The organism is Cellvibrio sp. OA-2007 (assembly GCF_000953825.1).
Classification (GTDB): domain Bacteria; phylum Pseudomonadota; class Gammaproteobacteria; order Pseudomonadales; family Cellvibrionaceae; genus Cellvibrio.
Window position 1 is genome coordinate 1 of sequence record NZ_BBUL01000091.1, and the last position, 57,671, is coordinate 57,671.

Below are 57,671 nucleotides of genomic sequence, written 5' to 3' on the forward strand. Positions count from 1 at the left end.
ATTCTATATCTATGGATCCCCGCAAGCGGGGATGACGACACCCTTCTATTTAGCCTTGTACACAACTGCGCGTTTAAACTCTGGCCGCCAACCGCTGGAAATTACTACTCCAAATAACACTAACAACATACCTAATAGCTGAATGATATTGGGCAGGGTGCCCAGTGCGAGGCTTACCAAAAGCGTAGAAACGGGAACTAGATTAAACGCAATTGCAGATTTGTCTGGCCCCAGAAAATGCACGCCGCGCAACCAAAAAATATATGCCAATACAGTTCCGCAGATCGACATATAAAATAAAATTCCATGGGTTGTTAAGGATAAATTCGGAATGGTCGCAAAAGGTTGTTCAATGACACTGGCGCTAATCATTAATGCAATTGCACCTATGCTGACCGTCCAGCGCGCCAGTTGTAATGATGGAATGTGGCCAGCAAATTTTTTTGTGCCCACACTATAAAGGCTCCAAACAATACAGGCGCCCAGCATCCACGCATCGCCAAGGGCGATATGTAATAAAGCAAAATTCCCGCCGGTAATCACCAAACTGACGCCCATAAAAGCCAACACAATACCTATGTATTGATAAGTTTGTATGCGGGTTTTGAGTAGCCAGACAGAAAACACCAGTGACAACATGGGCGATAGCGCCATAATTAACGCTGCATTTAATGCCGATGTAGTGTGCAGTGCAGTAAAAAAAGCGTAGTTAAATCCGAACACACCAATAATGCCAAGCGGAATCAGTACGCGCGCATCTTTCCATTGCAACCGGGATTCGGCTTTACCCTGCACAAGGCGCAATAATAAAAACAGTATGAGTGCTATACCAAAGCGTTCAGCGGCTGCGGTAAGCGGTGCTACATCATCTGCGATTGCATGGCCTGCATTAAAATTACTGCCCCAAAAGAAGGTGCTTGCAATCACCATCAACCATACCATCAACTGCGGATTCATCATTAAACTCTCAACTCATCTAGCGGATGCCAAGAATAGAGATTTCGTTTATGGTATGTAAGTTATTTTTTGTTTAAATCTTAGCGGGAGTAGCGAATGCTCCCAACCTGCCTAGGGTAAAAATCAACCAACGTGCGGATCACGAATAAATCTAACGGTCAACCGCCCAGCTTGCGCATGAGCGGTTTTTATGAAGTTCACTAAAAGTTTAGAAATTTAATTTCACATTGATTTTTGCACTGCGCCCTGCCGCTGGGAAACCTATATCGGTGTAGTAGTCTTCATCGGCAAGATTTTCCAAACTCAGGCCCAATTGAAGTTGAGCATTGAGTGTCCAGTGTGCGCTCGCATCAAAACGGTTGTAGGCGTTGAGTGTTTGTTCTACATCAGTGCCAGTGTAGCGGCTGACGGCAAAGCGTTCATCTACCCGCATATATTGTGCGTTAAAGCTCCACGCATCGTTTAACGCGTAATTAATAGATGTGCCATAGGTAACTTGTGGACGGCCGAGTAAATGATTGTCGGACGATATCATGTCGATATCGGTATAGGTTGCATGCGCCCGTAAGCTGAGATTTTCTTGTACTTGCCAATTAAATTCAGATTCAACTCCGCTGGTTTCTACCCGTGACCGGTTAACATTTTTGAATGTTGCGGAATCAAAATCGATCAGGTTGCGATAGTGATGGTCAAAATAGCTGACCCGTGCATTGAATGTGTTTTGATTAAATTCAAAACCGGCATCGCGGGTGGTGACTGTTTCGGGTTGCAAATCGGCGTTGCCCACTAGTGGATGGCCCAGCGCAAAAAAGCTCGGAAGTTTAAATCCTTCGCCCCAATTGGCGAACAGTGTCCAATTGTCATTGACGGTAAACTTAGTGCCGATTTGGCCGCTGTCATTCGCATCAAAACCTTCTGCATCATCGCGGCGAATGCTGGCTTGCACTAACCACGCCTCAGTGGCATAGGTATTCAAATTGATAAAGGCGCTGTCAATTTGGCGATCCAGTGCAAAATTAATCGGGTATACATCCGGTGAATATAAATAGCCTGCGCTGGCTCCATCTTCTTTTTTAGTCTCTACACCAATATTCGCCCAGAATTTTTGCTGATCGCCGAGGGTGTTGATCCAACTAAATTGGGTGCGATTAAAGTCAACTACCGAACCATTGGGTGGAACTGCATCGAAAGGAATAATGCCGGGTGATGTCAGATCTTCGTCGCGTTCATACCAGCTTGCACTTACTTTGCTTTTCCAAATGTGATTAACCTGCGACACCCAACTCATTGCGGCGCTTTGGTCTTTATAATCGCTCATGTCCAAGTCCCGACCAACAGAAAATTCCGGCCCGCCACTTTGCTCGGGGAAACTGGTGCGTTCACCATCAAAATAACGATAACTAAAATTCACGGCGTGTGCATCGTGTTGCCAATTCAAGCGACTGGTGAATTCAGTATTTTTTGCAGTGCTACCAACAACGGGTTCGCCAGCATCTTTACCTTGCAAACTAAATGCATAACTGAGCTTGTTGATGCTGCCGCTGGTAGATACACCAACGCTGCTGTAATCATCGCTGCCCAAGCTTGCATTTAAGGTAGTGGATTTTTTTCCCGGTGTTTGGGTGATGATGTGAATCACACCAGCGAGTGCATCTGAACCATAGACTGCTGATTGTGCGCCGCGAATTATTTCAATGCGCTCGATGGATTCGATGTTGATGCCATTTAAATCAAACCCGCCGCCGCGAGTGTTGGTGGGGTCGTTAAGTTGTACACCATCGAGCAGGACAAGCGTGTGGTTTGCTTCAGCGCCGCGCAAAGCTATTGAGGTAATCCCGCCTGGGCCACCTTGTTCTTCTACCCAGAGGCTGGGCACTTGGCGCAAGGCATCAATCAAACTGTGATTGCTGAGTTGCAACAATTGTTCTTTGTTGATTATCGAAACAGAAGACGATAATTGTTCATTAGTGACTGGGCTATAGCTTCCGGTAACAATAAGTTCTTCGGTAGAGGCCAGTGTGGGTAGTGTAATTACTGCAAGAAATAATGGGGAGAGGCGGAAAGTTTTCATTTAAAGCCTTAGTTTATCTGTATGGTAATTTGGTTTTTAACTGGGGGATAAATGGACTCCGTCACTCACTCTGAGACACGCCGTGAATACATCCATGTAGGCTCGGGCACAGCATCCTTGCTGCGCACGGTCTCAGAGCAAATGCCGGAATCCATTTTTATCGCACTTGGGTAATTTATCTGCTTAATTTTTAACTGCGGGAAACTTATACAGCGTGTAATAAGCATCCATTTTTTCTGGGGCGTTTTTGCTAAACAATGATTGAGTTTTTAACTGTGCGTGATAAACCCGCGCAGTTTGTTGCGGGTGAATTTTTGCTTGCTCCAGCGATGCCACATCAATCCGAATAGATTTACGGTCATCACTCAGTGAAATCGATTTGATTGCTTCTTGTTGTAAACCCAGTTCATCCGAGCCGTAATCCGGCGCATCGCGGTACACCCAAGACTCCAAGGTTAACAGCGATTTTAATTCGTCTGCCGTTATTTTATTGTCAATTGCTTGCGTTAATTCCAGGCTAAAACCGGTTGTGGTAGCGAGCATTTCTTTAATTGCTGGTGCAATGGTTTTTCCGTCCCACACAATACGCTGTAAGCTCGCAATATGGCCACCTTTTGCTTGCCAGCCGCGACCCGTTTGACCGAGTAATAAACTGCCATCTTTCAAAAAGAGTGGGCGCATTACGCCAGATTCGAGGCCATCAATAAACGGCATCACACTGCCTTGCTCAACACCATCAACCGTTTGAAACGCGATGCGCAATAAATTCGATTGGGTTTGATCGCCCATTAACATTTGACCTGCAAATGCACCGAATTTTCCTTTGGTGGTATCCCATGCCGGATTGCCGGGCGAATTGGCAACACGATTGTGTGGCAACAAAACAATTGCGTTAGTGCGTTTGTTTTGTACTTTGTCCCACGCAATTTCTGGCGAGTCGGGTGTCATGCCGGGCAAATCCACAAGGCCTGATGGATGACCGTAAAATTTATCTTTTTCGATGATAAAAATTTTCGAGGTGCCCATAAATTCACCCTGATTATCGGAATACCACAGGCGACCATCTGGCGCCGTTCCTAAACCGGCAGGGCTGCGCAAACCATTTGCCCAGAGCGAAAATTTTCCGTTGGGTTCAATGCGAATATTCCAGCCCGATAATCCACCTTGTGAGCCCATGTATTTACCATTGGCTTTGTAAGTGGAGCCATCGCCGCCGTCGGCTAGATTGATGCTGATGTAGTAAGCCCCATCTTTGCCGCGTACCGGGCCGTGCATGTAGGAGTGATAGTTGCCGTGATAGGAGTGGGCATCAAATAAAGTTTCATAACTGTCGGCGATGCCGTCGCCGTTGGTATCGCTAATACGCGTGAGTTCGGCTTTTTGCCCGGCGATTACGCTGAGTCCTTTTTTGTCTTCAACTAATACACCAAGGCTGTCAAAAGTGCCTTCAGCAAACAAATGCCATTGGCCTTTTACCATACGCCAGATTCCCGCAGTGCGCGTTGCAACTACTGTAGTGTTGTCTTGGGTTAAAGCTAAGCCAAGCGCTTCAAACAATTGCTCGCGGCCAAAATTATCTTTGGGTGGATAATAACTTTCGATGCTGTAACCCGCCGGCAGATCAGCTTTCGCTTGGGTAATTCTGATCGGTTGTTTGCGATAATCGAAGTCTGATTTTCTTGCATGCCAGACATTATTGGCAACTTGCATTTTTGCGGTGAGCGTGGCGCTTTTACTGTCTGCAGGCACGGTCCATTGGCCGTTGCTAATTTTACCTTTGTTCACTGCTGCGTTTTGCAGTAGTTGTGTATTGAGCGAGAATTGTTGTGCAGTTTTTAGTTCGCCGTTTACGGTGATATTCACATCGCCGTTTGCGGCAATCGAAGTTTGGACTTTTATCGTGTTGTTGCCAACGCGATAATTAAAGGTTGGCAATTCACTTTTTTGTTTTGAATTGCGCGTGTAACCTAAAAATTGTGCATTCATTGCCGCGACGCGGGGCAGGTGATCTTCTTTGCTGTTGAGTGATGCCTTAATCGTTTCCACATCGCCAAATTTTGCCTCTTTAAAGGAGAAGTCGATTATCTTGCCCTGCGCATTGAGTGGGACAAATAAAAATTCCTGATTGCCAAAATTAATTTCGCGGCTCTCAAAGCCCATTTTTAAACCCTTGCCACCGCGATTAGTAAACTCGCCAGTCATATCCAAAAATCCGCCTTGCCAAATCTTGGTAATCGCCAGCAAGCGTGGATCAAATGAATAGTTAACACCCCAAGGCGAGCCTACGTGAATTGCCCGGCCGGACGCACCAGTCATAGGCCCGCGCTGAATGCGCACTTCATCGTCAACTAATAATTGCAAACGGTCGGCGATGGGGTCGTATTCTTCGGCGCCGGTTTGCGCGAGCAATTTAATGGTTGGGCCTTGGTCGTGCACATCGTTTAGTGTTGCGAGATAATCGCCAATTGCGTTGATCTGTAAGTCGCTTAATACCTGCGGAGAAAATGCCGGCATGATGGGCAGAAAGGCTTCACCTTTTTTAGCGCCGCTTTCAGCAACGGCTAATTGATCGGTGGCGGCGCGAATGCTGCGGTGTAAATATTGGCGATCTGCCTTTATGGTGAAGCGATGGCCTTCACCACCTTCTACGATTTCGCGGTCACGCGGCTCGCGTTTAAATAAGCCAAATAAATTCGGACCAGAGCTAACGCCGGAATCATTCTTAATTACCGAGTGGCAAGCATTACAGCCAACCGATTCAAAGGTTTCTTTGCCGAGTGCAACAAAATCCACCAACTCTTTTTGATTGGTGGCTTCGCCGGATTTTTTTGGCATGGTGATTAATGAAAAATCTGCAGGCGCGATGGTGAAATTGCGCAGTGCCAGTTGGCCTTTTTTAACCAAAAAGCTGGTGTTGCCCGCCGGATTTTCCCAGCCGACATTGGCATTTTCGCTCATGCCGGTGCGGATATCATTTATCGATACAGTCTCACCATTGATACGCACTTCCACAATTAATGCCGGGTCTACTTTTGCACTGGCTTCGTTATAGCGCGGCGCACGGAAGGTGACGTATAACTTTTGCCATTCGTTGTTAACATTGTTGAGGTCTATTGCATAACGACCTTGCACATAGAGTTTTGCATCGCTGCCTTCTGGAGCTAAAAATTCTGTTTCGAGTACAGAGTCACCGAGGTATGCAGTTGTGTTCAGGTGTTCAGCGCTGCCGTTAGTGGTGAGTAGGAGAATCTCGCCATCGCTGGCGATAGTCGCTTGTAATTTGTTGCCGACTGCACTTACTTTGCTGGCGTTAACCCAAGCGTTGTTCGCTTTAAAAAAATCAGCTGGGTTTTGTGCGTAGAGCGGCATAGCACTGGCGATGAGCGAACCCAGTAGCGCGACTTTTGAAAATAATCCAAGGTTATTCAGGAGAGACATAATCTTTACCTATGTCATTGCACTAAAAAAGCGCCGCAGTGAATAACTGCGGCGCAAACAATCGACAGTGTGAGCAATAAGCAACTGTCAGCGGAAAGAACAGGAAATTAAAGTTTGCGCACCCAAATGTTGCGGAAGTTCATTGCATTGCCGTGATCCTGCAAGCGAATCGGCGCGCAGCCGTGGGCTTTGTAGACGGGTTTGCCAATCCATTCGGTGGCGCCCTGAATTTCGAAATGGTTTTGTACTAAAACGCCGTTGTGCAACACGGTCACGTAACCGGGTGATGTCAGTTTTTGCGCGGCATCAAATTTTGGCGCGGTGAAAATAATATCGTAAGTTTGCCATTCGCCCGGTGCGCGCGATGCATTTACCAGCGGGATAGATTGTTTGTAAATCGATCCCGCTTGGCCATTGGGATAGGTTTTATTGTTGTAGGAATCCAATACCTGCACTTCGTAGCGCTCCTGCAAAAAAACACCACTGTTGTTGCGCCCTTGGCCTTCCAGTAATTTGCCGTTTTCATCGGTAATTAAGGTGGGGGTTTTCCATTCAACATGCAGTTGCACATCGCAAAAAGCTTCTTTTGTTTTGATGTCGCCGGTTTTGGGAACTACCACCAGTGCGCCATCGACAACTTTCCATTTCGCTTCGCCGCCTTCGGCGCCTTGCCATTGGTTTAAATTTTTCCCATCAAATAGTTGCATTGCATCTGAAGGTATGCCGCTTGCTGGAACACTGATAATAGCGGGAACTGGTTCCCATACTTCGGTTTCTTCGGCGAGTTGCCAGGGTTCTTTTTTTTCAGCCGCTACGCAGGTTGCCGAATAGATAAATGCAGTGCTGAGCAGGCCGATGGCGGGCAGTAAGCCGCGTGTTAACAAACGATTATTCATGGAGTTTGACCCTGAGCTTTTGTAGTGGAATTTTTGTCTTGATTGTTATGGTTGTATTTTTTTGATTGTGCTTTTGAGTGTAGTTATAGCGGGTAAAGTGAAGTGCGGCGACTGCTTTTACATAGCTTGATAAAATTATCAGATAAATCAAAAGATTGTTAACATAGCTTTACAGAGTCTGTTCGACGCATGGGGGCGCTCAGGAGGCCGGGAGGGTCGTATGGGGAGAGGAGAATTACTTTTGCGCCAAGTGACCATTGTCCGGGCAGTTTAAAAATTGTGAATTGGCAAGCCATTGCCGGTCGGGATAATAAGAAAATAAAAATTGTTCGCCCTTGATGGTGTCAATCACTTTGCGCGCTATACCTCTGCGTACCGCAGGGCAGCCATGGCTGCGGCCAAGATGGCCGAGTTTTTTGGCGAGCTTTAAATCCACATAATCGGCACCATGAAACACAATTGCGCGCTCCATGGCTTTGTCGTTGAAGCCGTCCTCCAAGCCTTCCATTCGCAGTGAATAGCCATTGGCGCCCATATAGGTTTCTTTGGTGAGGAACAGGCCAAGACTGGTTTGATGACTGCCAGTAGTATTGGAAAAATTGCGGGCAAAATTTTTGCCGGTTTTCATGCCGTGGGCGACCAGCTCTTGAAACAGGAGTTTGCCGGTGACCAGATCAAACACCCACAGGCGCGGTTTGGTCGAGACTAGCGAGTAATCGATTACCGTCAGGTTGCGTGCAGGCGACATGCCTTGTGTGAGCGCACAGTTCAAGGCGGATAGTGCCAGTCCAATCACTTTGGGGTTAGCAGCAGGCGCTGCGCGGCTAAGTTTGTTAAGCAGGTCAGCGGAGGTTTGGTCTTTGCTAAAAGGAGTGTAATTAAACGGATTCGTTGGGCGATCTTGTGCTATTGCCGTATTTAGCGTGAATAGAAGGCTGCAACAGGCCAAAAAAAAGCGGCCCTTAAGGGTTTTGTACAACATGGATAGCCCCGAATGCGCTGGGTAATTAAAGTTGTAGCAGCCTTGCTATGAAAATTTATGCGTAGTCAGTTAATTCAATAGTGTTGAAATGCTAGCATCCATATGGGAATGCGGCAAATAACAAAAGTTCAAAAAATAATCGCCATATTGTATTTGGGGTCGCTTTTTAGGGAATAAATTCACGTTGTTTTAAGCGCGCAGGAGCGCTCGTTTATGTTGTTATCGCGTTTAATGGGATCTGTTAGGTGTTCTCGTCTTGCCTTGGCGAAAGGATTGTTACTGGTGTTACTCGGCGTTGGTACTACCTTTGCCGTGGCCGAAGGGGGCAATCCGTCCGCTGCCAGTATGGGGCAGGCGCTTAGTGCCGCAAGCTTGATTGCCCGCGAAATTGAAGTGCAAATGGTTGCTTTACAGCTGGATGTGCTGGAGGGGCGCCGTACACCTGCCTCCTATAATTTGACTCAAGCGTTGGTCGATTTTTACGAGCAGCGCCAGTATCGCCCAATATGGGATCAGGCCGGTCGCCTGGAACAGTTGATTGGCGCACTGCAAGAGCTGGAGGCCGATGGGCTTACACCGGCGGATTATCAGTTCCAGCAATTGCGCCACGCCCTGCCGCTGCTGGGCGATGATTCCCCGGAAGCCGTTCCTATGCGGGTTGCCGATGAATTGCGTGCAACCAATGCCTATCTGCGGGCGCTCTACCATTTGTATCACGGCAAGGTAGATTCCGCCGGCCTTGCGCCGCAGTGGGATTTTGAACTGCAGGATATGGCACCTATTGCGGATGTTACGCGGTTGATTGAGAGCGTAGAGGCTGGCCAAATTGCCCGCTTATTTGAACAAACCCGGCCGCAGCACCCTACCTATCGCAGCTTTAAAGCGGGTTTACAGCAGTATCGTCAATTGGCTGAACAGGGTGGCTGGCCGTCGCTGCCGGTGGGGGAGACGCTCAAGCCCTGCATGGTGGATCCATCGGTCGCTATCCTGCGCCAGCGCTTGCGCGTCACCGGTGAGTATGTCGATCCGGGCTTACCGGTTGATGACACTGAGCCAACGCCTGCGGAAAAGTGTTTGATCGCGAATGCCGAGGCCAAGGCAAAAGCCCAAGCGGCGTTGTTAGTTGCATCCAGCTCCAGTGCGGCTGCCAGCGCAATAGGTGATGAGTCATCACTGGCGGCGGCTAGCGAATCCAGTTCGATCGCTGCAAGCCTTGAGCCTACTGCGTTTGCTGCGGTGTCATCCGCGCAATCTTCCAGCAAGGCACCGGTTAATCCCGATGAGGTTTTCGATGAATACTTAGTGGAAGCGGTTAAGAAGTTTCAAGCTGAACAATATCTGGAGGTGGATGGCGCAATCGGCCCGGCGACCCGCGCCGCGTTAAATATCTCGGTGCAAGCGCGAATCGATCAGATCCGCGTCAACCTTGACCGCGCGCGCTGGCTGTTGCACAGCATCCCGCCAGAGATGTTATTGGTCGATGTGGCCGGGTTTAAAGTCACTTATTTTAAAGCGAGCCAGCCCATTTGGCGCTCGCGGGTGCAGGTGGGCATGGCTTATCGCACTACGCCGATTTTTAAATCGGAGGTCAATTACATCACCCTCAACCCCACCTGGACTGTGCCGCCCACCATACTGCGCAAGGATGTATTGCCCAAGGTGCGACAAAACCTGAATTACTTGCGCGAGCGCAATATCCGCGTACTGGATAGCAGTGGCAAAGAAGTAGATCCGGCGACTGTCGATTGGCAGAGACCCGGCAATATCACCTTGCGGCAGGACGCGGGTGACGACGCGGCGCTGGGTAAGGTGGTGATTCGCTTCCCCAATAGTCATTCTGTTTACCTACACGATACACCGCACCAAAAATTATTTAATAAGAGCCAGCGGGCGTTTAGCTCTGGTTGCATCCGGGTGGAGCGCGTATTGGAATTGGTTGACCTGCTGTTAGCCGAAACGCCTGCATGGGATTCTGCGGCGATCAATAAAGCGCTGGCGACAGGCAAAACCCGTAACGTCACGCTGGCCAAGCGTGTGCCCATATTGCTCGCCTACTGGACAGTGGATGCTTTGGATGAAACTCGCATTGCATTCAAACCGGATATTTATGCCCGGGATGCCAAGGTGCTAGCCGCCTTAAATGAGCGGCGCTAAACCAGCAAAGGGGTAAAAGAGTAGATTTTGGCGACTTATTGTGTGATTGCGGCATGCAAATTTGTATTTATGCCAAGTCGCGGCTAGCGTTAATAGGAATTTAGACCATAAGCCAAATTGTTTTTTAGGTTTGGTTTGCAGGAATTGGTTTAAAAAACGCCCAGCGCAGCTCACCAAGGATCTACACCCATGGCCACCAGAAAAACCACTCGCACCACAGAGCCCACAGACCAAGATGACCTAATCACTCTGGATTCGCCGCCGGATGAGCAAGTCATTAATTTGCTCACACCAGTGCCGAGCAATGGTTATATGTATTTCACCGAGCGCGATCTCAATAAAATCTTGCATAACTTGGACACGCTGCGCACCAGCGTTTATCCACACACCGCCAATCAGCAGGATTCCGAGAGTTACAAGCAGCCGCAGTTTCCATCGGTCTGTCTGATCGGTCTGGGGCGCTGCGGTTCCAATATCGCATTGGATGTGGCCTCGCTGGTGTATAACGCGCGCAATTTTTATCTCCACGAATTCAATAGTGAAGAAAAAGAAGTGCGTGAGCAGGACAAGCCCATGCGCTGGATTAAACGCAGCCTGCACTTAAAGGGTAGTCATCAAGTTAAACCGGTATTTTTGATTGAGCCGCTGGTGATGTTGGGCGATTTGGATAAAGACATCGAGGGGCGTATTCGTTTCTCTCACAAAGGTGAGCGCTCGGGTTTTCTTAAAGATTACACCAAAATGAAAATCATGGACTTGTCAGAAGTCCATGCCGGTGGTTCGGGTAATGCACCGATTCTCGGCCAATATCTGGCTAAAATCATTTTAAACAAAGATACTCAGCGGTTTTCCAACCCCGATTGGAAATTCGTGCACTCTTATCTAATTGATTCCTGTGGCATTAAAGCCAATCAGTCGCGGTTGTATTTTTATATTTTCAGCGCAGGGGGCGGCACCGGTTCGGGCATGGCGAGCGAGTTTGGTCTTGCGCAGCAATATGCCTATATGAGCAAAACCTTTGATTCCCGCGCACAACCTGAAAGCGCAGAAAATCACGGCCACTCTTTTGTGTTTGAACCGATCTTCACTAGCGGTATTTGTATTCTGCCGAATATTTCTGACCACGGTGTAGAAATGTCGGAAGCTCTGCATATCAACGCCGGGCGTTTACTGTGTAAATACTTGTCAGAGGAGTGGGATTTCTCGTACAACTTCGACAATGAAGACAGCAGTGAAGCCAGTGTGATGCATCGTATTCGCCCCTGGAATGCGATGATGCTGATCTCCAACGACATCATGCGTTACGCCGAAGAAACCGACGAAGGTGCAATTCAGCATATCGATGTTAACGCCATGGAGAAGTACGCCAACCAGTATATCTCCCAGCAGATTTTTAATATTCTCACCGCACAAGCGGTTACCACTGACTACGACGAAAATTATTTCCGTCGCGCCGGTATCGATATAGGCGAAACTATTCGCCTCGATGCCAACGACTTGTTTATGAGCCTCGCAGGCCCTGTGGCCGTTGCCTATGCCGAATCGGTTATTCCCAGCAGTTTGCCGCAAGGGGTGGATAAGCTGCGCGGGATAGACACCAAAAAAATTGGTGAGCTGAACATTGATGATTTGTTTTATCGCTCGATAGATTTGCCACACTTTAATAAAATAACCCAGGCGATTGAAGGTATTAGTTTGCTGCCAATTGAGTCGGCGCGCTACCGCGAATCGCTGGCAAACTATTTGCAAAAAGGCTACGACGCCAATGAATTAAAAGATCTGCATTTCTTTAAGAATTGTTCATCGGTTGTGTCGATTATTTCGCTGCCAAAAGATTACAAACTAAGCTACATGGACTTGAATAAACTCAAGTCTCATTTGAATGCATTGTTCCCCAATACTACGCTGAAGCGCTACGCTCTGGTGATCGGCGCCTCGGCTAATATCTCGCTGACCACGCTGATTGTAAAAAGCCCCTGTTTGAGCGATGACTTTCTTACCTTGATTGTCGCCTTTATCAAGCGCTGTTTTGCCAAAGACCCCTACCGCTTTGATGAGCAGTTAGATGCTGCTATGTTGGATTTTATTCGCGCTGAAGAGTTCGACGAAAAGCTAGTAGATAAAATGCTCAACGAGTATGAGAACCCGGCAAAAATTCTCGATACTAACTGGTATGCGATTAAACCCATGTACGAGAAAAAGTACCGCGAGTTAATCAATGATGCCGACAAGTTTTGCTCGATCAACGATATTCGCCTGTCGCGCGACAGCGTGAAAAAAGCGATCAAATACCTGCGTGAAATTTATCGCCATAAAATTAGTAAAACACGTATCGTGTCTCTTAATTCAAGCCCGGAAACTGACAAGTCTAAAACCCGGTTGCAATAATGCGGTTAGCTTGGTAGTGAAAACGGAGAGTTTAGGCTCTCCGTTTTTTTAATTAAATTAGTCGATTAGGAATAACGGGTAGCCATATTTCAATATCTCCCTCGCCAGTGATTGGGTCAAATTGTTCGCCATAGCGCTCAAAAAAATGCAGCGCATTTTCTCTCGGTGCCTGATGTAGATAAGCTGATCGTGGCAGCCACTGGTCAAAAATAGCCTCAACAGTCTTGCAAATAAACTGTACCGAACCTACATGGTTAAACACCGCGTAGGTTTGCGAGGGAATAATAAATGGACTGAATTTATCTGGTAGCCCAGTGAAATCCCACACGGAGCAGCCGGCCATATAATAGTACTCATGATCGTTAAGCCGAATGCACAAACCATAATCGGCAGCGCCAACACGCTGTGGAATGTCATCCCAACAGGCGATTAGTTCCTGCCAAAGTTGCGGGATTTTTTGCGCGGCATTTGCATCGAGTGGCTCGCGTAAACCGGCAATCAATAATGGGCCTGCTGTTACAAAACGCGGTGACAAAATGGCGCTGGCATCGGGTTCAAGCAAAGTGCTGTTGGAATCGTTCATCTTTTTCAGGGTCCAATTCGCGGATGGGTCGAATCTCAATTGTGCCAAAACGCGCGGGTGGAATTTTACTCGCGAGTTGAATGGCTTCATTTAAATCCCGTGCGTCCAACATGTAGTAACCGGCCAATTGCTCTTTGGTTTCGGCAAACGGGCCATCGGTAATCAGCGGCTTGCCCTCGCGAATACGTAAGCTGGTCGCGGTTGCTGAAGGGTGCAGCGCATTGCCGCCAATCATTTTTCCGCTCGCACGCAATCCTTCACCGCAGGCCACACACTCATGATTCAGCGCTTGCCATTCGCTGGAAGTCATACTGTTAATAATGTTTTCATCGTAAAAAACCAAACAGAGATATTTCATAAAAATTCCTGTGCAAATTATTATTTAAGGCGGATGTCAAATATCCCCCTTAAAAATTGTAGCTTGTGACGGCGATTAACTATTCGTAGCGCACAAGTTCTTTAAAACCGCCATAGGCCATGCGTTTGAAATCGAATGGTGGATTGTCTTTGTTGCACATATCGGCCAAGCGCGGGTCAGCCATCACCAGAGCATTAATGCGGTCGCGCTCTTCTCTCGAAGGGTAAACAATCCAAGCGAGCACCACGGTTTCATTGTCTTTACAGTCTGCCATAGTGCGAAAAGAGGTCATATCCTGAATGTCCAAATCATCGCCCACGCATTCCCAATAGGCGATAGCACCGTGTTCTTTCCAAACTGAACCGGATAAATCAGCCATTTTCTGATATTCCGGCAATTTTTCTGGAGTGATAGGTAATAAAAAACCATCGATGTAATGAGTCATAACAGTCTCCTTATTTACGAGGATAGATTTTAACGGGCAAGTTGTTTTCACAATCTAGTCGAACGGGGAGAGGGGAAATCGACATGCCGATAAAATTATACTTTCATTTTCTTGGGTGCTCGCTAAAACTACTTTATAGTCAGTCACTTAGTTGCTATAGCGCCAAATAGTTGTAACCGGATAAAAGGTCGAACCATGGAACATCACGAAACACTGCTGCACGCGATTTATTATTTACTGGCGGCTACCATCGCCGTGCCGCTGTTTCGGCGCTTGGGGTTGGGGGCGATTTTGGGGTATCTGGTGGCGGGGGCAATTATTGGGCCCTACGAGCTGGGGCTGATTTATCAACCGGAAGCGGCATTTCAATTTTCTGAATTGGGTGTGGTGTTATTGCTGTTTGTAATTGGTTTGGAATTAAACCCGCAGCAATTGTGGAAAATGCGTTTTGATGTGGGGCTGCTCGGCGGCGCCCAAATGTTATTAACCGCCGCGATGATTAGCGGGCTGCTCGCGTTATTGGTCGAATTAACCTGGCAGCAGGGTTTTATGATTGGCCTTGCGCTTGCACTTTCATCTACTGCGTTTGCAGTGCCATTAATGGAAGAGCACAAGGTGATGGGCTCGCGTATTGGGCGCAAAGGTTTTTCAATTCTTTTACTGCAAGATCTTGCGGTCATTCCTATTTTATTACTGTTGGCCACTTGGTCGCCCTCGGCGAATGCTGCGCACCCGGTGCCTTGGTGGGTGGGGCTGTGCACTGTGGCATTTTTGTTGTTAGCTGGTGCGCGAATTTTTAATCCGCTTTTACAAATTGTGGCCAAATATGGCAGCCGTGAAATTCTTACTGCAGCCGGTTTATTAATTGTGTTGAGTGTTGCCTACTTAATGCAAATGGTGGGTTACTCCATGAGTATGGGTGCATTTTTAGCCGGCATGCTGTTGGCGCAATCCAGCTTTCGCCATCAGTTGGCGGCGGATATTGAACCCTTCAAAGGCTTGTTGCTCGGTCTATTTTTTATCGCCGTGGGCATGTCATTAAATTTACGTTTATTGTTTGCCGAGCCGCTGTTAATTGTCGCGCTGGCATTGGTATTAATGTTGATAAAAATAGCCGTAATTGCGTTGATATTGCGCTTGCGCCAGCATCCGATAAAAGACGGTATGTTAGTGGGAATTATGTTGGCGCAGGGTGGTGAATTTGCGTTTGTGGTGATGGCGACTGCCGGGCAATCGCACTTTATTCCCGATGATATTGCCAGTTATGTGGTGTTGGTGGTGGGTATTTCTATGGCGCTGACCAGCCCATTGGTGATGTTGCATGAGCAGATTACCCATAAGCGCTCGCTCAAGAAAAAAGCGCGCGCAGAAGCAACCCAAATCGCCAATGCACTCAAGGAGCTGGAGCAGCCAGAAGCTCAAAAGGCGGAAGTAATCATTGCGGGTTTCGGGCGCTTTGGCCAAATTATTGGCCGTATTCTTACCGCTGGTGATATCCCCTTTAACGCCTTGGATAAAAATCCTGATCATATCGAATTTCTAAAAAATTACGGCGTACAAAGTTATTACGGCGATGCGACTCGCCTTGAATTATTAGAGGCAGCGGGCATTCGCGATGCCAAAGTGTTGGTGATTGCCTTGATTAATATAGAAGCCTCACTCGCCATTACCAAGTTAGTTAAAATGCACTTTCCGCACATTACCCTGATTGTGCGTGCCCGCGACCGCGCCCACGCCTATCAATTGGCCGAGTTAGGAGTAGAGAATCCGATTCGCGAGATTTACGAATCCAGTCTTAGTGCTGCTGCGCGGGCGCTCATCGAAGTGGGTTATACCGAGGGGCAATCCCAGCATGCTATTGATATATTCCGCGAACACGATATGGGTTTGCTGCACGCCGCGATTGCGATGAGTAAAAATCCGGAAGAGTTAGCAGTTATGGTGAAACAAAGCCGTAAAGAATTACAGGATCTGTTCAGTAAGGATGTGCAGTTGTAATTTCAGATTGTATTTATCGGCATGGATTAGCGGGCATTTAAGGGAGAGCTAAGTTTTCTATTTTAAGATCATCGCTTTCATTATTGATGATCTCTTCTATGCCACTCTTTCGCAACAAACTGCTAGTCACGCATCTTCTTTATCCCTTGGCGGCATTGGCGATCGCCTCGATTATCATTGTTGTGGGGGATGTGGATCGTCGCTTGGCAGATTTTTTTTACTCTATTCAGGGCAATAGCTGGGCGATAAAAAATGCTTGGCTGGCTGAAACTTTTTTTCATAAGGGTGGTCGCGCGCTCTCACTATTGCTTGCTTTAATCTTGTTGTCTCTCGTTATCGCCTCGCACTTCAATCGTTTTTTGCGCCCCCATCAAAAACCCTTGCTCTATTTATTGTTGGCGGCTGCGGGCGGAAGTTTGTTAATCAGTGCTTTGAAGTCGCTACTTGCAGTGTCATGCCCTTGGGAATTTTCGCGCTATGGTGGCGATCTTCTTTATAGCAATGTGATCGATCAGTTGTTGTTGCGCAATGGTGAGGGCTGTTTTCCCGCCGGGCATGCGAGTGCGGGATACGCCTGGATTGCCGCTTATTTTTTTGGTTTACATTATCAATCGCCTTTACGCCGCTTTGGCTTGATCCTGCCATTGTTGGTGGGTTTTATCTTTGGTCTGGCGCAACAATTGCGCGGCGCACATTTTCTCTCACACGATCTCTGGGCGCTGGCAATCTGTTGGTTCTACTCACTCTTGCTCTATCTTATTTTTTTCAAGGCATCCGCGAAAACTAAAATTGAGGAGGCCTTGATATGTCTATAACTGCTTCTGCCGCTGCTCGTGTTGAACACAATGAAGTAGAGTTTAGTGCAAACACCATTGCGCTCTTGTCGGCACTCTTGTTTGTTGTGTTTTATAACGTAACATTTTTTGAAGCAATCTTCGGTTTGGTGAGTGTCGCCAGCTTGAAAGGTATTCTGTTTGTCGCCAATGTGAGTTTGGTGCTCTGGCTGTTTACCTCGTTGGTGCTGTCATTTATTGCACTGCCCTATGTTTTTAAGCCGGTGTTGTCGCTGTTGTTTTTTGTTGCCGCCAGTGTTGCCTATTTTATGGATGCCTATGGCGTAGTGATCCATCGCATGATGATTCAGAATGTGATGGAAACCGATATGGCTGAATCCATGGCGCTATTGAGCGGCAGGCTCTTGCTCTATTGGTTTGCTTTGGGAGTGTTGCCATCGTTATTGCTGTTAAAAGTAAAGGTGAAGTTTGGCAGTGTGAAGTTGGAACTTTGGCGTAAGGTTAAATTTATTCTGCTCACTTTTATCGGTTGCTTGGCATTGATCATGAGTATGTCGATGGACTATGCCTCGTTTTTTCGCAACCATAAAAATATCCGCCAAATGGCCAATCCGCTCAATGTTATTTATGCGGGTTTATCTTACGCAACCACTAGCAATCATCCCATCGTGGTGAAACCGATTGGACAGGACGCAGCGCTGAGCCCTTTTGGAAAAGCACAAGCAAAACCTACATTATTTATTTTAGTGGTGGGCGAAACGGCGCGTGCCGATCATTTTGCTATCAATGGTTATAACCGCGATACCACACCGCTGATTGCGCAGCAGGATATTATTAATTTCAAACGAGTTGGCTCTTGCGGCACAGAGACTGCTGTATCCGTTCCCTGTATGTTCTCCGCGCTTGAACGCAGCAACTATTCCGATGCAAAGGCCAAGGCACAAGAAGGGCTGTTAGATGTGCTAAAACATGCGGGGCTGTGGGTATTGTGGCGGGATAATAATTCCAGCTGTAAAGGAGCGTGCGATCGTGTTGCCTATGAAGACATGCAACACTTGCAAGTGCCGGATTTGTGCAACGAACGTGAATGTTTTGATGAGATTTTATTGCAGCAATTGAGTGAAAAAATTGCTACTACTAACGGCAGTAAAGTCATTGTGCTGCATCAAAAGGGCAGTCATGGGCCGGACTACTATAACCGCTATCCGCAAGACAAAACCTATTTCACGCCTGTGTGTAAAACGAATCAGTTGCAGCACTGTAGTCAAGCAGAAGTGGTGAATGCGTTTGATAATACGATTCGTTATACCGATTATTTTCTCAATCAAACTATTGAGTGGTTAAAACGCAACAGTGAAGACTACAACACGGCGTTGATTTATCTATCGGATCACGGGGAGTCGCTGGGGGAAAATCATTTGTATCTGCATGGTATGCCCTATTCAATCGCACCAAAAGAACAAAAACAGGTTCCTTTTTTTATGTGGTTATCCGCGGGTTATAAAACGGCCAATCATATCGACCAGCAGTGTTTGGCCAATCTCACCAGCAAGGACTACTCCCATGACAATTTATTTCATACTGTGCTGGGCATGTTGAATGTGCAAACCCAGGTATACGCTGCGGATTTGGATATAGTGCGCAGCTGTAAAAAAGCCTTGTAACCTTGGCGGGTTATTAAGGCTTTAACACCTGCGCGGGAAAGGTGACTTGCACACACAGGCCGGTTTGTTCTGCGGCATCATTGTTGTACAGACTTACCTTTAAATTTAAGCGATTGGCAATGGTGCGCACAATAGAAAGGCCAAGACCTGAGCCGGGTTGGTCATTGCCTAACACACGATAAAAAGGATCAAACACCCGTATTTGCTCGGCAATTGCAATACCTGGCCCTGAGTCGCGCACCAGTACTTCGGCGCAATGATTGTTCTCGCTTAATACAATTTCGATGTTCCCCTGTGGTGGCGTGTAGTGAATGGCATTTTCAATTAAATTTTTAAGCAGGATTTGTAAATCAATCGTTTGGCTATATACCTGAACATCATTGCCAATCACCGCGACATCAATTTTTTTCACCGCGGCCAAGGGCAATAAATCTTCCAGCAGCTCGCGCAATAAAGCTTTTACCGATAGCTGACTGTAGACGCTGATGTGTTTATCTTGCGCACGCGCCATAGTTAAGAGTTGTTCGATCAGAATGCGGGTGCGCTCGGTGGCGCGGTGCAAATTAATTAAGCGGTGGTGAATATTCTCTTGCCCTGAGCTGAGCTCAACCAAGCGCTCGGCTTGCAGCGAAATAGCGGTGAGTGGCGAGCGGAGTTCGTGGGCTGCATCGCGAACAAATTGTCGCTGCTGGGCGATGGAATCGCGCACGCGTGTTAATAGATGATTAATCGCGCCGACAAAGGGTGAAATTTCTGCTGCGAGATCGGTTTCGGGCAGTGAGGTTAAATTGTTGTCTGTGCTCTGATCGAGTTGCAGTGCCATTTTTTTTAAGGGTGCAAATACTTGGCGAATAAGATAACCAACCCAGAGCAATAAGAGTGGGATCAATATAATCAGCGGGATCAGCGTGTTGAGCGCACTATTGCGTGCGAGCTCATCGCGCACTTCCGTTTGCTGCCCCACCACAATACGCGCACCATTTGGAAATGTTTTTACCAGCAAGCGCCAGCTGGTATTTTCTACTAATCGTGTTTGTAATCCCTCGGGTAAGTCTGCCGGAAGATCAGTTAATTCAACGGTGCCTTGTTCTAGTGTGCTGTCTAACCACTGCACCACAAAATGAGATTCAGGGTCAGCGCTTGAAACTTCAATGGTCGTATTCGCCGCTGGCTGCACAATACGCTGATGATTAACTAATGCCGACAGCCGAATCAGTTGCTCGTCTTGCAGTTCAATCGCCTCTTCAAATGCCCACCAGTAGGAAAATAATCCCGCCACTAACGCCATGGCTAATATGGCGCTGGTCATGCCGATCGATAAGCGAAATTGCAGCGAATCACTCAGTTTGCTTTTGCGACCATCCACCCTAACCCCCGCACATTTTTTATGATGTCACTGCCAAATTTTTTGCGTAATGAATGAATAAAAAATTCGATTGCATTACTTTCTACTTCATCGCCCCAAGCATATATTTTTTCTTCCAGCTCGGCGCGCGATAAAATCGCACCGGGGCGCACCAGCAGTGCTTGCAGCAGAGCAAATTCTCGGGCAGATAAACGCAGCGGTGTTGCATCGGTGAGGCATGCTTCGCGTGTAACCGGGTCTAATGAAATGATGCCATTGCCCAATAATGGATTGGCGTTGTTGGCTTGGCGACGCAAAACGGCGCGCATACGTGCATTTAATTCGCCAAGGGCAAAGGGTTTCACCAGATAGTCATCGGCGCCTGCATCCAATCCGGCAATGCGATCTTCCAGCGCATCGCGCGCGGTTAATACTATGACCGGCAGGGAATATTGTTGCTGGCGGATACTGCGCAATACGCTAATGCCATCTTTGCGCGGCAGCCCCAAGTCCAATAACAAAAGATCGTATTGTTGGCTGGCAATTGCATGTAATCCGGCATCGCCATCTTTTACCCAGTCAACCGCGTAACCTGAATCTTTCAGGCTTTCAGCAACGGATTCGCCAATCATTTGATCATCTTCGATCAATAACACCCGCATGAAGTAACTCCGAGATAAACCACTGGTTTGCTGTGCCAGGCAATTGTTCTAGCTTAACGAGAGCAGGTGGCAGATACCACGCATATCGATAATGGCGATAACAAAAAATACAATAAATAATTGGCTCCAGCGAATATAGCGCCGGCACAGCGCAATAAAAACCGGATCATGGGTTTGCTCAAAGGCATTGGACATGATGAAGTGGTAGAGCGCTAGGCTGGTGGTGTCGTCTTGACGCTCTTCGCGGAGCTTAAATTGCTGAAAACTGTGCGGTAGATTTTTTTCGCTATAGCGAAGAATTGCACTGCGTAAATAAACCGTAGCCACAATGATGAGCAATAAAATCCCGCAGCTTGCGTAGGGGGCTATGTCAAGCAGTAGCGTAGAGGCGTTATACACAAGCGATTACCCATAGCAATAAGGTGCGATGTCTGTAACAGGCATTGCTCTGGATGATATCGACCAATACTTAGTTGAAGCTTAAAAAATATTGGTTAGGTTTGTTTTTTTAAAATAGTGTAAGCGCACTAGTGGCGCAAGCGAGTGATTTGTTTCTGCAAAAACCGACGCTCTGGTTCCTGTTCGGTTAACTCCAGCGCCATAGTGTAGGCAGCGGTTGCGCACTCAAGTTCCCCTAACTGGGCAAACAAATCCGCGCGCGCGGCATGGAGTAGGTAATAATCGGTCAGTTGTTGCTGTGTAATCAGTTGCTCGAGCAGGGTTAAACCGGCTGCTGGGCCATCGCGCATAGCGATGGCCACTGCGCGGTTGAGTTGAATAATAGGTGAGGGGGTGCGCAACAATAATAACTCGTAAAAACCGCAAATTTCCGCCCAATCGGTTTCGGCAAAGCTGGGCGCAGTGGCGTGCAGTGCAGCAATTGCCGCTTGCAAGCAGTAAATATCTACTTGCCCAGCGCTCAGTGCACGGTGAATTAATGCGCTGCCTTCCGCAATTTGTGCGTGATCCCATTGGCGCCGGTCTTGATCTTCCAGGCGAATTAAATCGCCGTTGTTATCACTGCGTGCATGGCGCCGTGAATCTTGAATTAACATTAAGGCAAGCAGGCCAAGCACTTCCGGCTCGGGCAATAAATCGGCCAGCAGACGCCCCAAACGAATTGCCTCTTGCGTTAATTCCTGGCGGATCAATACCGCGCCGGATGATGCGGAATAGCCCTCGTTGAAGACCAAATAAATTACGTGTAAGACAGCGTCTAATCGCTCCGGCAATTCATTGCGTGCGGGAATTTCGTAGGGGATGCTTGCAGTGCGAATTTTATTTTTGGCGCGCACTATGCGCTGCGCAAGTGTGCTGGGTGAGGTTAAAAAGGCGCGCGCAATTGCTTCGGTTGTTAGCCCGCAAATTTCGCGCAGGGTGAGTGCCATTTGCGCTTCCGGTGCAAGGCTCGGGTGGCAGCAGGTAAAGATAAGGCGCAACTGGTCATCTTCAAGATGGCTTGTGGCATCCTCCTCCTGTTCCTGAATTTCTTCTTCCAATTGCTCTGCCACATCTTCCAGCGAGACATGAAATTTGGCGCGGCGCCGAATCTGATCGATCGCTTTAAAGCGGCCAGTAGAGACTAACCATGCACGCGGATTATGCGGCACCCCCTCTTGCGGCCACTGCTGTAATGCGGCGGCAAAGGCATCGTGCATGGCTTCTTCAGCGAGATCAAAATCTTTTAACAGACGAATTAATGTCGCCAGTACACGGCGCGATTCGCTGCGGTAAATTCCATTGATTAAGGCTTCGATACTGGCTGGCATAGGTTTTCTTATCGGGAAAATAGACGCAACTAGAATAACCAGCCAGAGTGATCCTGTTAAGGCTTAAGGTGTAAGGATTTGCTGGAGGTGGAAATAGATCGAGGTTGAGCTGAATTGTCAGGAGCATTTAATAATGTCCACTCTTTTACACGCGGATGAAAAAACCCGCATTCTTCATAGGCGCGCTGGATAGTATTTTGTTGTTCCAGTAGCGCTATGCCTTTTTTCAATGCGGTAAATATTTCCTGCCCGCGCGGATGTTTTTTACTAACTGGCCAGTGGCGGCTACCTGGCAGGGTAACTTTCACTCCGGGAATTGGAATTAACTCCAGGTTTTCGACCTGCACTTTCATTTCAGGATTACTTTGAAACGGCGCTAGCGTTATATCGGCTCGGCCAGCCACTACCATGCGCACTATCTGCACCCAATAAGTTGCATAATAAATTTTTTTAATTCCCAGCGATTTAAGCGTAGCAATATCTGCTTGCCAGTGGTCATTAGATGCGGCGCTCAATTGGCGAATTTGTTCAAGTGTTGTAGCAGCAAGCGCGCGAGTATTGCTTGCGCGAGTATAAAGTCCGGCAATAAATTCACCTTCATGCACTAGCGCTTGGGTTTTAAATAAGGCTTTGGCATAGGGTTTTATATCATTGCGCCACATCAGTGCGCCGGAGATGGGCACTTGGCCGTCTTGTATTAATTTTAAAACCCGCAAATAACTATTTTCCGGGCGCAGCACCACTTTCCCTTCAAATCCACCCAGGTGTAACGCTTGTTGCAGCAGCACAATTTCAATCACATCGCGGCGCGCACCCGGACCGCCATAATAATTAATGGATAGTGGGTCGCGCTCGCCGACAAATAATTGGTAGTCCGCAATAATGTCCTCGTCCACTGCGGCGGTAATGGTATTACCGGTATGGCTAAGGAGCGTTATTAGTAAACCACCAATAACGCAACATAAGTGTGCAAAAAGTTTCAACCAGCTCTCCTTTGTGGAAAAGTCTCTAGCTCCTTGCAAATAACATCCAATGGGTGCAGCTATAGTGGGTGGTTATATTAAATTTTGTTTTTAATGGCATTTATGCCAGCAACTCTCTTAAGGAGTATTACGTATTAGTGTGACACGACACCTCAAGGGCATCAAATTTATCTATGACGGGGTAGGATTGGCGGGGCTTAAACATAAAGTGCAAGCGAGGTTTCTTCTGTTACACAAACTTGTCTTACCGATTTTCGCGTGGCCATGTCGCGTAAAAATCGCTCTAAATTTGGGAATGATAGCGGTGGCCGATTCAAGCCGCTGCCCCAATGCAACAACATAAACAGTACAAAATCGCAGGCGCTAATGTTGTCGCCCAACAAATATTTTTTATTTTCCAGCTCGTTATCGAGCAGCGAAAGCATCTCTTCAATGCGCTGTTGCTGCGCTTGTTTTATCGCTGCTTTACCAGATTCATCGCAGGTATGTTTTTGCGGATAAAAATAAACCATCAGTTCCGGTTGCAATGATGCGTTCAAATAAAATAACCACTGGTAAAATTTTGCCCGCGCAATTGTACCTTGCGCGGGCATCATGTTTTTTTCAGGGTGCTGTTCACATAAAAATAAACAAATAGCCGCACTTTCATAAATCGCTTCACCCTCAAAAACCAAGGTGGGAATTCTGCCGGTGGGATTTAATTTTAAATACTCAGGATTCTTTTGCGCTTCAGTTTTCCTATCAACCAGAACTAACTCATAATCCAATTGCATTTCAGCTAGCAGCATATGCGGTGCGAAACTGGCGTTGCGGGGGTAGTAGAATAGTTGGTACATAAACGCTCCATTTTATGAATCGCTAATTTAAGAGGTAACTTGTCTGGATATTATTTAATAATCCTAACATTTTTGCCAAACAAAAAAGCCCAAGGCTCTCACCTTGGGCTTTCGTTTTTCTAGGATAAGTTTACATCTATCTCGGCTTACCCCTTACCAACAACTGCTGCAATGCAATAAAACAAAAGAGTAATAATCCAATCACAATTTTTGTCCACCAGCTGCTTAGCGTTCCGTCAAATGAAATATAGGTTTGTACTACACCCATAATCAGCACTCCCATGAGGGTGCCGAACATATAGCCGTAGCCGCCGGTTAATAGTGTGCCGCCTATAACAACTGCGGCGATTGCATCCAGTTCTACGCCGACGGCGGCGAGGGAATAGCCGGAGAAGGTGTAGAAAGAGTAGACGATGCCTGCAAGCGTGGCGAGGAAGGCGCTGATAGCGTAGATGCGAATGGTGGTTTGTGCGAGTGGGATGCCCATGAGTGCAGCGGAATTTGCATCGCCACCCACGGCGTAAACGCGGCCGCCGAAGCGGGTGTAGTGAGCGACGATAATGGCGGCGACTAATACCAACAAACAAATGATCGTTGATGTGCCGACCCAGGCATCGCCGGGGAGCATAAAACCAAATGCGGCGACTTGATTGTAAAACTCGTGTTCGATGGGAATCGACTCTTCGCTGATCACACTCGCCAAACCGCGCGCAAAAAACATTCCTGCTAGCGTCACAATAAACGGTTGCATTTTGTAGTAGTGAATAATCGCGCCCATGATTGCGCCAAACGCTGTGCCGCCAATTAATACCACGGGAAACACCACCAGCGGATGCCATTGGTATTGGCTGATTAATACGCTGCACACTACGCCAGTTAAGGCGATCACCGCACCGACTGATAAATCGATACCGCCCGATAAAATCACAAAAGTCATGCCGACGGCGGCAATAATTAAAAAGGCATTATCGCTGAGTAAATTAAACAATACACGCGAGCTACCGAAGCCTTCAAATTGTACGGCGCCAATACCGAACAATAAAAAGAATAAACAGCAGGTGACGGCGAGTGGAATAAATTTTGGATTCAATTTAAGCATGGTTGGCCTCCTTCTTCTTCCAAATATTCAGCTGGCTTAATTGCTTTTGGAATAGTGGAGATTGCATTAACAATACGATAATAATCGCGCTGGCTTTAATCAGTAAATTAAATTTCGGTGGAATGCCACTGAGGATGATGGTGACGCTGAGCGTTTGAATAATCAATGCACCGATCACCGCGAGGAAAATAGAAAAGCGTCCGCCCATGAGCGATGCACCACCAATGACTACCGCGAGAATCGCATCCAGCTCTAACCACAAGCCTGCATTGTTTGCATCGGAACCTTTAATATCAGCTGCGGCAATCATACCGGCGAGTGCCGCACATAAACCCGCAACACAATACACACTCATTTTAATCGCTTTGGCGTTCAAGCCCATGTAATGACTCGCGGATGGATTGGCTCCCACTGCTTCAATATATAAACCCAGTGCGGTTTTGCGCGTTAATAACTGCACAATAACAAACGTGATGATCACCAGCACGACAGGGAAGGGCAGGCCGAGAAAATCGCCGGTACCTAAAAATGCAAAGCCCGCGTGATCAAAGGTGACTATCTGTCCTTCATTCATTAACTGCGCAATGCCGCGCCCGGCAACCATTAAAATTAACGTGGCAACAATGGGTTGAATACTCATATAACCGACGAGAAAACCATTGATCGCACCGGCAATTAATCCGGCCAGTAAACCTGCGCCAATGATGATTGCGAGATTATCTACACCCTTGGTGATGTAGTAAGCGCTGGCTGCACCGGCAATGGCCATAATTGAGCCGACTGATAAATCTACTCCGCCCGTTGCAATCACTAGCGCCATGCCGATGGCGAGTAGCGCTACTGGTGCCGCGCGATTTAATACATCAATGACACTGCCGTAAAAACGACCGTCTTTAAATTCAATATGAAAAAATTCCGGCGCGATGATGGCGTTGATTAACAATAACAACAACAAACCGGCGCAGGGCCACAAATAGCGGCGCAGGTTTGGATTTTTGCTTAGGTTCATAAACTTCTCTTTGTTTTTATGGATCCCCACTGCGCGAGGATGACGATTCCCATTTGACTATTGCTTAGCTCGCTGCAATCGCCTGCATAATGCGTTGCGGGTTAATATCGCTGCCATCCAGCTCAGCAACCTTGTTGCGGTCGCGCAGCACAATCACCTTGCTGCTAAATGCTACCAATTCTTCCAGCTCCGATGATGCAACTATCAGTGCTAGACCCTGATCGCACAGTTTGCGGATCAAACGAATAATTTCGGCGTGAGCACCAATATCGATACCGCGAGTCGGTTCATCGAGAATTAACAGCGACGGATTAGCGGCGAGCCAGCGGGCGAGAATCACCTTCTGTTGATTGCCGCCACTCAATTGTTCGATGGGCTTTTCAATATCGGAAGTCGCAATACTCAATTCTTTTACGTATTGATTAGCGATAGCTTCCTGCTCTTTGCGCGAAATAAATTTCCACCAGCCCTGTTTGATTTGGCGGGCGAGAATCATATTTTCGCGAATGGAAAGTTGGCCGAGAATGCCATCGTGTTTGCGGTCTTCCGGGCACAGCCCTATGCCTGCATCAATTGCGTCGCGCGGGGATGAAAAGTTGACGGCTTTGCCATTAAATATCACTGTGCCGCCGAGTTTTTTATCTACACCAAAAATCAAACGGCACAATTCAGTGCGTCCAGAACCGAGTAAACCGGCAAGGCCAACGACTTCACCTTTACCTACTTTAATATCGATAGGCGACAAGGTAGCAGTGCGGGTAATTCCGCTCACATCCAGCAGTGCGTCTGCGTTTTCAGTTTTGACCTGCGGTTTGTGCTCGCCCAGCTCTGCCAACTCTTTACCGAGCATGTGGCCAATCAATTCGCTGCGCGACAAGGTGGCGGCTTCAAATTCACCGACTAATTGCGCGCTGCGCAATACGGTAATGCGATCGCACACAGCGTAGACTTGATCGAGAAAGTGCGTCACAAAGGCGATGCCGATGCCGCGCGCTTTTAATTCGCGCATAATGCGAAACAGCGATTGCACCTCATCGGCGTCGAGGCTGGCAGTGGGTTCATCGAGAATCAACACTTTTGCAGACATATCCACGCCGCGTGCGATGGCGATTAATTGCTGCACCGCAATCGAGTAACCTGAGAGAGGCAGTGTGACGTCTATATCCAGATCGTAACCTGTTAATAATTCCTGCGCGTCGCGATTAACTTTATTCCAGTTGATTAAACCGAGTCGGCGCGGCTCGCGACCGAGATAAATATTCTGTGCAACGGTAAGATTGGGCAATAAATTCACTTCCTGATACACAGTGCTGATACCCAAATCTTGCGCATCGCCAGTGTTGTTAGGAAAGATCGGTTTGCCTTCTAATAAAATCTCACCGCCATCGCGCTGGTAAACACCAGTCATCACTTTGATCAGTGTGGATTTTCCCGCGCCATTTTCACCAAGTAATGCGTGAATTTCTCCCGCGTATAAATTGAAATCAACACCCTTTAAGGCGTGGACGCTGGGAAATATTTTGTGGATTCCCTTGAGTTGTAAAACGGGTTGTGCAGATTGGTTTTGCATAGCGATATTCTCATTAAATCTATAAGTCGTCATTCCCGCTTGCGGGAATCCAGTTTTTATCTGTTAATGATTAATGGATCCCCGCTACGCGAGGATGACGACTCCCTACTAAATTACTTAGCCTCACGCTTCGCCAATTCTTCTGCAGCATTTTCTTGCGTAAAAACAGCTCCGCCCATCTTGATCCATTTATCAAAATCTTTTTTGCCACCGCGGAATTCATTGATCACATCAAACGCAGGGCCACCCAGATGCGGGCTTAATTCCACCGAGACATTAATATCGCCTGCGACAATCGCTTTCAGCGCATCGTCAACTGCATCAACCGATACAATTAAAATATCTTTACCCGGCTGCAAACCCGCTTCGCGCACAGCTTGAATTGCACCCAGCGCCATTTCATCGTTATGCGCCCAAACTGCGCAAATATCTTTGCCGCCACCAGCCGCCTTAAGCATGGTTTCCATCACCTCTTTACCTTTAGAACGGGTAAATTCAGCGGTTTGGCTGCGCACAATTTTGGTTTCCGGAAACTTTGCGATGGTCTCGTTAAAACCCTTCATGCGGCCGATGGCAGCACTTGATCCAACAGTGCCTTGCAGTTCCAGAATCGAGCATTTGCCTTCGGTTTTTTCGGTAAGCCAATTTGCTGCGCGTTGACCCTCCAATTCAAAATCCGGGGCGATACGGGTGAGGTAGAGGGATTGATCGGTAACGGATACGTTGCGATCCAGAATCACTACTGGAATGCGTGCGCGTTTAGCCTCCATCAACACTGGCTGCCAACCGGTCTCAACGACTGGTGCAATTAAAATGGCATCCACACGCTGCGCGATAAAACTGCGCACTGCTTTAATCTGATTTTCCTGTTTTTGTTGGGCATCGGAAAATTTCAAGGTGATGCTGCGTTTTTCCGCTTCTGCTTTTACCGATTCGGAAAAGCTGGTGCGCCAGCCGGACTCGGAACCCACTTGGGCAAAACCGACAGTGAGAGCATTGGCGGTGGCGGTGATTCCGATTGCGGCGGCGAGCGTGAGAGTTTTAAACAGGGTTCTCATGAGGTGTCCTCGTGTTATTGGTATAAGGTGAATCATACCTGCTGATTATTATTAAAGTCATACAATATAAAGAGTGTCGTTAGGCCGAAGCAATGCAAATTACGCAGGTTTACCGATAAAACCGTCACGCTGGCGCTTGCTGACAAAACTTTTCGCGTCGAAGACTTGATTTAATTGTAATATAATATCAATATAAATCAACCCCAGCGCATATGCTGGTTGATGAGAATAAGAGAGGTGTAGATGCGAAGCTTAATCAAACCCCTAGTCCTGACTTTAGCTGCTGTTGCGGGTGCTGCGCAGGCCGCAAATCCGATTTTTACCGATGTGTTCACCGCTGACCCAGCGGCCATGGTGCATAACGGCAAGGTCTACCTCTATGCAGGGCATGACGAAGCGAAAGACAACACTAAATTTTTTGAGATGCACGATTGGTTGGTCTACTCCTCAGATGACATGGTCAATTGGGAATCCCATGGCCCGCGTCTGCGGGTAAAAGATTTCAAATGGGCTAAAGGCGATGCCTGGGCGAGCCAGATTATTGAGCGCGACGGCAAGTTCTATTGGTATATCACTGCGCGTCACAATGACACCAAACCCGGTTTTGCAATTGGTGTTGCGGTGGGTGATAGCCCGCTTGGGCCGTTTAAAGATGCACTGGGCAAGGCCTTGATTACCAACGATATGACTACCGATACCCCCAACGATTGGGACGATATAGATCCTTCCGTTTTTATCGACACTGACGGCCAAGCTTATCTGTTCTGGGGTAATAGCAAGGCCTATTACGCCAAGCTCAAGAAAAATATGATCGAGCTAGACGGCCCGATTATGGAAATTAAAGGTTTGCCCGACTTCACTGAAGCTATCTGGATCCATAAGCATAAAGACAACTTCTACCTGTCTTATGCCATGGGTTTCCCCGAAAAAATCGGTTACGCCATGAGTAAGAACATCAATGGGCCCTGGCAGTACAAGGGCATTTTGAATGAAGTGGCGGGCAATACGCCGACCAATCATCAGGCGATTATCGAATTCAACAACAAACACTACTTCATTTATCACACCGGAGCCGGGCGTCCGGATGGCGGGCAATATCGCCGTTCGGTGAGTATTGATGAGTTGTTCTACAACCCCGATGGCACCATCAAACGCATCATCATGACCAGCGAAGGTGTGACGGCCAACAAGGCTGTAAAACCCGCTAAGAAATAGACGTTCAGGCGCTCTTTAACCCCGTGAAAGCAATTGACATGGGGTTCTCTAATCTGAATAATATTGTCATACAATATTAACATCCTCTAATGAGGCAATAGTATAAAAATGGGTAATCATATGACCTCTTATGCCTTGGGGCTGGATTATGGTTCTGACTCGGTCAGAGCCCTGTTGGTAGATGCCCTGACTGGTCAGGAAGTGGCAAGTAATGTGGTTCATTACCCGCGTTGGAAAAAAGGGCTGTTCTGCGTTCCCGCAAAAGACCAATTTCGTCAGCACCCGCTCGACTATCTGGAAAGTCTTGAACAAGTGGTTCAAGGTCTGTGGAAGCTGGCTCCTGCGGGCGCTGCCGACAAAGTAGTCGGTATCAGTTTTGATACCACTGGCTCAACCCCGGTTGCGGTAGACAGCGAAGGTGTTGCGCTCTCGCTGAAACCTGAATTCGCCGAAAACCCCAATGCAATGTTTGTCTTGTGGAAAGACCACACAGCCATCAAAGAAGCACAAGAAATTACTGCGGCTGCTAACAAATCAGCAACGAACTATTTGAAATACGAGGGTGGAATTTATTCGTCCGAGTGGTTCTGGGCAAAAACCCTGCACGTATTGCGTGAAGATGCTGCCGTTGCTAAAGCTGCCTACCTCTGGGTTGAGCATTGCGATTGGATGTCAGCCGTTTTGACTGACACCACCCACCCGAGCCAATTGCGCATGGGGCGCTGCGCTACCGGCCACAAATTAATGTGGCATGAAAGCTGGGGTGGTTATCCGCCCAATGATTTCTTCGTGGGCATTGACCCTCTATTAAATGGTTTGCGCGATCGTCTACCGGCTGAGACCTTTACCTCAGATCAAGTGTGTGGCGGCCTCACTGCCAAATGGGCCGACAAACTTGGTCTGCCAATCAATACTCCAGTCGGTTTTTCTGCGTTTGATTGCCATATGGGCGCTGTTGCAGCAAAAGTAAAACCGGGTGTGCTCACCAAAATTATGGGTACTTCCACGTGCGATATTACCGTCGCCACTTACGCGGATATTGGCGATAAATGCATCGCGGGAATTTGCGGCCAGGTTGATGGTTCAGTAACACCGGGCTTGGTTGGTTTGGAGGCAGGGCAATCCGCATTTGGCGATTTGTATGCCTGGTTCCGCAATCTGGTGAACTGGCCGGTTGCCAATATTTTGCAAAACTCTTCACTGCTTGATGAAGAAACCAAACAAAAACTCACGCAAGAAATTGAAGATCAAACGCTGGTTGCATTGAGTAATGCGGCAAGCAAATTGGCGATTGGTGAGACGGGTATTACCGCGCTGGATTGGGTTAATGGCCGCCGCACTCCTGATGCCGATCAATCCGTTGCCATGGCGATTACCGGTTTGAAAATGGGCAGCGATGCACCGCATATTTTCCGCGCGTTGGTTGAAGCAACTGCCTATGGCGCGCGCGCAATTATCGAACGCTTTAAGCAGGAAGGTGTGGCAATTAATTCGGTAGTTGCGATTGGTGGCATCTCAAAAAAATCTGATTTTGTTATGCAAACCTGTGCCGATGTGTGGAACTGCCCCATCGAAGTTTTAGAGAGCGAACAAAGTTGTGCACTGGGCGCGGCAATTTTTGCTGCGGTTGCCGGTGGCGTTTATCCCACAGTGGAAGCTGCACAAAAAGTCATGGCTTCCAGCGTCTGCAAAACCTACACGCCTGACGCCAGTGCTGCTGCCATCTATGACGGCTTGTATCAACAGTATTTAACCTTGGCATCATTCGAAGACCAGCGTGCAGGAGGTAAGGCTTAATGAGCTACACCGAATTAAAACGCGAAGTCTTCGAAGCCAATATGGAACTAAACCGCCGCAATTTGGTGGTGTATACCTGGGGCAATGTATCGCAAATTGATCGCACAAAAGGCGTGATCGCAATCAAGCCGAGCGGCGTTGCTTATGAAGTGATGACGCCGGACGATATTGTGATCGTAGATTTGGAAAACCAAATTGTAGAAGGGAAGATGCGCCCTTCCTCCGACACCAAAACCCATACGCATTTGTATCGTCATTTTGAAAGCATCGGTGGCGTGACTCACACTCATTCGACTTATGCGACTGCTTGGGCGCAAACCCAACAGGCAATTCCGTGCTATGGCACCACTCATGCAGATTACGCCTATGGCGAAATTCCCTGCACAGCAGTGATGACCGACGAACAAATCGAGCGCGATTATGAAGAAGAAACCGGTGTGCAGATTACCGATTGTTTTAAAACGCGCAGCCCGAAAGAAGTACCCATGGTAATTGTTGCCGGTCACGCGCCTTTTACCTGGGGTAAAAACGCTGCGGATGCGGTTTATCACGCGGTAATTTTGGAAGAGATCGCACGCATGGCGTACTTAACCAAAACCTTACAGCAACAAACCGCGCCGTTAAAACAGGGCATTGTAGATAAACATTATTTGCGCAAGCACGGAAAAAATGCCTATTACGGGCAAAAGTGAAATTTTAATTAAGTAGGTAATCGTCATCCTCGCGTAGCGGGGATCCATGGGGGTAAATCAAAAGCTGGATCCCCGCTGCGCGAGGATGACGACGGATATACACAGATAATTTTGTAGGTTGGGTGGAGCGCAGCGATACCCGACACAAAAATTGAAAAATTATTTCCTGAGGAAAACAAAATGAAAATCTACGGCGATAAAGAAGTCTGGTTGGTCACCGGCTCACAAGATTTGTATGGTCCAGGCGTATTGAAACAAGTCGCCGAAAACAGCCAAAAAATTGCAGCGGGTTTAACTGAATCTGCCAACATTTCTATCAAGATTGTTGCGCAACCTACCGTTAAATCACCCAAAGAAATTTTGGCGGTCTGCCAAGCGGCTAACAGCAACCCCAACTGTGTGGGTTTGATTCTGTGGATGCATACTTTCTCTCCAGCAAAAATGTGGATTGCCGGGTTAAGCGCACTGAGCAAGCCTTATATGCATTTGCACACCCAGTTCAATGCAGAGCTGCCGTTTGCAGAAATTAACATGCACTTTATGAACCTCAACCAGTCTGCCCACGGCGACCGCGAATTCGGCCACGTGAGCACGCGTTTACGTCAAGAGCGCAAAGTGGTTGTGGGTCACTGGGCAACTGAATCGGTACAAAAACAAATCGACAGCTGGTGCCGTGTTGCTATGGGTTGGTATGCAAGCCAAAACCTGAAAGTGGCGCGCTTTGGCGACAACATGCGTCAAGTGGCGGTGACTGATGGCGATAAAGTAGCGGCGCAAATTAAATTTGGCTACGAAGTTCACGCTTACGGTTTGGGCGATCTGCAAAAAGTGGTTGATGCAGTCACCGACGAGCAAGTTGCGGCGCAAATCGAAATTTACAAAAAAGAATACGATGTAAACCCGGGTATTTTTGATGATGAGCATCAATACCAAATGCTGAAAAACGAAGCCCGTTTGGAATTGGGTATGCTGAAGTTTTTGACCGACGGCGAGTTTGGTGCATTCACCAACTGCTTTGAAAACCTGACCGGTTTGACCAACTTGCCAGGCCTTGCAACCCAGCGTTTGATGGCAGCTGGTTTTGGTTACGGTGGTGAAGGCGATTGGAAAACCGCTGCCATGGTACACATCTGTAAAGTCATGTCCAAAGGTCGCCAGGGTGGTTCATCCTTTATGGAAGACTACACCTATCACTTTGGTGGCGTTAATGTGGGTGGAGTGGACCAAGTATTGGGCGCGCACATGCTGGAAGTTTGTCCTTCTATTGCTGCTGCAAAACCAAAATTGGAAGTGCACCTGCACACCATCGGTTGCCGCAATGACATCGCGCGTTTGATTTTCACCGGCAAAGCGGGCCCTGCGCTGTGTATTTCTTTGATCGATATAGGCACCCGTTTCCGTGTGATTATCAATGAAGTTGACACAGTAAATCCTCCGCAAGAATTGCCGAAGTTGCCAGTAGCTAAAGCCCTGTGGGAGCCGCGCCCTAATCTGGAAATTTCTGCTGCTGCCTGGATTCAAGCCGGTGGTGCACACCACAGTGCTTACACTCAAGGTGTAACTGCAGATGAAATTGTTGACTACGCTGAAATGGCCGGTATTGAAGCGGTTGTAATCGGTGAAGACACCACTGTGCGTGCATTCAAAACCGAACTGCGCCACAACGCGGCTTACTATCATTTGAAAGATGGCGTTTGACTTAAATCTGTTTGCATCTGTAATGAATCAGGGCGCAATAAATTGCGCCCCTACGGTTGCGCGGTTTGTAGGGGCGTGATTTATCACGCCCATAATCAGGGTGTGGTTTAACGGAATCTGTGCTCTAATTTCTGCCTTAAATGGCAAACAAGAGAGCAAACGATGTACGACCACTATGAAGCACTGATATTTGATATGGACGGCACGCTGGTAGATAGCGGCCAATTACATGAGTTTGCATGGAGCACCATGTTGAATAAATACGGTATCCCCATTGATCGCCCTTTAATGCGTTCACTGGCGGGTGTACCCACTAAAGGCACTATTGAAATACTGCTGCAAAAATTCAACCTCAAGGTCGATGCCAGCCTTGATGAAATGAATGATTTTAAAGAGCAGGTTGTGCACGACAATATGCACAAGTATGTAAAACCAACTGCACTGCTTGAAGTTGCGCAGAAATACCACGGCATAAAACCTATGGCGGTTGGTACCGGCGCTTACACGCAGGAAGCAGAAACTATTTTGAAACTTTGCGGTTTGGATAAATACGTCAGCGCTGTGGTTGGTGCAGATCAAGTAGAAAATCCAAAACCCGCGCCGGACACATTTTTACGCTGTGCAGAATTGTTGGGCGTTGATCCAAAACAATGTGTGGTATTTGAAGATTCAAAACTGGGTTTGCAGGCTGCGGCAAGCGCAGGCATGGCGGGAATTGATGTGCTATTAGTCCACGCAGTAGAAAACGATTATTTTTTATAAGCTCTATTAATCGCAGTTAGCAAAAACAACAAACAGAATCAGCAAGATAGAACAGTTAGAAAGACCAGTTAGAAACAACAAACCGAAAACGGTGAGAGATAAAGGAAGCGGCATTTACTCATAGCGTAATGCCGCTTTTTTTAACTATGCGTTTTAACCAGAATTTATGAGGTAAGAATAATAATGCAAACACAAAAATTATCGGTTATGGAGAAGGTGGGATTTGGCGCGGGTGATATGGCGCTCAATGTGGTTATCTCCTCCATGATGTTAATCATCACTTTTTATTACACGGATATTTTTGGTTTGTCACCCATGGATATGGGCGTACTCTTTTTCACGGTTAAAGTCATTGGTGCGGTTTCCGATTTGGTCATGGGGCAGTTAACAGATCGCTTTACTTTTTTACAGGGTCGCTATCGCCCCTGGTTGTTGTGGCTGGCTATCCCCTATGCGGTAAGCGTGTTTTTTGTATTTACTACCCCTAACTGGGATTACGATGCCAAATTAATTTGGGCTTACTCCACTTACATCATGATGACGCTGATTACCTCCGGTGTTGGCATTCCCTATATCTCTTTGCCTAGCGCTTTAACCAGCGACCCTAAAGAAAAATTATCGGCTAATGGCTACCGCTTGTTTCTCGCCAAAATCGGCGCCTTTATGGTGGCGATTGTAGTGCCTGTGGTTGCCGGTATGTGGGAAGACAAATCTGTCGGCTATCAAGTTGCAATGGCAATTATGTCAGCAGTAGGTGCCGTGATGTTTTTGTTCTGTTATTTCAAAACCACCGAGCGAGTGACTCACGTGGTTGAACATCAGCCATTGTGGACGCAATTTTTGCAGCTGCTAAAAAATGACCAGTGGTTAATTCTTGTCGCCGTGTGTGTAACAGGAACCATCGGTTATGTAATTCGCGGCTCTGTGGCTATCTATTACGCCAAATATTATTTGGGGGGCGATGAAACGCTGGTGTCGGCATTTTTATCGACTGGTGTTGCCGCTGCTATTTTGGCGATGGTGGCGTCCACCTGGATCACCAAAATTTACTGCAAAATTAATTTGTTTCGCTACACCCAATTATTGGTGGCCGGACTCAGTGTGGCGATTTATCTTTTTGTAGGCCGTGAAGATGTGGTGCTCGCCTTTGTATTGTATTTCCTGTTGTCATTTGTGGTGGATTTGCATGCCCCTGTGTTCTGGTCAATCATTTCTGAAACCATTGATTACGGTCAAGTCAAAAATGGCAAGCGTGTATCCGGTTTTGCTTACGGCGGCATTTCAGTCGGCCAAAAAGCGGGAATGGGGATCGCCGGTTTGATGGTGGGCTGGCTGTTAACCTATTTCCAATACGTTCCCAATCAAGCGCAAACCGATTTTTCATTGATGGGCATAGCCTTAATGCTGTCGATTATTCCCGGCTTCTTTCATGCGCTGATGGGTTTGTTTATGTTTAAGTATCGCATCAATGACGGCTATTACGCAGAGCTGAAAAATACCATGCGTGCGAAAGGTTATATCGCAGAGCATTGATTTGTAGGTTGGCGGTGAGCTTGCGAACCCCAACATGTCCATCTTGCAGCGCCTGCCGTAAGCCGGAATATATATTTAATCGGGTTTTGGTTTGTGCGGGTGCATGGTCATGTTGGGGTTCGTTCCTCACCACCAACCTACATTAAGAATTAAATAGAAAGTATGGAGAGAAATTGTGAGCGAATTATTAACCCCATTAATCCCCCAGCGCGCCGATCCGTTTATTTATAAACATACGGATGGCTATTATTATTTCACCGCGTCGGTACCCCAGTATGACCGCATTGAATTGCGCCGCGCAAAAACTATTGCTGAGTTGGCGACTGCACAGACCGTAGATGCATGGCACAAGCCGGACACTGGCCCTTACAGTGAGTTGGTGTGGGCACCGGAAATTCATTTCAACAAAGATCCGTCATCAGGCGAATACGCGTGGTACGTTTATTTTGCCGCAGCGCCCAGCCGCGAAATTAAATTCGATTTGTTCCAGCACCGCATGTATGCGATTCGCAATAAAAACGCGAATCCACTCGAAGGCGAGTGGGAACTTATGGGGCAGGTGGATTCAGGTATTGATACTTTCTGTTTGGATGCCACTACCTTTACTCACAAAGATGTTCTTTATTATGTGTGGGCGCAAAAAGATGTAGGTATTCGCGGTAACTCCAATATTTATATCGCGCCGATGAAAACCCCGTGGGAATTGGCGAGTGAACCAGTGATGCTCACCAAGCCGGAATTCGAGTGGGAAATTCGCGGTTTCTGGGTTAACGAAGGCCCTTCGATTGTAAAACGCAACGGCAAAATCTTTTTGAGTTATTCCGCAAGCGCAACCGATGAAAATTATGCGATGGGTTTATTGTGGGCGGATGAAAATGCCGATTTGTTAGATCCTGCCAGCTGGACCAAATCCAAAGAGCCTGTGCTTTGCTCCGATATCCCTAATAAAATTTTTGGCCCGGGGCACAACAGTTTCACCTACGCGGAAGATGGCGATACCGTAATGCTGGTTTATCACGCGCGCACCTACACTGAAATTGAAGGCGACCCGCTGTGGAATCCTGATCGCCATACCTTTGTAAAACCTCTGCGTTGGAACGAGCAGGGCATGCCGGTATTTGGCAAGCCATCGATGATCGAATAGTCTGGCGCTGCAGATTTTCCGCTGGGGCGGTCTGGTTTAATAGGCGCCCTGGCTGTAAATCAGCTCATAGCTGTGGCTGTAAATCTCCAGGATATTGCCAAACGGATCTTCCATATAAATCATCCGATAGGGTTTTTCTCCCGGGTAGTAGTAACGTGGTTTTTCCATACGTTTTTTGCCGCCTGCGGCCACAATTTTCTCGGCTAGCGCTTCTACATTGGGGTCTTGCACACAAAAGTGAAAGATCCCGGTTTTCCAGTATTCAAAGTTATTCTCGGGGTTGACCTGATTGTTGAATTGAAATAATTCAACGCCAATGCGGTCGCCGGTGGACAAATGAGCAATGCGAAAACTGCCCCAGCCAGCGCCAAATACATCGGTGCACATATCGCCAATGGGGCTCTGATCTTCAATGATTTCGGTTGGCTTCATAATCAAATACCACCCCATGACCTGGGTATAAAACTCAACAGCTTTTTCCAGGTCGGGAACCGATATGCCGATGTGGGAAAAATTACGCGGGTAGTTGTTGTTCATGGTGTGCTCCTGTCGTTTTGCGAGTAGGGGCAGGTTACAAAGCTATAATGATTACGTAAAATTATCATTTCTTATTGTTTTGAGTATTTTTTGTAATGATAAATCCTCTTTGGTTGCGTAGTTTTTGTACTCTGGTGGAGTTGGGGCATTTTACTCGCACCGCTGAGCGCCTCCATATGACTCAGTCTGGCGTTAGCCAACAAGTGAGTAAATTGGAGCAACAATTAGGGGTGGCGCTATTGCAGCGTCAGAGCAGGCAGTTTTCTTTGACTGAGGCGGGTGATCGGTTGTACGCCGAGGCGCAGGTGATTCTGGCGGCCCTGGAGGGGTTGGGCCAGCGCCTTGCTGATGACCCACCCTATGCAGGGCAAGTGCGTTTGATGTCGCCCGGCAGTGTAGGGCTCAAACTTTATCCGCAGCTACTGGCGATGCAGCAAGAGTACCCGGCACTGGCGATTGATTACCGCTTCGCATCCAATGGCGCGGTGGAAAATGCGATTGCCACTGGTGCAGTGGATATTGGATTTATGACACGCATGTCGATGCAGGAAGAGGTGAGTTGCGAGGCAATTTCCCAAGAGGCGCTATTGTTGGTAACACCGGCGTCAGTCGACACGCCTGATTGGCTTGAGTTAAACCGTTTGGGGTTTATCGATCATCCAGATGGCGCCCATCATGCCGGATTGTTATTGGCTGCCAACTACCCCGAGTTTCAGCACAGCGATCATTTTGCCAAACGCGGCTTCTCCAATCAGATCAGCTTGATTCTGGAGCCGGTAAGCTTGGGGTTGGGTTTTACTGTATTGCCTGCTCATGCGGTTGAAGCCTTTGTAAAATCGTCGCTAATCCGGGTGCATGCACTTCCCTACCCCGTCTGCGAGACACTCTATCTCGGCTTGCGCCGCCATCATACTCAGCCTAACAGGGTTGCCAGTGTCGTTGCCAAAGTCAAAGCGCTGCTCTGATTATTCCCAGCTATTTATTGTTTTCACCGGGCTTTACTTGCCTTCAATTGTATGACAATATTAATTTATAGTAATATTGTATGACATATGGTTCATGCGACTACTAGCCCGGCGTGATTTCCCTGTTCGAGTTCCACAAAGCATTGCCGGGAGCTATCTAGAATTAATAAATACAAGTAATAACTACACGAGAGAAGGTGAACACATGAAGCTAGCAAGCCTTTCGCTTGTCATTGGCAGCCTGCTGTTATTGGGCGGTTGCGGTGGTGGTGGCGACAACAAATCCTCGACTAATACGGTTCCTGCATCCCCTGCGCCGGTTTACTCAAAGCCTACTATGGCTAGCACTGTTCCCCGCACCCCAGAGGGTTCGGTCAATTGGCTGGATATAGGTGTTCACGATCCATCCATAGTGAAAGCCGGAAGCGACTACTACATTTTTGGCTCCCATCTGGCCGCGGCTAAATCTACCGATTTGATCAACTGGGACTATATCTCGGTACTGTCGGGTAATGGCTCGGTTGATGAAAGCCCCCTGTTTAATACCTACTCCACCCAAATCGCCGATGGCATTGCCTGGACGGATGGTTTTAAAGGCAACTGGGCAGCCGATGTTATCAAGGCGCCCAATGGTAAATATTGGTTCTACTACAACCACTGTGCGCAAGTGGAAGCGGACAATGGCGGCTGTTGGAATCGCTCATACTTAGGCTTGGCAGAGGCGGATTCGGTCGCTGGCCCCTATGTTAATAAAGGCGTATTCCTGCGCAGTGGCTATCGCAATGCGAGTGAGTTCGCCGCTTATCCTTTAGATAATGGCCAAACCAGCTGGAATGGTGCAGTTGACCCCAATGCGATTGACCCAGCGGCGTTTTACGATAAAAACAACCAGCTGTGGATGGTGTACGGCTCTTATTCTGGCGGCATCTTTATTCTGGAAATGGACAGCGCCACCGGTAAACCCAAAGCTGGTCAAGGCTATGGCAAGCGCTTATTAGGTGGTGATTTCCGTGCAGTGGAGGGGGCATTTGTCACTTACAGTCCGGTCGCTGACTATTACTACTTGTTCTACTCGGTAGCCGGTTTTGCCGCTAACGATGGCTACAACATTCGCATCGCCCGCGCCAAAACCCCGAAAGGCCCCTACCTTGATCCAGCGGGCAACGATGTTGCCAACAGCGCTGGTTTGGAGATTGGCGGTAAGTTGCTGGGTGGATTTGAATTTACCCAGGCATTGGGCGAGGTGGGTTCATCTTGGGGTTATCAATCGCCCGGCCATAACTCGGCTTATTACGACGAAGCAACCAAACGTCATTTGCTGGTAACACACACCCGCTTCCCTGCGTCATCTACTGCATACCCCGGCAACATCGAAGCTCATGCGGTGCGCACCCATGAAATGTTTGTCAGTAAAGACGGTTGGTTAGTGGTATCGCCCCAGCGCTATGTGCCGCTCAATGGCGACAATCTCGTCGATCTTGCTCAGGTGCCCGGTCACTATAAATTTGTGAATCAGGGTAAGGCGGTAAATAAAACCGCGATTAAATCTGGCTATATCACCCTGCATGAAGACCGCAGCGTAAGCGGTAGCGAAAAAGGTTCCTGGATGTCGCAGGGCGATGATTCGATCAAACTGGTATTGGATTCCGGCACCTATTTTGGCGTGATCAAATGGCAGTGGGATAACAACAGCAAAGAGTTGGTGCCAGTGTTTACCGCTATGGCGCGCGATGGTGCCTCGGTATTTGGCACACGTACCGATGCAATTGCCACCACCACAGCGGCGTTAAATACAGTAAAAGATGCGCTGAAGATCAAAACCGAATTGACCATTGCCGACGAAGGTTATTCGCTGCCAACTATTGGCAAAAGCGGCACTCAGATTAAGTGGGTGAGTAGCGACGAATACTATATAGATGCTGCGGGTAATGTGTTTATTCCGACCCCCGATTTGGGTGATCGCACCGTTACGCTCACGGCGAACTTATCGCTGGGCGGTCAAACCACGAGCAAAACTTTCAATGTGACTGTCAGAGCGCGTCCGGCATTTAAAAATGCAGTAGCTCACTATCGCTTTGAAAATGCCTTGACCGACTCCATGGGCAAATATGCAGCGGCAAAAACCACCGACAATAATTTATTTAATGTCGATGCAACCGCGCCAACGTTTACCGCAGGTTACGCGGGTGGTCAGGCATACGATTTTACCGGCGCTAATGGTGTGCGCTTACCGGATGACATTATCAAATCCAGCGAGTACACCTTGTCGTTCTGGATGAAAGCAAAAAATCTCACTACCCATACGCCAGCCTTTTTTATGGCAACGGATTTTGATCACTGGTCCAGCTACATTCCCGGTAATGCCTGGTTTACGTCTAGTTCATTAATTTGGAGTAACTACCTGGGTAATTGGAATCAGGTTGTTCATTCAGCGACGGCGCCAGTCAATCAGTGGCAACACGTTGCCATCACTTATGCCAACGGCATGATGAATTTGTACATCGATGGTGCGTTTGTTGGTGCTATGCCGCGCGATGATATTTTCAAAAACGGCGGCCTCTACGCACTGGGTGTTAACTTCGGGTGGGATCTGCCATTCGTTGGTCAAATCGATGATTTTATTGTGTACGACTACGCGTTGAGCAAATTGGATATTAACGGCGCTGCCATTAACAATTTGACCGACCCATCCAAATTTGCGGGCTTTGTCAAAAACGCCTTGGATTTGGGCGATATGTCCGCAGTGCGTGAAAACTTTAATTTATTGCGCGTTGGTCCATTTGTATCGGGCATTCGCTGGACCTCAAGCGATGAGAAATACCTCAAGCCAACCAATGGTGTTGCAGTTGTCACTCAGCCGACAGCGGATGAAGGCGATAAAACTATCACCTTGACCGCGCACATTACCTATCAAGGTTTCACCGACACCAAAAATTTCCAGGTCACCATTAAATCCTTGGCGCCGGCCGAATACAGTTTTGAAAACAGCCTCAATGCACTGAACGATGTTGCTGCACCGGGCAAAGTGACCGGCAACTTTATCCACAATACCGGTGGCGCAGTGAGCTATGTGCAAGGGGTAAAAGGTTCGGCAGTGAACTTGGATGGCACCTCCGGTGTGCGTCTGCCCGACAACTTAATTACCACGGCTAGCTACAGTATTTCGCTCTGGTTAAAACCTTCCGCGTTTACCAATTACACCACGGCATTTTTTGGTGGCGCCAATGCCAACTATTGGTTGAGTTTGGTTCCCTCCATGAACGGCACGGAAAAAACCCGTGTTTGGGCCAATGGCCCGGCGTTTTACGACAACGCGGAATTAAGCAGCCGTATTCCGGCCGGAAAGTGGACGCATTTGGTGATCATGGTCGATGGCGAGAATAACAACACCATCAAGATTTACATGAATGGCGTGCAGCAACTCGAATCCACCGGTTTCCCACGGGTGATGACCGTGGCGGGTGATACCAATGAGTTTGCACTGGGTGTGAACTATTGGGATACCCCATTCAATGGCGCTATCGATGAACTCAAAGTGTTCACCGGCACCATCAGCAACGAACGCATTAACTCGCTGTATCAAGAAGGTTCCACTGCCAACTAATTCGCAGTAGCGCGGGAGAACAATAACTCTCCCGCGCCATGAATTCTTTTTGATGGAGTTAATGCAGAAATCATTAACTCAAAATTTAATAAAAATTTTGGAGTTTGAAAAATGTATAAAAAGACAGCATTAGCCACAGCGGTACTCGCCGCAATCATGGCCCAAGTCAGTTTCGCGCAAACGCAAGACGAACAAGTTGAAGAAGTTGTAGTGCAGGGGATTCGCAGCAGTTTGACCAAGGCGTTGGATATCAAACGCGACAACACCCAAATCGTCGACGCGATTGTTGCTGAAGACATCGGCAAGTTTCCCGATAACAACGTAGTAGAAGCACTGCAGCGCGTTACCGGTGTGCAAACCACTGGCCGTGGCGGTGGTGAAGTGACCGGCATATCGATTCGCGGTCTCACCGACGTACATACTTCGGTTAACGGTCGCGATGTATTTACCGGCGCCGGCCGCGATGTGGCAATTTGGGATATTCCCGCCAGTTTGCTCAGTAGCGTTAACGTCTACAAAACTCGCTCGGCAGATCGCACTGAACGCGGTATTGCCGGTTCTATCGATGTAAAAACCAACCGCCCGTTTATGTTTGACGGTGAAAAAGTGGTGTTAGCGGCGCGCGGTATTTATTCCGATCAGCCAGACGAAATTGATCCCAATGTCAGCGCGCTTTACAGCAATCGCTGGGAGCTGGAAAGTGGCGGCGAATTTGGTGCGCTAGTCAATATCGGTTACGCCGAGACGCATTACCGCGATGACACTATGACTGCGGGTGCGGTATTCCCCTATTTCTCAGCAGAGCCTGCATTGAATTACTCGCCGTATCAAATGATCCCCAACAGCTCGAGCGGTAGCGCGGTATGGCAGGCAGGTTTGGAAAACGGTATTCCCTACACGGCGGGTTCTACCCTGAATGTGGATGGTGAAACTGTTGACTATTTGATGATGCGCGATGCGGTATTCGGCACCTCTTTCTCCGGTTTCCGCAAGCGTCCTGCGGCCAGCTTCTCGCTCCAGTGGGCGCCCAATGATGCCTGGGAGTTCCTCGCCGAAGGTTTCTATACCGGCTATCGCAACACCCAACAAAATGCCATGTGGTTCACCAATACCCTTGAACATCAAAATGGCAATATCGATATCCCACTGGTGTACGAAGGGACTAATGTCGTCAAAGAACATCAGGGGCGCGGCAATGGCGGTTTTCAAAGCGGTGACTATGCCGATGGCAAAACCGACAGCTACCTCTGGGCGCTGGGCGCTAAGTGGATGCCTAGCGACAAGCTGACCGTGAACTCCGAACTGGTATTGCAAGACAGCGAATACACCAACAACTTCTTTGCGATGCGTTTTGATCGCACTGCTTACGGGTTGGATGTGGACTACAACAACCGCGACGGCGTGCCCTCGGTAGTCTTCTGGGACAACCCGGCCACCGCCGTGGATGAGTCAGATATAGCGGCGGTAGCCAACTGGAATGCCGATACGGTCTACGACAATGGCGGCAGCAGCACCGGTGATTCGGCGGCTTACACGCTGGACCTGGATTGGCAGCTCGACGGCAATATATTCGACAGCGTGAAAGTCGGTGGGCGCTATCAGGTTCGCGGTGCAGAAACCATGTCGCGCGATCAAAGCGCAGGTATAGGCGGCACTAGTGTCACCCAGTTAATGGGTCTCTTGAGTGCAGCAGGTGCCTCTGGCGATGGTTCAGGTATCGTCTACACCGCAACCGATTACTTCGATGGCCGCGCCAATATTTTTGACAGTTTTATCACCGCTAACGGCTACTACATGCTGAACAACAAAGAGGCGGTACGCACGGTTTACAGCTTGGAGATCAACCCGGCGCTGGAGAAAAACTTCAGTGTGGATGAGGACTCGGCGGCGCTTTACGCCACTACCAAATTCCATCTGGGCGATCGCTTGAGCGGTGAGTTTGGTGTGCGCGCAGTGGATTACCAACAGGATCTGGAATTCTGGCAAGACGGAGTGCTGGTTCCGGGTGAATCCTCGGCCAGCGAAGTATTGCCAAGTTTGGTACTCAACTGGGACATTACCGATGACGTCGTAGGTCGCGTGGCCTACACCGAAACCCTGCGTATGCCTGAATACGGTTCTTTGAACCCTTACCAAACCTGGCAAGATCCTTTAACCAGTACTCCTTACGGTACGGGTAGTGGCGGCAACCCAGAGCTCAAACCGACTTACTCCAAAAACATGGACATGTCCCTGGAGTGGTATTTCGCCGAAGGCAGTTCGCTCTATGGTGCGGTATTCAAGCGTGAAATCGACGGTTTGGTGATCAACGGTAAGAAAACGGTTGTGCGCGAAGGCGACGATGGCGTCACCCGTCCTTACGTGCTTAATGCACCGGTGAATGCCGCTGACGGTGAGTTGAACGGGGTGGAGATTGGCCTGGTGTATTTCCCGGACAACTTGCCTGACATGCTGGATGGTTTGGGGGTGCAAGCCAGCTACACCCTGTTGGACTCAGAGCAGCTGAACCCCGAGTTTGGGGTAGACGGCAGTATCAGCGGTTACAACAAATCCAAAATGAGCGGTGTGTCTGACTCATCCTACAGCCTGGTATTGGCCTACGAGAAAGCGGGCTTTGGTGCGCGCTTATCCTACGTATGGCGCGAGAAGTTTTTCCAAGGTAACGAAGCCTCAATCTTCGCCAACCCGATCCAATTCTGGAGCCGTCCAGAGCAGGATCTGTCATTTCAGCTGAGCTACGACGTGACCGATGATTTGGCGATCACCTTCGACGGCACCAACCTGTTGGATGATGTTTACCAAAACTACTACGGTGAAGGTAACCAAAACCTGTTCAACTTCGGCAATGGTATCTACTCCAAAACCTATGCAGTGGGTGTGCGCTACTCGTTTTAAGGCGCTATTCACCGGTTGGTTGTTTCAGCCACCTTTTGGTAAAACGCCGGGCTTTTGCCCGGCTTTTTACTTTTAGCTCTGTGCGATTCACAAGCTATGGGCAATTTAAACTCAATGTTTTTGTGGGTGGATGCTGTAGCCGCCACTTCAGTCCAAAAATTCACTTGCATTCGCCATAAATAAAGATATTATATTACAAATTGAGCGCGGCTTATTGCTGTACTCTTTTGTGTTTTGTATGAAGCCCCGACCCCTTTGTCGTTGGATGGTGTGGAGTTGTTTGGCTACACCACTTTTTCAGCCGTTACAGGTTTCTGTAGCGGCTTTTTTTGGTTGCTACTTCAGTTGGCAGCCGCTCCCGCGCGATAAATTTTTCACATAGTAAATGAGTTTTATCTGTTGACGCACAAGTCTAAGCAGATTAGCATCATATTGTCTTACAATATGCTCAATTGGTGCGCTGAATGCGTCAAGTTGCAGTAGTAAGTCGCTCGCTGAGGCGGTAGCTGCGCCCGGTAACCAAGAAAATCAATAAATGTGCAATTTAATAATAACGATTGCCTCCGCGAATTGAATCGCATTCAGGAGTCGGTCGCACACGGGAGATCACACATGTTCCAGAAAAAAACACTCAGTCTTTCCATCGCAATGGTCGCTGCATTGGGCAGTGCCTATGTTGCCGCCGCGCCGGAAGGCGAACAAATCGAAGAAGTTGTAGTAACGGGTATTCGCAGTAGTTTGACCAAAGCCTTGGACGTGAAGCGCAACAATTCTCAAATCGTCGATGCGATCGTTGCGGAAGATATCGGCAAGTTCCCCGACAACAACGTTATTGAATCTATGCAGCGTATCACCGGTGTGCAAGTTACCAACCGTGGATCAGGTGAAGTCACCGGCATTTCCATTCGCGGGTTGACCGATATAAACACAACAATCAATGGTCGTAATATTTTTACCGCTTCAGGTTTGGCGGTTGCATTGCAAGATGTGCCCGCCAGTTTAATCAAACAAGTTGATGTTTATAAAACCCGTTCAGCGTCGCAAATTGAAAATGGTATTGCCGGTTCGGTAGATATTAAAACCCAGCGCCCCTTTGATTTTTCCGGGGCAAAAGTTGTAGTAGCGGCGCGCGCGATCAATCAAGAACAGGCTGACGAAATTGATCCTAATATCAGTGGCCTTGCGAGCAACCGTTGGGAAACAGGCTCAGGCGAATTTGGTGCGTTGGTAAATTTGTCTTACGCAGAAACTAATTATCGCGATCAAAGTATTACTGCCGGTGCGATGGTTCCATTTGCCACAGACAACCCAGTCGCTCCTTTTGGTAATTACGAACGTGTTTTTCTCGACAAAGGTGGTGTTGCTGAGAATCCGATCTGGACTCCCGGTTTGCTCAACGGTTTGCCAACTGCCTCTGGTTCCACATTAAATGTTAACGGCCAACCAATGGAATATATCCTCGGTCGCGATGCTATTTTCGCGAGCGATTTTACCGGCAAGCGTGAGCGTTCGGCCGCCAATGTGTCTTTGCAATTTGCACCCAACGATACCTCCGAATATACCTTTGAAGCTTTCTATAATGGCTATCGCAATGAATCCTTCAACTCACTGCTATTTTCCTTTGCTGATTGGTGGGGATCTTATGCTGACAGTCCGACAGCAGCGGCCGATGCAAACGTCAAGTTGTTTCCAGGCACCAATATTGTTAAATCGCGCAGCGTAAAAAATAACTGGTCATTCACCAGTGGCGATTTGGCTACCGGCAAGACCGATAGCTTTGTCTATGCGCTGGGTGGTGATTGGGAGTTGACCGATAACTTCAAAGTGAAATCAGAAGTTGTTTATCAAGACAGCACCTTTGAATCCGATTTTATCGCCGCGCGTTTTGAAAATGCTCGCTATGGTTTGAATGTTGATTTCAATGCGGGCGGCGGAATTCCAGCATTTAGCTTTATCGATAATCCAGAAACGGTGGAGCTTAACGAGGCGGACGTTGCGGATGTGGCCAATTGGAGAACCGCACAGCTGTATGACAACGCCAATAAAAATACCGGTGATGCAGTTACTTTTACCACCGATGCTACCTATGACACCGATTCAGGTTTTTTCAAACAGTTTAATGTCGGTGTGCGTATCGATCAGCGCACTGCAGCGGAATCTTTCAGTCGTCAGGACGGCTTTAATCCTAATGTGACTATTACTGAAGAGTTAACTTACATTAACAATGGTTTTTTTGACGGTAATGCCAATGTGCCAACGACATGGGCAGTGGCCGACGGCCATTACTTGCGTGCAAATGCCGATGATATGCGCGCAGTGTATAACTTACAAAAATTAGCGCTGGTTGAAAGTTTTAATATTGATGAGTTAACGGCATCTGCCTACATGACTACACAATATGAGACTGAAATAGCTGGCAGAAAATTGGATGGTGAAATTGGTCTGCGTTACACCAGTTCAGATACCGATATGGAGTTCACCGATACTGCCTCTGCAAATAAAGATGTTTACAAAGATTCGGCGAGCACCACTAAAGTATTGCCCAGCCTATCGCTTCGCTACGCGTTGACAGATGACCTGTATGCTCGTTTGGCTTACACCGAAACTTTACGTCGCCCGGGCTTTGCTTCATTAAACTCGCGCATTGTGTATAACGAAGATGTTACCGGTATTGGCTATGGTACTGCCGGTGGTGGAAACCCGGATTTAAAGCCTACCGAGTCGCAAAACTATGACTTCTCGTTGGAGTGGTATTTTGCCGACGCAAGTTCTTTGTACGGAACATTATTCAAACGCGAAATTGAAGGTTTTGTGATTGATTTTCGCCGTCAAGTTCAGCACGAAACCCCAACAGGCGAAGTGGGAACCTATGTCCTTAGCCAACCCTTTAATGCATCCAATGGTGAGTTGACCGGCTTGGAGTTGGGCGCAGTTTGGTTCCCGGAAAATCTGCCAGGTGTGTTAGATGGCTTTGGTATTCAAGCGAGCTATACCGCATTGAATTCATCGCAATCAACACCCATTACCGATTCTACTGGTGTGATTACCGAAGTAAAAGAAACGGATTTATTTGGTGTGTCAGATGAATCTTACAGCGTCGTTCTAGCCTATGATAAAGGTGATTTGGGGATGCGCTTGTCCTATGCCTGGCGCAGTGAATTCCTGAATAACTACGAAGCTGCGTTGTTTGCAAATCCGTTAGAAATGTGGAGAAAACCAGAAGCCAGTATGGATCTGCAAATTAGCTACGCGGTGAATGACAATCTTTCATTAACCTTTGACGGCACCAATCTGACTGAAGAGATTTATCAAAGTTACTACGGTGAAAATGGAGAAACGACCAATAACTTTGGTTCATCGCTTTACAGCCGTACTTTCGCTATTGGAGCACGTTTGACCTTTTAATTAAGCTGAATTGGGTTGATTCACAGAAAAAGGCAGCTTAAAACAGCTGCCTTTTTTAGTGCTGTGCATGCAAAAAACTGTTAAGGAGTAGTCATGAATCGATTAATCAAATACATATTTCTCATCCTGAGTTTGGGGTTTGGTAATGGCTTGACTGCTCTGGAGTTGGTTCCTCTGCGCAATGTGCAATTACTCGATAGCCCTTTTTTACACGCGCAAAATACCAATAAAGTGTATTTAATGGCGCTGGACGTTGAAAAACTTCTCGCGCCCTTTCGCCGCGAAGCCGGTTTGCCGTTTAAAGAGACTTACGGCAATTGGGAATCCACCGGGTTGGATGGCCATATGGGCGGCCACTATGTGTCGGCCCTCGCATTGATGTATGCCTCAACAGGCGATAAAGCGGTATTGCAGCGGTTGAATTACGTTGTAGGCGAATTAAAAAAATGTCAGGAAAAAATAGGCACAGGTTATATCGGCGGCATTCCTGACAGTAAAAAGATGTGGGACGAAATTGCTAAGGGCGATATTCGTGCAGACAACTTTTCCACCAACGAGCGCTGGGTGCCTTGGTACAATATCCACAAGATTTACGCTGGTCTGCGCGATGCCTATTGGTATGCAGACAATAAAGACGCAAAAAAAATGCTGGTCAAATTGTCCGACTGGGCAATCGATTTAACCAAGAATCTGTCACCTGAACAAATGCAAACCATGCTGCGCACTGAGCATGGCGGCATGAACGAAGTGTTTGTCGATGTAGCAAAAATTACTGGCGATAAAAAATATCTTAAACTTGCGGAATCCTTTTCCCAGCAGGCCATTTTGCAGCCCTTGGAAAAATCTCAAGATCAGCTTACTGGTTTACACGCCAATACCCAGATTCCCAAAGTGATTGGTTTTAAACACTACGGTGATGCAACTAACAATAAAGAGTGGAAGAACGCCGCTGAGTTTTTTTGGCAAACTGTTATAGATAAACGCACAGTGGCAATTGGCGGCAACAGTGTAAAAGAACACTTTCACGATACCGCTGATTTCACGCCCATGATCAATGAAGTGGAGGGACCGGAAACCTGCAACACTTACAATATGCTCAAGCTGACTGAGATGTTGTATCTCTCAGCGGGAGAGAAATCTAATCCAGCAATGAAGTACGTGGATTACTACGAGCGCGCGCTCTACAACCATATTCTCGCTTCGCAAAATCCTACCACGGGCGGCTTTGTTTATTTCACGCCCATGCGCCCCAATCACTACCGTGTGTACTCGCAAGTGCACGACGGCATGTGGTGCTGTGTTGGCTCAGGTTTGGAAAGCCATTCCAAATACGCTGAATTTATTTACGCGCGCGATAAAAAATCAAAAAAGTTGCCGAAAGTTTTTATCAATTTATTTATTCCATCGCACATGGAGTGGAAAGAGCAGGGCATTAAGATTACCCAAAATACACTTTTTCCGGATGCAGAAACTACGTCGATCACTATCGATAAATCCGCGCGTTTCCGTTTGCAGTTGCGTTACCCTGGGTGGGTAGAAGCAGGAAAACTATCGCTTAGCATTAATGGTAAGAAAGAAGGCGTTACCCAACAACCGGGCGAATTTATCGCGCTTGAACGCCACTGGAAAAAAGGCGACAAGGTTGAGCTGACCTTGCCGATGCGTTCGACCCTGGAAGAAATGCCGGACGGGTCCAATTACTATGCCATTTTGCATGGGCCGATTGTGCTTGCTGCCAAAACCCAGCCGTTTGCGGCGGAAAAGATTAATTACTTTGCGGATGGTTCACGCATGGGGCATATCGCCAGCGGCCAAATGTGCCCGCTAGAAGCAGCGCCGTTTTTATTGGGCAACTCACAAGACTTTATCCAAAAATTAAAACCAGTTGCAGGCAAACCTTTGACCTTTGATGCCTCGGGTTTAATCAACGGTAAACAAATGGCGCATGTCGAACTGATCCCTTTCTTCCGTTTGCACGAGTCGCGCTACAGTATTTATTGGCCGTACACCACCGCTGCCGATGTAGAAAAAGCGCGAGCAAAAGCGGCGGCAGATGAAAAGGCGCGTTTGGATTTGCAAGTAAAAACTATCGATCAAGTTGCCCCCGGTGAACAACAACCGGAGTCAGATCATTTTTACCAAGGTGAACAAAGTGAAGCGGGTTTATACAATGGCCGTCACTGGCGTCACACTCGCGCGTGGTTTAGTTATGAGTTGAATGACAAGCTGAGGGAAACAAAAATTTTACAAATTACATATGCCGGTATCGATGCTGGTAGAGCATTTGAAATTCAATTAAATGGCGAAGTGATTGCCAAAGTCGAATCTACTGGCAATGCACAAGAGTTTTTTGCGGTGGATTATGCCATTCCGGCAGCACTGGTTGAAAAAGCCAAGGGAAAATACACACTGAAGTTTGTCGCGGCGCCAGGTTCGATTGCGGGCGGAATTTATGGTGTGAGGCTATTGCGCGAATAAAGAATCGCTCGCGCGATTCTTTATTCTCCGTGCCCCATTTATTTCAATCGCTTACTTTTATAGGTATCAAGTTCCTTTTCGTCTACTATCGGCCAGCCTTCTTTATCCCATGTGATATTGAGTATTTTCAACTTCTGCAAATATTTGTCGGCAGTTTCATAGGCGTGCAGCACTAAATAGTCTTTGTCATTCCAGGTGTATGCGCTGTTGTGGCCGAGGCCGACCCAGTTTTTATTGCCTTTGAGCAACAAGCTGCCGCCGCCTTCATTCATATCTTTGCCGGTTTTATCGAGGTAAGGGCCAGTTGCGTTTTTGGAGCGGCCGACGACCAAATGATAAGTCGAGTTAGCGCCCTTACAGCACAATCCCCAAGAGGCAAATAAATAATAGTAGGCGCCTTTTTTGAAAATAAACGGCGCTTCAATTTCACCGGCGCCCGCATCGCTGCCGGTGTTTGCCGGTACTTGATCGCGTGCGGCAATGCTGTGCCATTCTTGCGGTTCAGCGGGGCGGGTTAAGTCATCATTGAGTTTGACTATTTTTAGTCCGCTCCAGAAAGAGCCAAAACTCATCCAGGCTTGATTCTGGTCATCCACAACAATTGCCGGATCAATCGCGTTCCACATATCGCGCTGGGATACCGATTGAATCACTATGCCTTTATCTTCCCAGCGATAATCCGGTGATTTAGGGTTCAAGGTTTTATTCACTGTCACGCCAATCGCCGAGGTGTTTTTACCAAACGTGGAAACGGAGTAATACAAATAAAATTGGTTGTTGTGCTGGATAATATCTGGCGCCCAGAGGTGACCGTTAAAACCGGGTGCGACTGATTTTGCCCAGGTTGGTTCGGTGGCAAAGGCGCGATCAGAGAAAGTCCAATTCACCCGATCTTTGGAACTATAAATGGTGATGCCGGGGCCGGTGCTAAATAAGTACCAGGTGTCGCCTTCGCGCGCCATGACCGGGTCGTGTACATCCACTTGTTTGGCTTGGGAAAAACTGGTGAGGCAGAGCAGGGCGCTCAAGCTGATCAAGCGCAGGCTAGTGTTGATGAGGTTGTGTAAAGACATGGTAAGTTCTCTTGGTCTAATTCTTAGAATATGTAATATAATATTAATTCATCGAGAATAATAGTTAACTAGGGTTAAGTTCGCCGGTGCGGATTTAGGCTGAGGAGTGTGCCATGAAGTGTGTTGTAAGATCTGGGTTGGTGTTAGCGATTGCCTTGGTCCTGTGCAACTTATCGGCCTGTGTGGCAACTTGCCGCGATATGCCCGATGAGCGCGACCGTGTTGCAGCAGCAGCGCCTGAAATATTTATCCCGCAGCGCGCCGACCCTTTTATTCATCGCACGCCTGCAGGCCGTTATTACTTTATCGCCACAGCACCGGAGTTTGATCGCATTGAAATGCGTGCGGCCAATTCACTGGCCGAATTAAAATCCGCAGACGCAACAACGGTTTGGCGTAAACACAACAGTGGTGCGATGGGCGCTAATATCTGGGCACCTGAATTACATTATTTCAACAATACCTGGTACATCTATTTTGCCGCGGGCGATGCAGAACAACCCTGGTTGATTCGTATGTATGTGTTGGCTAATGAGTCGGCCGATCCATTAACCGGTGAATGGCAAGAATTGGGGCGAGTTAAAACCGCGCGCGATTCCTTTGCGCTTGACGCCACCAGTTTTGAACACAATGGCCAGCGCTATTTGGTGTGGGCGCAAAAAGATCCCGAAGAGAAATTAAATTCTGCGTTATATATCGCCAAATTAATTTCACCCACGCAACTAGGTGAAGTAGAAGTGGAGATTTCCCGCCCGCAATTGGATTGGGAAATTCAGGGATACAAAGTCAATGAAGGTGCGGCGGTGATTGTGCGCAACGGTAAAATTTTTATCAGCTATTCCGCGAGCGCGACCGATCATCGTTACGCGATGGGCTTGTTATGGGCCGACGCCGATAGCGATTTACTCGCTGCATCCTCATGGCACAAATTGCCTGAGCCGGTATTTGCCAGCAATGAAACGCTACAGCGCTACGGCCCGGGCCACAATAGTTTCACGCTGGCAGATGATGGTCACAGCGACATTATGGTATATCATGCGCGCGACTATTTAGCATTACAGGGCACGCCGCTTACCGATCCGAATCGTCACACCTATATTCGCCGCCTCAATTGGAGCAGCGAAGGTTTTCCGGATTTTGGGCAGAATAAATCGGACGCGCAATGATCCAATTTTTACCAAAGTAAACAGAATCTAAGAGCATATTTTTAATGACAACTACCACGGCAATTACCCAAAAATTATTCGGTACCACGCCAGCAGGTGAAGCGGTAACCGAATTCACCTTGACCAACAAGCAGGGCAGCAGCATAAAAATTATTACCCTCGGTGGCATCATCACCGAGTGGCACATGCGCGATAAAAACGGTGTGCTTGCCGATGTGGTATTAGGTTTTGATACCCTCGAACCTTATCTGGAGGTCGGCCCTTATTTTGGTGCGCTGATTGGCCGGGTGGGCAACCGCATCGCCAACGCACAATTTACTCTGGATGGTGAAACCTATTCGCTTGCCGCAAACAACGGCAGCAACAATTTACACGGCGGCCCCATCGGTTTTGATAAAAAAATCTGGAGCGCAACTACAGCAGAAGATACAAATGGCCCCATTTTGACATTGCATTTATTGAGCGAAGATGGCGACCAAGGTTTTCCTGGTAATCTGGATGTGACAGTCACCTATCAATTCACTCATGATGATGAAATCGTCGTGGATTATTTCGCCACTACCGACAAAGCCACCCCGGTTAATTTGACCCAACACACTTATTTTAATCTTGCTGGAATTGGCAATGGCGATATTCTTAATCACCAGATGCACATTTTTGCGGATCACATCAATGCAGTTAACGAGGCTCAAATTCCGGTGGGCGAACCCATGCCCGTCGCCAGTACACCGTTTGATTTCCGCAGTCCGCGCGCCATAGGTGAATTAATTAATACCGAGCACGAGCAGATTAACAACGGTTTTGGTTACGACCACAATTTTTTAATCAATCAAAAAGCGTACAAAGCGATAACGCTTGCCGCGCGTGTTGAAGAAAATACGACTGGCCGTGTACTGGAAGTGTTTACTGAAGAACCGGGCGTACAATTTTATTGCGGTAACTTTTTAGATGGCACCTTAACCGGTAAAGGTATTACCTATCAAAGACGCAGCGGGTTTTGTTTGGAGCCACAACACGCGCCCGATTCCATCAACCAAGCGCAATTTCCGTCGATAGTATTGCGCCCGGGTGAGGAATATAAAACCCGTACTATTTTTAAGTTATCGTTAAAATAGAGTTTTAATTACTTCTCAAGGAGCAAGAAACGATGAGTAGCTTACAATTGGGTATCTTACTGGTGGCGGTGTTGGTTTGGTTGCTGCCAATTATTGATATAGCCAGATCATCCAAAGTAGATAAAGATGAAAAACTGATTTGGATTTTTGCCTGTCTGGCTCTTTCCTGGTTTTGTTGGATTCTATTTTATGCTTTGGCGCCGCTAAAAAAACGTTTTAATTGAGCGTTAATAAATAGCCCCGCTCTTTCACACAAAAGGGCGGGGCTTTATGCTTGTTAACCCACCTTTGACAGTGGGTGTTTATTTTAGAAGGTTGCGCGCACTACCGCTGAGACACGGCGATCCTGGATAAACCAGCTGCGACCTGCTTGGGTGTTGTTGTCATCCAAAATCATGATGGTTTTGGATTCGGTATCCAGCAGGTTGGTTGCTTGCAGGCCTACACTGATGTTGTCGTTAAACTTGTAGAATACCGAGCCGTCAAGGAAGCCTGCATCGTCGTTCCAAAGCGGGTACTTGGAGATCACATCGCGTGTGGTCAACAAGTACTTGGAGCGCCAGTTGTATGCGAGGCGGGTTGACCAGCCATCTTTTTCATACATCAACACAAGGTTAGCTGTGTGCTTGGATTGGCCTTGCAGGGGCACTGATGTCAGGTTTACCCGAGCACCTGTATCGGTTTCGCTGCCTGCTTGAGCCCAGGAGGCGTTCTCGTAGTCTTCTTCGTTATTCGGTACACCGGATGCATCGATGAAAGAGTAGTTGGCCTGAATGCCTAAGCCATCGAACGGCGCAGGCAGAAAGTCGAAGAATTGCTGGTAGGCGAATTCGATGCCCTGCATGGTGCCGTCGCCGCCGTTGCGGGTAGATACCACATCAACTGCGCGGATTTCGCTGGTGTTAACCGGATGTGCAATTGCTTGGCGGCTGGCACCGTGAACAAAGAAGTTAGACAGATCTTTGTAAAACAGGGTGGTGGTCAGCGAGCCGGCATTGTTGAAGTACCACTCCAGCGACAAGTCGTATTGCGTTGACTCCATCGGCTTGAGGTAGGTGTTGCCACCTGAGCCTGTCCAATCGTTGATGCGTGTTGAGTCAACATAGCTCAGCTTGGTTTTGGCGGCTTCGCCGGTGGCGGGGTCAATTACAATACTGCCGTCCGGATTGCGCTCGTTCAAAATCAGCTCTTTTTTAACGCTTTCGTAGCCATTGGTGGACATACTAATGTTGTTGCGCACCAAGCTCATGTCCGGCAGGGCAATGGCTTTTGATACCGCGAAACGGCTGATCAGGTCATCGGTCAGCTCAACTTTAATGTTAAAGCTGGGTAGGAAGGCGTCATAAGTATCGGTAGCGGTGCTCCAGTCTGCCCCGGTCATACCGTAGCGACGATCAGCTTCTGGCAGATAATTCCACTCGGCGTTGGCCCATCTGTTTTTGGCGTAGAAGTCGATGTAATCCACATACTGGCCAGCGGCGATCTTTTGGTCGGCATAAGCCAGCACTGCCGCACCATTGAGCACACTCGGTAAACCGGCAGGGATAGCTTCCGCTGCGGTCAGGTTTTTATCCAGTTCGGCTGAGCGGATAAAGCCAGTAGATTCACGCTCCAACTCTACGTAGCGCACGCCCAGATTGCCGCTGTAGCGGTATTGGGTGTCATCCGAGCCGAAATCGACACGGACATAAGCCGCATTGTTAGTCTCGACGGTATTGGTGATTTCATTGGGCAGGAATATGCCGTATTGGCTGTCCACGCCGTCGCGGCAGCTATAGGGTCTGAAACTGCCGCCGGGGGATTCGCGGTAGCTGGTAGCGGCGCAGTCAGGATTGCTGCGCAATCTTGCCACTACATCGCGGTTGATGAAGTAGAGTGAATTGCCGCCTTCGATATCCAGTGCACCACCGCGATGGAAGTTGGACCAGTCAACCTGACTGTAGTAGTTGGATTGCTCCGGTACGTGGTCGAGGTAGAGGGTGCCTGCGCTCCATTCCGGGGCGATAGAACCCCAGCCATAGCTGGTAGAGCGTACGGTTTGGTCGCGTTTGGCAAAACGGTAGCCCCCTTTGACGCTTTTGAGCAGTCCGGCATCGTCAAACTCGTGTTTTACATCAATCCGGATTGCATCTGAGTCGCCGTCTGAGCGCTCATAGTGATCCATCGCGGAGCGGTACCAATAGCTGGTGATATCGCTAAAGTAGTTGCTGTCGCCCGCCGGGTCACCGGTCCAGCCGGGGCGGACAACACCATTGTTGTAATTGGTTGGGTTGGCATCGCGGATGCCATTCCAGGGGTTGATCAGCGTCAAGTGTGGAGTGCCACCGCTCAAGTCATACTTCTGCAGTGCGGCTACCCCCAAGTGTAAGACCAGGTCGTCCACTTTGGTTTCAGCCTGAATGTGTTGCAGGTCGAAATCGATAGTCCATGCGTCATCTGGCGTCCACTTGAAGTTGATATTGAAATCTTCTACCAAGGTGTTGGTGGATTGGCCGCGGGTATCCAACTGGAATTTATGGCCAAATTTTGCTGC

42 protein-coding genes (1 of these 42 running past the window's edge) are annotated in these 57,671 nt (G+C 48.0%); 21 read left to right on the forward strand and 21 right to left on the reverse strand.

Annotated features, from left to right (window positions below):
* Positions 1-45: 45 nt before the first annotated feature.
* Entirely contained in the window at positions 46-960 is a 915-nt protein-coding gene (locus AWU77_RS11760; RefSeq protein WP_202966647.1) for a DMT family transporter, read from the reverse strand.
* A 205-nt stretch (positions 961-1,165) separates the two neighbouring features.
* Positions 1,166-3,028 carry a TonB-dependent siderophore receptor gene (locus AWU77_RS11765; RefSeq protein WP_062063606.1) on the reverse strand — a complete coding sequence of 621 codons (1,863 nt, stop codon included), beginning with the start codon at positions 3,026-3,028 and terminating at the stop codon, positions 1,166-1,168.
* Positions 3,029-3,079: 51 nt separating this feature from the next.
* On the opposite strand from AWU77_RS11765, the gene AWU77_RS20850 reads away from it, so the two are divergent.
* Positions 3,080-3,202: a hypothetical protein gene (locus tag AWU77_RS20850; RefSeq protein WP_255353644.1), complete on the forward strand. Its 123-nt coding sequence runs from the start codon at positions 3,080-3,082 to the stop codon at positions 3,200-3,202.
* A gap of 9 nt (positions 3,203-3,211) precedes the next feature.
* Here the strand turns inward: AWU77_RS20850 and AWU77_RS11770 are convergent, their stop codons facing one another.
* The 3 genes from AWU77_RS11770 to AWU77_RS11780 form a co-directional block, all read right to left on the reverse strand.
* Positions 3,212-6,466, reverse strand: coding sequence for a hypothetical protein (locus AWU77_RS11770; RefSeq protein WP_062063608.1), 3,255 nt, complete (start codon positions 6,464-6,466; stop codon positions 3,212-3,214).
* A gap of 107 nt (positions 6,467-6,573) precedes the next feature.
* Entirely contained in the window at positions 6,574-7,362 is a 789-nt protein-coding gene (locus tag AWU77_RS11775; RefSeq protein WP_062063610.1) for a DUF1080 domain-containing protein, read from the reverse strand.
* Positions 7,363-7,597: 235 nt separating this feature from the next.
* Positions 7,598-8,344: a murein L,D-transpeptidase catalytic domain family protein gene (locus tag AWU77_RS11780; RefSeq protein ID WP_062063612.1), complete on the reverse strand. Its 747-nt coding sequence runs from the start codon at positions 8,342-8,344 to the stop codon at positions 7,598-7,600.
* A 213-nt stretch (positions 8,345-8,557) separates the two neighbouring features.
* Here AWU77_RS11780 and AWU77_RS11785 point away from each other — a divergent pair, with 213 nt between their 5' ends.
* Positions 8,558-10,498, forward strand: a complete 1,941-nt coding sequence (locus AWU77_RS11785) for a murein L,D-transpeptidase (protein ID WP_062063614.1) — start codon at positions 8,558-8,560, stop codon at positions 10,496-10,498.
* Between the two features lie 189 nt (positions 10,499-10,687).
* Positions 10,688-12,886 (forward strand): hypothetical protein, encoded by a 2,199-nt coding sequence (locus AWU77_RS11790; RefSeq protein ID WP_152625344.1) that lies wholly within the window; start codon positions 10,688-10,690, stop codon positions 12,884-12,886.
* A 52-nt stretch (positions 12,887-12,938) separates the two neighbouring features.
* On the opposite strand, the gene AWU77_RS11795 is transcribed toward AWU77_RS11790, so the two are convergent.
* From AWU77_RS11795 to AWU77_RS11805, 3 genes are all read right to left on the reverse strand, one after another.
* Positions 12,939-13,469 (reverse strand): GyrI-like domain-containing protein, encoded by a 531-nt coding sequence (locus AWU77_RS11795; RefSeq protein WP_062063616.1) that lies wholly within the window; start codon positions 13,467-13,469, stop codon positions 12,939-12,941.
* Entirely contained in the window at positions 13,441-13,827 is a 387-nt protein-coding gene (locus AWU77_RS11800) for a YciI family protein (protein WP_062063618.1), read from the reverse strand. The genes AWU77_RS11795 and AWU77_RS11800 overlap by 29 nt, the downstream gene beginning before the upstream one ends.
* Before the next feature lie 79 nt (positions 13,828-13,906).
* On the reverse strand, positions 13,907-14,272 hold the full coding sequence (locus AWU77_RS11805) for a DUF1428 domain-containing protein (RefSeq protein WP_062063620.1): 366 nt from the start codon (positions 14,270-14,272) through the stop codon (positions 13,907-13,909).
* Positions 14,273-14,467: 195 nt separating this feature from the next.
* Between AWU77_RS11805 and AWU77_RS11810 the strand changes: the two genes are divergently transcribed.
* From AWU77_RS11810 to AWU77_RS11820, 3 genes are all read left to right on the forward strand, one after another.
* Positions 14,468-16,270, forward strand: coding sequence for a monovalent cation:proton antiporter-2 (CPA2) family protein (locus AWU77_RS11810; protein ID WP_062063623.1), 1,803 nt, complete (start codon positions 14,468-14,470; stop codon positions 16,268-16,270).
* Positions 16,271-16,368: 98 nt separating this feature from the next.
* On the forward strand, positions 16,369-17,085 hold the full coding sequence (locus tag AWU77_RS11815; RefSeq protein WP_062063625.1) for a phosphatase PAP2 family protein: 717 nt from the start codon (positions 16,369-16,371) through the stop codon (positions 17,083-17,085).
* Complete coding sequence (locus tag AWU77_RS11820) at positions 17,076-18,728, forward strand: phosphoethanolamine transferase (protein ID WP_062063627.1); 1,653 nt, start codon at positions 17,076-17,078, stop codon at positions 18,726-18,728. Before AWU77_RS11815 ends, AWU77_RS11820 begins: the two co-directional genes overlap by 10 nt.
* A 13-nt stretch (positions 18,729-18,741) precedes the next feature.
* Here AWU77_RS11820 and AWU77_RS11825 read toward each other — a convergent pair whose 3' ends face one another.
* The 10 genes from AWU77_RS11825 to AWU77_RS11870 all read right to left on the reverse strand — a co-directional run bounded on the left by AWU77_RS11825 (position 18,742) and on the right by AWU77_RS11870 (position 29,059).
* The gene (locus AWU77_RS11825; protein WP_062063629.1) at positions 18,742-20,094 is read right to left on the reverse strand and encodes an ATP-binding protein; all 1,353 of its coding nucleotides are present in this window, start codon (positions 20,092-20,094) and stop codon (positions 18,742-18,744) included.
* A complete protein-coding gene (locus AWU77_RS11830; protein WP_062063631.1) occupies positions 20,070-20,735 on the reverse strand; it encodes a response regulator in 666 nt (221 codons plus the stop codon). The genes AWU77_RS11825 and AWU77_RS11830 overlap by 25 nt, the downstream gene beginning before the upstream one ends.
* A 48-nt stretch (positions 20,736-20,783) precedes the next feature.
* On the reverse strand, positions 20,784-21,134 hold the full coding sequence (locus AWU77_RS11835) for a hypothetical protein (protein WP_062063633.1): 351 nt from the start codon (positions 21,132-21,134) through the stop codon (positions 20,784-20,786).
* Between the two features lie 128 nt (positions 21,135-21,262).
* The gene (locus tag AWU77_RS11840) at positions 21,263-22,504 is read right to left on the reverse strand and encodes an RNA polymerase sigma factor (RefSeq protein ID WP_062063636.1); all 1,242 of its coding nucleotides are present in this window, start codon (positions 22,502-22,504) and stop codon (positions 21,263-21,265) included.
* Between the two features lie 56 nt (positions 22,505-22,560).
* Complete coding sequence (locus AWU77_RS11845) at positions 22,561-23,487, reverse strand: hypothetical protein (RefSeq protein WP_062063638.1); 927 nt, start codon at positions 23,485-23,487, stop codon at positions 22,561-22,563.
* 197 nt (positions 23,488-23,684) lie between these two features.
* Entirely contained in the window at positions 23,685-24,323 is a 639-nt protein-coding gene (locus AWU77_RS11850; RefSeq protein ID WP_062063640.1) for a glutathione S-transferase family protein, read from the reverse strand.
* Between the two features lie 136 nt (positions 24,324-24,459).
* A complete protein-coding gene (gene yjfF, locus AWU77_RS11855; RefSeq protein ID WP_062063642.1) occupies positions 24,460-25,422 on the reverse strand; it encodes a galactofuranose ABC transporter, permease protein YjfF in 963 nt (320 codons plus the stop codon).
* Positions 25,415-26,431, reverse strand: a complete 1,017-nt coding sequence (locus tag AWU77_RS11860) for an ABC transporter permease (protein WP_062063644.1) — start codon at positions 26,429-26,431, stop codon at positions 25,415-25,417. The genes yjfF and AWU77_RS11860 overlap by 8 nt, the downstream gene beginning before the upstream one ends.
* 64 nt (positions 26,432-26,495) lie before the next feature.
* Entirely contained in the window at positions 26,496-28,001 is a 1,506-nt protein-coding gene (locus AWU77_RS11865) for a sugar ABC transporter ATP-binding protein (RefSeq protein ID WP_062063646.1), read from the reverse strand.
* A 113-nt stretch (positions 28,002-28,114) separates the two neighbouring features.
* Positions 28,115-29,059 (reverse strand): ABC transporter substrate-binding protein, encoded by a 945-nt coding sequence (locus tag AWU77_RS11870; RefSeq protein WP_062063648.1) that lies wholly within the window; start codon positions 29,057-29,059, stop codon positions 28,115-28,117.
* Between the two features lie 243 nt (positions 29,060-29,302).
* On the opposite strand from AWU77_RS11870, the gene AWU77_RS11875 reads away from it, so the two are divergent.
* The 7 genes from AWU77_RS11875 (at position 29,303) to AWU77_RS11905 (ending at position 37,900) form a co-directional block, all read left to right on the forward strand.
* Positions 29,303-30,274, forward strand: coding sequence for a glycoside hydrolase family 43 protein (locus tag AWU77_RS11875; protein WP_062063650.1), 972 nt, complete (start codon positions 29,303-29,305; stop codon positions 30,272-30,274).
* A gap of 120 nt (positions 30,275-30,394) precedes the next feature.
* A complete protein-coding gene (locus AWU77_RS11880; protein WP_202966648.1) occupies positions 30,395-32,071 on the forward strand; it encodes a ribulokinase in 1,677 nt (558 codons plus the stop codon).
* Positions 32,071-32,763, forward strand: a complete 693-nt coding sequence (locus tag AWU77_RS11885) for an L-ribulose-5-phosphate 4-epimerase (protein WP_062063654.1) — start codon at positions 32,071-32,073, stop codon at positions 32,761-32,763. The genes AWU77_RS11880 and AWU77_RS11885 overlap by 1 nt, the downstream gene beginning before the upstream one ends.
* A gap of 180 nt (positions 32,764-32,943) precedes the next feature.
* Positions 32,944-34,461, forward strand: coding sequence for an L-arabinose isomerase (gene araA, locus AWU77_RS11890; RefSeq protein ID WP_062063656.1), 1,518 nt, complete (start codon positions 32,944-32,946; stop codon positions 34,459-34,461).
* A gap of 162 nt (positions 34,462-34,623) precedes the next feature.
* A complete protein-coding gene (locus AWU77_RS11895; protein WP_062063658.1) occupies positions 34,624-35,223 on the forward strand; it encodes a beta-phosphoglucomutase family hydrolase in 600 nt (199 codons plus the stop codon).
* A gap of 183 nt (positions 35,224-35,406) precedes the next feature.
* Positions 35,407-36,756: an MFS transporter gene (locus AWU77_RS11900; RefSeq protein ID WP_062063660.1), complete on the forward strand. Its 1,350-nt coding sequence runs from the start codon at positions 35,407-35,409 to the stop codon at positions 36,754-36,756.
* A 175-nt stretch (positions 36,757-36,931) separates the two neighbouring features.
* Positions 36,932-37,900 (forward strand): glycoside hydrolase family 43 protein, encoded by a 969-nt coding sequence (locus tag AWU77_RS11905; protein ID WP_062063662.1) that lies wholly within the window; start codon positions 36,932-36,934, stop codon positions 37,898-37,900.
* A gap of 36 nt (positions 37,901-37,936) precedes the next feature.
* Here the strand turns inward: AWU77_RS11905 and AWU77_RS11910 are convergent, their stop codons facing one another.
* Positions 37,937-38,437: a lactoylglutathione lyase family protein gene (locus tag AWU77_RS11910; RefSeq protein WP_062063664.1), complete on the reverse strand. Its 501-nt coding sequence runs from the start codon at positions 38,435-38,437 to the stop codon at positions 37,937-37,939.
* A 95-nt stretch (positions 38,438-38,532) separates the two neighbouring features.
* Between AWU77_RS11910 and AWU77_RS11915 the strand changes: the two genes are divergently transcribed.
* The 5 genes from AWU77_RS11915 (at position 38,533) to AWU77_RS11935 (ending at position 51,784) form a co-directional block, all read left to right on the forward strand.
* Positions 38,533-39,402: a LysR family transcriptional regulator gene (locus AWU77_RS11915; RefSeq protein WP_062063667.1), complete on the forward strand. Its 870-nt coding sequence runs from the start codon at positions 38,533-38,535 to the stop codon at positions 39,400-39,402.
* Positions 39,403-39,607: 205 nt separating this feature from the next.
* Positions 39,608-43,006, forward strand: coding sequence for a LamG-like jellyroll fold domain-containing protein (locus AWU77_RS11920; protein WP_062063669.1), 3,399 nt, complete (start codon positions 39,608-39,610; stop codon positions 43,004-43,006).
* Positions 43,007-43,117: 111 nt separating this feature from the next.
* Positions 43,118-45,901 carry a TonB-dependent receptor gene (locus AWU77_RS11925; protein ID WP_062063671.1) on the forward strand — a complete coding sequence of 928 codons (2,784 nt, stop codon included), beginning with the start codon at positions 43,118-43,120 and terminating at the stop codon, positions 45,899-45,901.
* A gap of 612 nt (positions 45,902-46,513) precedes the next feature.
* Positions 46,514-49,306 carry a TonB-dependent receptor gene (locus tag AWU77_RS11930; protein WP_062063673.1) on the forward strand — a complete coding sequence of 931 codons (2,793 nt, stop codon included), beginning with the start codon at positions 46,514-46,516 and terminating at the stop codon, positions 49,304-49,306.
* Between the two features lie 93 nt (positions 49,307-49,399).
* Entirely contained in the window at positions 49,400-51,784 is a 2,385-nt protein-coding gene (locus AWU77_RS11935; RefSeq protein WP_062063675.1) for a glycoside hydrolase family 127 protein, read from the forward strand.
* Positions 51,785-51,822: 38 nt separating this feature from the next.
* On the opposite strand, the gene AWU77_RS11940 is transcribed toward AWU77_RS11935, so the two are convergent.
* Positions 51,823-52,857: an arabinan endo-1,5-alpha-L-arabinosidase gene (locus AWU77_RS11940; protein ID WP_062063676.1), complete on the reverse strand. Its 1,035-nt coding sequence runs from the start codon at positions 52,855-52,857 to the stop codon at positions 51,823-51,825.
* Between the two features lie 113 nt (positions 52,858-52,970).
* On the opposite strand from AWU77_RS11940, the gene AWU77_RS11945 reads away from it, so the two are divergent.
* From AWU77_RS11945 to AWU77_RS11955, 3 genes are read left to right on the forward strand one after another with little or no spacing between them, the layout of a single operon-like run.
* Entirely contained in the window at positions 52,971-54,023 is a 1,053-nt protein-coding gene (locus tag AWU77_RS11945; RefSeq protein ID WP_062063678.1) for a family 43 glycosylhydrolase, read from the forward strand.
* A 44-nt stretch (positions 54,024-54,067) separates the two neighbouring features.
* Entirely contained in the window at positions 54,068-55,138 is a 1,071-nt protein-coding gene (locus AWU77_RS11950; protein ID WP_062063680.1) for an aldose epimerase family protein, read from the forward strand.
* A gap of 32 nt (positions 55,139-55,170) precedes the next feature.
* The gene (locus AWU77_RS11955; protein WP_062063682.1) at positions 55,171-55,362 is read left to right on the forward strand and encodes a hypothetical protein; all 192 of its coding nucleotides are present in this window, start codon (positions 55,171-55,173) and stop codon (positions 55,360-55,362) included.
* 83 nt (positions 55,363-55,445) lie between these two features.
* On the opposite strand, the gene AWU77_RS11960 is transcribed toward AWU77_RS11955, so the two are convergent.
* Positions 55,446-57,671, reverse strand: the 3' portion of a protein-coding gene (locus AWU77_RS11960) for a TonB-dependent receptor (protein WP_084618322.1). 1,206 nt of this gene lie beyond the right edge of the window; the window shows 2,226 of its 3,432 coding nt (coding positions 1,207-3,432); its start codon lies beyond the right edge, outside the window; the stop codon is at positions 55,446-55,448.

What these genes read in the sequence shown, in the direction of transcription:
- AWU77_RS11760 (WP_202966647.1), bottom strand. Translation starts at nt 960, where the DNA reads ATGATGAATCCGCAGTTGATGGTATGGTTGATGGTGATTGCAAGCACC.
- AWU77_RS11765 (WP_062063606.1), bottom strand. Translation starts at nt 3,028, where the DNA reads ATGAAAACTTTCCGCCTCTCCCCATTATTTCTTGCAGTAATTACACTA.
- AWU77_RS20850 (WP_255353644.1), top strand. Translation starts at nt 3,080, where the DNA reads ATGGACTCCGTCACTCACTCTGAGACACGCCGTGAATACATCCATGTA.
- AWU77_RS11770 (WP_062063608.1), bottom strand. Translation starts at nt 6,466, where the DNA reads ATGTCTCTCCTGAATAACCTTGGATTATTTTCAAAAGTCGCGCTACTG.
- AWU77_RS11775 (WP_062063610.1), bottom strand. Translation starts at nt 7,362, where the DNA reads ATGAATAATCGTTTGTTAACACGCGGCTTACTGCCCGCCATCGGCCTG.
- AWU77_RS11780 (WP_062063612.1), bottom strand. Translation starts at nt 8,344, where the DNA reads ATGTTGTACAAAACCCTTAAGGGCCGCTTTTTTTTGGCCTGTTGCAGC.
- AWU77_RS11785 (WP_062063614.1), top strand. Translation starts at nt 8,558, where the DNA reads ATGTTGTTATCGCGTTTAATGGGATCTGTTAGGTGTTCTCGTCTTGCC.
- AWU77_RS11790 (WP_152625344.1), top strand. Translation starts at nt 10,688, where the DNA reads ATGGCCACCAGAAAAACCACTCGCACCACAGAGCCCACAGACCAAGAT.
- AWU77_RS11795 (WP_062063616.1), bottom strand. Translation starts at nt 13,469, where the DNA reads ATGAACGATTCCAACAGCACTTTGCTTGAACCCGATGCCAGCGCCATT.
- AWU77_RS11800 (WP_062063618.1), bottom strand. Translation starts at nt 13,827, where the DNA reads ATGAAATATCTCTGTTTGGTTTTTTACGATGAAAACATTATTAACAGT.
- AWU77_RS11805 (WP_062063620.1), bottom strand. Translation starts at nt 14,272, where the DNA reads ATGACTCATTACATCGATGGTTTTTTATTACCTATCACTCCAGAAAAA.
- AWU77_RS11810 (WP_062063623.1), top strand. Translation starts at nt 14,468, where the DNA reads ATGGAACATCACGAAACACTGCTGCACGCGATTTATTATTTACTGGCG.
- AWU77_RS11815 (WP_062063625.1), top strand. Translation starts at nt 16,369, where the DNA reads ATGCCACTCTTTCGCAACAAACTGCTAGTCACGCATCTTCTTTATCCC.
- AWU77_RS11820 (WP_062063627.1), top strand. Translation starts at nt 17,076, where the DNA reads ATGTCTATAACTGCTTCTGCCGCTGCTCGTGTTGAACACAATGAAGTA.
- AWU77_RS11830 (WP_062063631.1), bottom strand. Translation starts at nt 20,735, where the DNA reads ATGCGGGTGTTATTGATCGAAGATGATCAAATGATTGGCGAATCCGTT.
- AWU77_RS11840 (WP_062063636.1), bottom strand. Translation starts at nt 22,504, where the DNA reads ATGCCAGCCAGTATCGAAGCCTTAATCAATGGAATTTACCGCAGCGAA.
- AWU77_RS11850 (WP_062063640.1), bottom strand. Translation starts at nt 24,323, where the DNA reads ATGTACCAACTATTCTACTACCCCCGCAACGCCAGTTTCGCACCGCAT.
- yjfF (WP_062063642.1), bottom strand. Translation starts at nt 25,422, where the DNA reads ATGCTTAAATTGAATCCAAAATTTATTCCACTCGCCGTCACCTGCTGT.
- AWU77_RS11860 (WP_062063644.1), bottom strand. Translation starts at nt 26,431, where the DNA reads ATGAACCTAAGCAAAAATCCAAACCTGCGCCGCTATTTGTGGCCCTGC.
- AWU77_RS11865 (WP_062063646.1), bottom strand. Translation starts at nt 28,001, where the DNA reads ATGCAAAACCAATCTGCACAACCCGTTTTACAACTCAAGGGAATCCAC.
- AWU77_RS11870 (WP_062063648.1), bottom strand. Translation starts at nt 29,059, where the DNA reads ATGAGAACCCTGTTTAAAACTCTCACGCTCGCCGCCGCAATCGGAATC.
- AWU77_RS11875 (WP_062063650.1), top strand. Translation starts at nt 29,303, where the DNA reads ATGCGAAGCTTAATCAAACCCCTAGTCCTGACTTTAGCTGCTGTTGCG.
- AWU77_RS11880 (WP_202966648.1), top strand. Translation starts at nt 30,395, where the DNA reads ATGACCTCTTATGCCTTGGGGCTGGATTATGGTTCTGACTCGGTCAGA.
- AWU77_RS11885 (WP_062063654.1), top strand. Translation starts at nt 32,071, where the DNA reads ATGAGCTACACCGAATTAAAACGCGAAGTCTTCGAAGCCAATATGGAA.
- araA (WP_062063656.1), top strand. Translation starts at nt 32,944, where the DNA reads ATGAAAATCTACGGCGATAAAGAAGTCTGGTTGGTCACCGGCTCACAA.
- AWU77_RS11895 (WP_062063658.1), top strand. Translation starts at nt 34,624, where the DNA reads ATGTACGACCACTATGAAGCACTGATATTTGATATGGACGGCACGCTG.
- AWU77_RS11900 (WP_062063660.1), top strand. Translation starts at nt 35,407, where the DNA reads ATGCAAACACAAAAATTATCGGTTATGGAGAAGGTGGGATTTGGCGCG.
- AWU77_RS11910 (WP_062063664.1), bottom strand. Translation starts at nt 38,437, where the DNA reads ATGAACAACAACTACCCGCGTAATTTTTCCCACATCGGCATATCGGTT.
- AWU77_RS11915 (WP_062063667.1), top strand. Translation starts at nt 38,533, where the DNA reads ATGATAAATCCTCTTTGGTTGCGTAGTTTTTGTACTCTGGTGGAGTTG.
- AWU77_RS11920 (WP_062063669.1), top strand. Translation starts at nt 39,608, where the DNA reads ATGAAGCTAGCAAGCCTTTCGCTTGTCATTGGCAGCCTGCTGTTATTG.
- AWU77_RS11925 (WP_062063671.1), top strand. Translation starts at nt 43,118, where the DNA reads ATGTATAAAAAGACAGCATTAGCCACAGCGGTACTCGCCGCAATCATG.
- AWU77_RS11930 (WP_062063673.1), top strand. Translation starts at nt 46,514, where the DNA reads ATGTTCCAGAAAAAAACACTCAGTCTTTCCATCGCAATGGTCGCTGCA.
- AWU77_RS11935 (WP_062063675.1), top strand. Translation starts at nt 49,400, where the DNA reads ATGAATCGATTAATCAAATACATATTTCTCATCCTGAGTTTGGGGTTT.
- AWU77_RS11940 (WP_062063676.1), bottom strand. Translation starts at nt 52,857, where the DNA reads ATGTCTTTACACAACCTCATCAACACTAGCCTGCGCTTGATCAGCTTG.
- AWU77_RS11945 (WP_062063678.1), top strand. Translation starts at nt 52,971, where the DNA reads ATGAAGTGTGTTGTAAGATCTGGGTTGGTGTTAGCGATTGCCTTGGTC.
- AWU77_RS11950 (WP_062063680.1), top strand. Translation starts at nt 54,068, where the DNA reads ATGACAACTACCACGGCAATTACCCAAAAATTATTCGGTACCACGCCA.
- AWU77_RS11955 (WP_062063682.1), top strand. Translation starts at nt 55,171, where the DNA reads ATGAGTAGCTTACAATTGGGTATCTTACTGGTGGCGGTGTTGGTTTGG.